We start from the raw sequence: 57,477 nt of genomic DNA, 5'->3' as shown, positions 1-57,477 counted from the left end.
GTTGCCAACCAAAATGACACTTGCCACAATGATGCTGACGGTCCCCCCGCTTCTGATCATTCTGGTCGGTCCATCGGCAAAAGGCATCATGGAGTTCGGAAAAGGCGGCGGGGTGGACTCGGGACTCTAATCCCTTCGTTAGGCCTGCTACAGGAGTCTTTATCAGGGTGTTTCGCAACTTTCCAATCTTGGCCACCGTGGTTCTTACCATGGTGGCTTCTTGCACTGACACCGGTCTGAACAACGGCCCTTTCCCTCCCGGAGTCGACCCAAAGGGCGAAGCCGCGGACGAGCTAACCGTCGGAAACAGGCTGATGGCCGCAGGGGAATATGAGCTGGCGCTCGAGTCCTTTACCCGCGCTGCTTTGGATGAGGGGATGACCCCTCAAATCCTGACTTCGCTTGGGACAGCGAATCTGGGCCTCAGGCGTCTGGGCCAGGCGGAAACGCTTTTACGTCGCGCCGTGGAAGACGAGCCTGACTGGCCTGTGGCGTGGAATAATCTGGGCGTGTTGCTGATGGAAACCGGTCAGTATCCCGAGGCGTCGCAGGTCTTTCAAAGGGCCTACGCCCTGGACAATGGCGAAAGTGACGCAATCCGTGACAATCTGCGGTTAGCACTCGCAAAAATGGAAAATCCTGTTAATAATACCCCTCAAGAACAAGAATATACGCTGGAACAGCGGGGCAACGGTGCGTTCGTGCTTCGCAAAACCCAGTAACAGAGGCGAGAGCAGTAAAAGGACGCAAAAAATGCGCCAACTATTCCTGATTCCGACAGCAGTGGCGTGTGGGCTGGTTCTTTCCGCCTGCGCAAAAGAAACCGAAGAAGAAAAAGTTGAACGCACTTTCCAGGAAGTGAACGTCATCGACGAAACCAACCTGAACGATGTGATGCTGAGCGCTGCCGACCCCAACGAGGCGGTCACCTATTTTCTTGGCGCTGCCAGTAAAAACCCGGACCGCATCGACCTTCAGCGTGGTTTGGCCATTTCGTTGACACGTGCCAAGCGCAACACCGAAGCGGCGGTCGCGTGGAAACGCGTTCTAGATATGAAGGGTGCGACCAACGCCGACAAAGTCGAATACGCAGATGCGTTGGTTCGCGGCGGCGAGTGGAAGCGCGCCAAGGCCGCTCTGGATGCGGTCCCCCCCACTTATGAGACGTTCCAGCGCTACCGACTGGAGGCACTAGTTGCGGACTCCAGCAAAGACTGGAAACGCGCCGATCACTTCTATGAAACGGCCGTCGGCCTGACAACGCGCCCGGCGGGCGTTATGAATAACTGGGGTTATTCAAAGCTGAGCCGCGGCCAGTATGCCGAAGCCGAGCGTCTGTTCACCGAAGCAATCCGCCAGGACAAGTCGCTGTTCACGGCCAAGAACAATCTGGTTCTGGCCCGCAGCGCGCAGGGCAACTATTCAATGCCTGTGGTTCCGATGTCGCAAGCCGAGCGCGCGCAGCTGTTGAACACGATGGGAATTTCGGCCGTAAAGCAGGGCGACCTGACAACTGCCAAAAACCTGTTCCGCGAAGCAATTGCAACTCATCCACAGCATTTTGACGAAGCTGTTCGCTCGCTCCGCGCGCTCGAGGAAGCATAAATCATGCAAATACCCGCAACGGCCGCGATGTGGTTTTTGCCGTTTGTTCTGCCGATCTGCTTTTACGTGATATTCACGGATATGCGGGAAATGCGGATCAAAAACCATGCGGTCAAGGCGCTGACCTTGGTATTTGTCATTGTTGGTTTGTTTGCACTTCCTCCGTGGTCAGGACCGTGGCTTGAGGGAGAGAGCGGTCCATTGTCCTTTTCGCTGCCCATCTATCTGTGGCAGTTATTCCATCTGGCTGTGGTTATGTTCTTTGCCATTCTTTTGACTGCTGCGGGAGCGATGGGAGCCGGTGACGCAAAGTTCTGTGCATCAGCTGCACCCTTTATCTGGCTGGGAGATCTGATGGTTCTGATGGCCATCGTTACGGCGTCAATCCTTGGCGCTGTGACCACCCATCGGCTGGTAAAATACAGCGCTTTGCGCCGTATCGCGCCGGATTGGAAAAGCTGGGACACGGGTAATCGCTTCCCAATGGGGTTCGTCCTGGCCGGAAGTTTATCCATCTATTTGATTTTAGGTATATTTTACGGCTCCTAAACCATCATCAGTACGCCTTGCCCGCGCCTTGGTCCTGCCACAAAGCTGCGCCAAATTTTTCGCAAGCGACCCCTGTTCGGGGCATTTGACGTGACAACCTGATAGACGAGCAACGCTCATGAACATGCAGACGACCTCCGTTGTAGCCCCCCCTGCCCCCAAGGGCTTGGGTGAAATGCGGCTTCCACTGGTGATGATGCGGGACATTCTTCTGAAAACAATCTTTCGCAAGAATGTGGATACTGTATCTGACATCGCCTCAGCCATTTGCTTGCCGGGCGCGGTTACCCAGGAACTGGTGGACATGGCGCGCGAACAGAAACTCCTGCAGGCGACGGGTACGCTGAATGCCAACAGCGGTAACGAGATGGGCTATCAACTCACCGACGCTGGTAAAGCGCGTGCCTTGGACGCGCTCAGCCAGTCCGAATATTTCGGCGCAATGCCGGTACCGCTGGATGTCTATCGCGAACAGGTCAAACGCCAGTCGATCCGCAATATTCAGGTCACCCGTGACCAGTTGACAGGTGCAATGGGGCATCTGGTTTTGCCCGACAGTCTGCTGGACCATCTGGGCCCCGCGGTCAGCGCGGGCCGTTCGATCCTGATGTATGGCCCTCCGGGCAACGGTAAGTCTTCGATTTCAAACGGTATTCGGGATGCCCTGGGAGACAACGTTTATGTCCCTCGCGCCATCGAATATGCCGGTCAGGTGATTACGGTCTACGATCCGATCGTTCACACCGCGATTGAGCAGGAAGCGGATGACCCTAACAGCATTCGCCGCCGCAAACGCTTTGACACGCGCTATGTACAATGTGAGCGCCCCACGGTGGTCACCGGTGGTGAACTGTCGCTCAGCATGCTGGATCTGGTCTACAACCCTACAGCGCGTACCTATCAGGCGCCACTACAGCTGAAATCCACCGGCGGCATCTTTATCGTGGACGACCTTGGTCGTCAGGCAGAACCGCCACAGGCACTGATCAACCGTTGGATTGTTCCGCTTGAGGAAAGCAAAGATATTCTTGGCCTGCAGTCGGGTGAAAAGTTTGAAGTTCCGTTCGATACGCTGGTTATCTTTTCGACCAACTTCCACCCGAATGAGATTTTCGACCAAGCGGCTCTGCGCCGGATCTTCTTCAAGATCAAGATCGATGGTCCGAATCAGGAGAACTTCCTGAAGATCTTTGCCATGGTTGCTCGTAAACGCGGCATGCCACTGGATGAGTCGGCGTTGGTTCATCTGCTCAAGGTCAAATACCCGACGATCAACAACATCTATGCGAATTATCAGCCGATCTTCTTGATCGATCAGATGATCTCGATCTGCGAGTTCGAGGGCATCCCCTATCAGATGAACCCGGACCTGATCGATCGCGCATGGGCCAACATGTTCGTCAAAGAAGAACATATCGTCCACTAGGAACACCTTCCCCCCTGCCATTCTGATCACGGGCGGGTAATCTGCAGTCATGACGCAGATTCCCGCCCGGATTGATAATTGGTTTGCCGCCAAAGGCTGGTCCGTACACCCCCATCAGCTAGACATGTTCGACCGGGCGCAAAATCCGGCAACGTTGCTGATCGCCCCTACTGGCGGGGGCAAAACCATGGCTGGGTTCCTCCCGTCACTGGCCGAACTAGCTGATGGCAGACACAACGGTTTGCACACGATCTATGTCTCTCCGTTAAAGGCGTTGGCCGCAGATATCCGGCGAAATCTGCGCGTGCCGGTAGAAGAGATTGGCTTACCTATTCGCATCGAGGATCGAACAGGCGACACCTCGGCCACCCAAAAGAAACGCCAGCGCGCCGACCCACCGCATATCCTGCTGACCACGCCCGAGAGTTTGGCTCTGCTGACCTCATACGAGGATGCGGCCCGTATGTTCAGCGGCGTTGAGAGGGTGATCGTGGATGAAATTCACGCTCTGGCCGAAAGCAAACGTGGTGATCAGCTGATGTTGGCGTTGGCTAGGTTACAATCACTTAACCCTGCGCTGCGACGCGTAGGACTGTCGGCAACAGTAGAGGATCCAGATGCAATCGCGCGCTTTCTGGCCCGCCATCCCGACCCTTGTGAAATTGTGCAAGCCGACCCCGGCCCGGACCCAGATATCTCAATGCTGGAAACCGAGGAGATGCCACCATGGTCAGGTGGTGGCGCTGCCTATTCGATCCCCGCAGTGTTGGACCAAATCAAGAAACACAAGACGACACTGATCTTTCACAACACCCGCGCACAGGCCGAAATTTTCTTTCACAATCTCTGGCTGGCCAACGACGACGCCCTGCCTATTGGCATCCATCACGGCAGTCTTGACCGGCAACAGCGCGAGCGTGTCGAAGCCGCTATGGTTCGCGGAGACCTGCGCGCCATCGTCTGTACCGGCAGCCTGGATCTGGGGATCGATTGGGGCGACGTGGATCTGGTGATCCAGATTGGAGCACCAAAGAATGTCAAACGGCTGGTTCAACGCATTGGACGTGCCAACCATCGTTATAATGCACCATCCAAAGCCTTGCTGGTCCCAGCCAACCGTTTCGAAGTGGTGGAATGTATCGCGGCGCTAGAGGCTGCAAAAGCGCATGAGCTGGATGGAGAACCGCGCGGCCGCGGCCCACGCGATGTCCTGTGCCAACACATCCTGATCGCTGCAGCCTCGGGGCCATTTGATGCGGATACTCTGTTTTCCGAGATGACGTCTGCGGGACCCTATGCGCAATTGGATCGCCCTCAGTTTGATGCCTGTCTCGATTTCTGTGCGACCGGCGGCTATGCGCTGCGTGCCTATGATCGCTGGCAGCGCCTACTAAAACGCCCGGATGGGCTGTGGCAGCTTCGCGACCCCAGAGCTGCGCAGCGTATCCGTATGAATTTGGGCACCATTCAGGACACTGACACGCTGAAAGTGCGCCTGAAAAGAAATCGCGGGGGTAAGCCACTGGGTGAAGTGGAAGAAGCCTTTGCCGCGTCTCTGACGCCCGGAGATACGTTTTTGATCGGGGGGCAGATCGTACGATACGAAGGGTTGCGCGAAATGACGGTCGAGGTCAGCCGCCGTGCTGAACGGAAACCCAAGATCGCCACCTTTTCCGGTACGAAGTTTGCCACGTCCACGCAATTGAGCGATCGCATCCTTCGTATGTTCGCACAGTCAGACTGGCCACAACTGCCGCCACATACAGCGCAATGGCTGTCCCTGCAGCGTGACCTCTCACAGCTACCGCAGCGTGACAGGCTGTTGATCGAGAGCTTTCCCAGCGACGGGCGAGAACATTTGTGTGTCTACGGTTTCGCCGGTCGCAATGCCCAGCAGACACTGGGGCTGCTGGTCACCAAACGGATGGAAGAAACAGGATTGGCCCCATTGGGCTTTGTGGCAACTGATTATGCCACTCTGATCTGGGGGCTGGATGCTGTGACCGACCCGCGCCCGCTGTTTCAGATTGATGCCTTGCGCGATGGTCTGGAGAACTGGCTCGCAGGAAATGCGGTGATGAAACGTACCTTTCGCGCCTCGGCCACGATTGCAGGTCTGATCGAGCGAAATACGGGTGGGCAACGCAAAAGCGGACGGCAGGCAACGTTTTCCTCAGACATCCTGTACGACACTTTGCTCAAATACGATCCGGATCACCTGCTGATGCAAATCACCCGTGAAGAGGCGATGCGCGGGCTAGTCGATTTCGGGCGGATTGAGGCCATGATCGAACGTATCGGTGATCGGATCGATCTGTTGCGCCTGGATCGAGTTTCACCGCTGGCCGCACCTCTGTTCCTTGAAGTCGGTAAAGTCCCTGTCAAAGGCGCCGCCGAGGAACGCCTATTGGCAGAAGAGAGCGCTCGTCTGTTGCAAACTGCAGGTTTGGCGGAAGTGTAACGCTGCCTCTTGCAAACACTGCTCAAACGGGCAAAGAACGGATCATGAACAGTCTAGAGTTTTCCTTTGCAGGTCAGCGCCTGCGCGCGCTGGGTTCAGGGGCTTTGTGGTGGCCGGAACAGGATTTGCTCTGTGTGTCAGACCTGCATCTTGGAAAATCCGAAAGGGTGGTCCGGCGCGGAGGCCCCGCCCTGCCCCCTTACGATAACCGCGAGACACTTGCGCGGCTGGCGACAGATCTTGAGTACACCGCAGCAGGAACAGTGATTTGTCTTGGCGACAGCTTTGACGATCTGGATGCGTCTCTTTCGCTGACTGATGACGAACGGCTACAGATTTCAACGCTTCAGGCTGGGCGTCTTTGGATATGGATCGAGGGCAACCATGATCCGGGACCAGTGGAGCTGGGTGGAACGCATCTGTCCGAATGGTCCTGCGATTCTCTGGTGTTCCGGCATATCACGCAGTCCCACGATCGCGGTGAGGTTTCCGGTCACTACCACCCTAAAGCGCGCATTCTTGTCAAAGGACGCTCGATCACGCGCCCTGCCTTCCTGCTGGACAGCGATCGCATGATCTTACCCGCCTATGGGACATATACAGGTGGGTTGCGCAGCTCTGAAAAGATTCTGAGCGAGATCATGGCACCCGACGCCAAAGCGATACTGACAGGACCGCAGCCTCTGATCGTGCCAATGCCAAGATGACGGCTCAGAGCAAACCATCCTCAACCAATTTCGGTTTGTATTTCCTGCTCACGGGGACCAGATCACCGTTCTGAAGTCGCAAGAAAATCTTCCCGTCCATCCGCTCGGTGCCGGTGATAGAAGCATCCGTCACCCAATGTGATCGATGCGTACAATGCCCCGGGACAGGCTCCATCTCATTGATGGCGTCAGTAAATCGAGACCTGATGGTGAATGTCCCATCCGAAGTCACAACATCCACATTGTGGTCACGCACGGTCAGCCGATAGATCTGGCCGGAAAATCCACTTGGCAAACGGTTCGTCAGACGCGGTTTGATCGATTCTTCCGGCTGAGATGTCGAATCGGCGACATCGCTACTGCTCACCAGGACCAGTCCAGCGCTAAACAATATCCCATAGGTACCGACCGACAACAGGTCCGGCGCATCCTGACCGCTAAGGGTATATAGCATCCAAGCAAGCAGCCAAAGCGACGGTGTGAAGAGCGCAAGGATCAGGATCGTGAAGGTCACGTTTGGCATGGATCGGCCCAACTGATCAAAGCGGCCATTTACCAGTGTTTTTGAGGTCCAAGTCGCTGCCACCGCCAGCATCATCACGCCGATCCAAAAAACGAGGCGTTGGGAAAATGGCAGGTCCATTTCGCGGAAGGGTGGAAAAGAGTAGGCAAGCAGAGGGATAAATACGAGACCGGCGATTACCCTCTGAGGGCTACACGCGGCAAGTATCTTGCGTAGCTTTGACGTCATACCAAACTAACAAGCGGTCTTCCGAAACCCAGCCCAGATGCCTCGGGCGACCTGCACTTATACTTCGTAACTGGCTGGAATAACGTGTTTATCACGATATGTCAGACATTCAAACCCGTTTATGGGATAAAGTCACATTCGTGATCAACCGCAATAAACTTGGATAATTCTGGTAACAATCAGCCAAATTTAAAGGGGAACCGGGCAGAATTACTCTGCCCGGCGAAATGTTTTAGGCAGTCAGGCCTTCGGGCTCTGGCAGGCTATTTGCACGGCAGCATGCGGTCAGAGTATTTGCCAGAAGGCAGGCAATGGTCATTGGGCCAACACCGCCGGGTACAGGTGTAATGGCGCCTGCACGCTCAGCCGCGCTGGCATAGTCCACATCACCGACCAGCTTGTTCTTACCATCACGCTCAATGCGATTGATGCCCACGTCGATGACAGTGGCGCCTTCTTTGATCCAGTCACCAGGCACCATTTCCGGGCGGCCAACTGCAGCGACGACAATGTCGGCACGGCGTACAACGTCCGGCAGGTCCTTGGTGCGCGAATGCGCGATGGTCACGGTGCAGCTGTCACCCAGCAGCAGTTGCGCCATCGGCTTGCCCACAATGTTCGAACGGCCGATCACGACTGCGTCCATGCCAGACAGCGAGCCGTGGTGGTCACGCAGCATCATCAGGCAGCCCAATGGGGTACAAGGTACCATCGACTTCTGCCCGGTGCCCAACAGACCAACGTTCGAGATGTGGAAGCCATCAACATCTTTGGAGGGGTCTATGGAGTTAATGACCAGATCTTCGTTCAGGTGCTTGGGCAGAGGCAACTGCACCAGAATGCCATGCACAGCCGGATCGTTGTTCAGCTTGTCGATCAGGGCCAGCAGATCCTCTTCGGATGTATCGACGTCCAGCTTGTGCTCGTACGAATTCATGCCGACTTCGACGGTCATCTTGCCCTTCGAGCGGACATAAACCTGGCTGGCCGGGTCTTCCCCCACCAGAACCACGGCGAGACCGGGGGTGATGCCATTTTCTTCTTTCAGCTTTGCGACCTGATCGGCCACCTGCGCGCGAACCTTGGCCGCAAAGGCCTTACCGTCGATAACCTGCGCTACCATCCTTTGATCCCTTCTTTCAAAAAACGGATCGGGCGCGGAAAGCGCCCGGTTCTTCAGTCGGGGCCGAGCACGCGTTCTTCGCGGGCAATCGACCAGTCAATCAGTATACGCCAGAGCTTTTCGGCAAGATCGGGGTCCATGCCCAACTCATCCGAGCTCTTGCGCACACGCTGCACCACTTCTTCGACACGATCCGGGATGCGGGCTGGCAGCCCCTCGCCGGGTTTCAGCTGAGACGCGCGGTCAATATAGCCTGCGCGCGTAACCAACAATTCGATCAATTGGCGGTCCAGCTTGTCGATCTGAGGCCGCAATTCCTGCATCGAGTGACAGTCTTGCGGTGGTATCAGAGTGGGCATTTTAATCTCCTGTGGCCCGGGGATATCCCCGGACCACGAGATGTCTTATTTGGGGGCTTAGAACAAGCCCTCGATCTCACCTGCGTCGTTAAGACAGATGGTTTCCGCAGCCGGCTTGCGAGGCAGACCAGGCATGGTCATGATCTCACCGCAGACGACTACGATGAAGCCGGCACCTGCGGACAGACGCACTTCGCGAACCGGAACCGAGTGGCCGGTCGGCGCGCCGCGCAGGGTCGGATCGGTCGAGAACGAGTACTGGGTTTTCGCCATGCAGACCGGGAGGTTGCCATAGCCAGCTTCTTCCCACTCACGCAGTTGGTTGCGGATCTTGTTGTCAGCCAACACCTCGTCGGCGCGGTAGATGCGCTTGGCGATGGTTTCGATTTTCTCGAACAGAGGCATGTCGTCCGGGTAGATCGGCGAGAAGTTCGCGCTGCCACCTTCGACGATTTCGACGACTTTCTCAGCCAGCGGTGCGGACCCTTCCGAGCCCAGCTCCCAGTGACGCGACAGAATTGCCTCAACGCCATGCTCACCGCAATAGTCGCTGACCGCCTGCACTTCGGCATCGGTGTCGGTGACAAAGTGGTTGATGGCGACAACAACTGGCACACCGAACGATTTCACGTTCTCGATGTGGCGGCCCAGGTTGGCGCAGCCATTAACAACCGCTTCCACGTTCTCCGCACCCAGATCGGCTTTGGCAACGCCACCGTTCATCTTCATCGCGCGCACGGTTGCAACCAGCACAACAGCAGACGGAGCGATGCCCGCCTTACGGCACTTGATGTTCATGAACTTCTCGGCACCCAGGTCAGCACCGAAACCGGCTTCGGTCACGACATAGTCAGCAACTTTCAGTGCGGTCTTGGTCGCGATGACCGAGTTACAGCCATGTGCGATGTTCGCGAACGGGCCGCCGTGGACGAATGCCGGGTTGTTTTCCAGCGTCTGCACCAGGTTCGGCTGCATCGCGTCCTTCAGCAGAACGGTCATCGCGCCTTCGGCCTTGATGTCCCGGCAGTAAACCGGTGTCTTATCGCGGCGGTAAGCAACGATGATGTCGCCCAAACGCTTTTCCAGGTCTTTCAGGTCGTTTGCCAGGCAAAGGATCGCCATGACTTCGGACGCCACAGTGATGTCAAAACCTGCCTCACGCGGGAAGCCGTTCGATACACCACCCAGAGAAGCTGTGATCTGACGTAGGGCGCGGTCGTTCATGTCGACCACACGACGCCATGCGACGCGGCGGGTGTCGATCTCGCACTCATTGCCCCAGTAGATGTGGTTGTCGATCATTGCCGACAGCAGCGAGTGAGCTGAGGTGATGGCGTGGAAGTCACCGGTGAAATGCAGGTTCATCTCTTCCATCGGAACAACCTGCGCGTAACCGCCACCTGCAGCGCCGCCCTTCATGCCGAAATTCGGACCCAGCGATGCTTCGCGGATACAGATCATCGCGTTTTTACCGATGCGGTTCAGGCCGTCACCCAGACCAACGGTGGTGGTGGTCTTACCTTCACCCGCCGGGGTCGGGTTGATCGCGGTCACGAGGATCAGCTTGCCGTCTTCGCGGTCCTGAACCGAGTTGATGAAGTCCTGGCTGACCTTCGCCTTGTCGTGGCCATAGGGCAGCAGGTCTGCAGAATCGATGCCGATTTTTGCGCCGATTTCCTGGATCGGCTTTTTGTTCGCCTCACGGGCGATTTCGATGTCGGATTTGTAGCTCATTGGGCAGGGTCCCTGATTGAATGCCGTGCGAAACCGACGCTGAACGTCGGCGCTGGACAACCCATACCGTTGTGTACAATTGCGATGGATAGAGATTCCGACATAATCATGCCGTGAAACGTCGTAGACGCCATTCAGCAGTTTCAAATCGGAAACGACGGCGCCTTATGGTGCCCAGCTACGCTGATCCGGCACAAACAGGGACAATGTATCACCAACCCGCAGATTTCCGGGACATTCAACCCATGCGGTGACGCCACGACGACCCTGTGCAGCAGGCTTGAACGCAGCGCCATGCCCCGGTGCTTCGTGTTCGATTTCACGGCCGGGTATAACGCAAGGGCGGTTTTCCATATCAATTGTGACGGTCAACCCGCCCGAGGCCTGCAGACGTGACGATGGAGGCACATAGGTAAAGTCAGGTATCCCTCTTACGACGATGCTCACACCCAGCAATGCTGGATCAAGCGTTTCAAGCCCCATGTCAGCTGCGATTGCATCCATTTCTTCCGCAGACAGAATCGATAATTGGCGCACATTGCGGATTTCGGTTCCCTGCGGGTAGAGGTTCCTTACCCGAACGCACGAGGCACGGTTGACCCCTTCGTGGCGCGCGCCCTGTTCTCCGGCAAATCCCAGCTGCAATTCTTCGACGGATCTGGCGCGAATGTTACTGCCCGATGGAACGTGACCAAGCCAGACGACTTCGCCTGAAAACTCCGTTTTTCGCAAAACCGGCATGCTGCTCCCTCGCTTTCTTTTTTGCTCAAGGTCGCACCCTAAACTCATCCATTGCAAATTGAAGGGCCAAACAAAAAAAGACCCGGGTCCAGGCCCGGGTCTTTTCGAATTATGTGGTTGGTTCAGGCTCCATCCCACCATCCGGCGGCGATTTCTTGGCCTTGGTTTTGGGAATCGCCGTGACACTTGGTGCGCTGCCCTCATCCGAGCTGTCGCTTTCATCATCGCCTTCGTTTGGCGAGTCACCGTTCATCACGCGCTTGATCTCATCACCGGTGAGAGTCTCATATTCCAAAAGGCCCTGAGCCAGACGTTCCCACTCTTCATTGTGGTCGGTCAGGATTTTGTGCGCTTGCTCATACCCTTGCTGGATCAGGCGTTTCACCTCTTCCTCGATCAGTTCTTTGGTATGTGCTGAGACCGAGAAACCAGCGGTGTTACCCGAATAGCCTTCATGGGCTTCGGCATAGTCGATGTTACCGACCTTGTCAGACATGCCCCAGCGCATCACCATGGCGCGCGCCAGTTGGCTGGCCTGCATAATGTCACCGGCCGGACCGTTCGACACGTGGTCTTCACCGTATTTGATCACCTCAGCCGCCTTGCCTGCCATGGTCATGGCCAGCTTCTGCTCGCACTCGTCACGGTGATAGTTCAACTGATCCATCTCAGGCAGGCTGACAACCATACCCAATGCACCGCCGCGCGGAATGATCGTCGCTTTGTAGACCGGATCACACAGCGGCAGAGTCATGCCAACAACGGCGTGGCCGGATTCGTGATAGGCTGTCTTTTCCTTCTGATCCTGCGTCAGCACCATCGAGCGGCGCTCGGCCCCCATCATCACCTTGTCTTTCGCGTTTTCGAAATCTTCCATGGTGACAAAGCGGCGTCCCACACGAGCGGCCATCAGCGCCGCCTCGTTCACGAGGTTGGCCAGATCGGCACCCGAGAAGCCCGGAGTACCGCGCGCGATGATGCGCAGGTCGACATCGGGGCCCAGAGGCGTCTTGCGCGCATGCACGCCCAGAATTTTCTCACGGCCTTTGATGTCGGGATTGCCAACGGTCACGTTGCGGTCAAAACGGCCCGGACGCAGCAGCGCGGGGTCCAGAACGTCTTTACGGTTGGTGGCCGCCAGAATGATCACGCCTTCGTTGGCCTCAAAACCGTCCATCTCGACCAGCAACTGGTTGAGGGTCTGTTCGCGTTCATCGTTCCCGCCGCCATAACCGGCACCACGATGGCGGCCAACGGCGTCGATCTCGTCGATGAAAACGATACAAGGCGCGTTCTTTTTGGCCTGTTCGAACATGTCGCGCACACGGGATGCACCTACACCAACGAACATTTCAACAAAGTCGGAACCCGAAATGGTGAAGAACGGTACACCAGCCTCACCCGCAATCGCGCGGGCCAAAAGCGTTTTACCGGTACCCGGAGGGCCAACCAGCAGCGCACCTTTGGGAATCTTGCCACCGAGGCGCGAGAATTTCTGCGGGTTGCGCAGGAATTCCACGATCTCTTCCAGCTCTTCCTTGGCTTCGTCGATGCCAGCAACGTCATCAAAGGTCACGCGGCCATGCTTTTCGGTCAGCATCTTGGCTTTGGACTTGCCAAAGCCCATCGCGCCGCCTTTGCCGCCGCCTTGCATCCGGTTCATGAAATAGACCCAGACGCCGATCAGCAGCAGGAAAGGCAACAGAGTGATCAGGAACGACTGGAAACCCGATTGCTGCTGTTTTTCAGCGCGTACGGGGATGTTCTTGTCGATCAGCAGCTTGGTCACTTCTGCATCCGTAGGTTTGATCGTGACATAGTTGCCGCCGGTATCAGTGGAGTAGCGAATTTGTTCACCGTCGAGTGTGACGTTCTTGACGTCACCGGCCTCGACCGAGCTGACAAACTCGGAATAAGTTTTTTCATTGCTCTGGAGCGTTCCACCCGGTCCACTGAACAGATTGAACAGTGCAAGGATCAGCAGGAACAGAACAACCCAGAAGGCGATGTTACGAGCGTTGCCCAAGGAAAATCTCCCAACAGATTTCGGCAGATGGGGATCTGCCGGGTTGCTCCTTAAAATAGAGATGATTGTGGCAGGTTCAATGCGATAAAAACGATGCGTAAAAGTCTGGCACATGCGGGGCCAGTTCTACGCTCCAGCCATTGGCATATCCGGCAAGCGGTGCAGACAGCAGTTCATCCCCTCGCCAAACCGCAGGTGAGGACAGAATCGCCGCTCGGGGGCGCCCCACCAAACGCCAGTCATCAAGGCGTGAGATTCCGCGCTCGCCAAGCGGGCGCACTAGCGTTTCAGCTGCGCTCGGCCCGTTGAGAACCCAGCGCCTATCCCACGGGGTTCCCGGATGCGCTGTCTGATCCTTCACCGCGTTTAGTTCCCTGCAAATCCAAGCATTATTGCCTTTGGGGATCACCAGGCACCCCCCGACAGACACTGTCTGCCTTGTCAAAAGCGTATCAACCACTTGATCAACCGCGCTCTGACGTGGGGGATATCCACCCTGTGTGATCCAACCGAAGGTTCCCACCAAGATCCTGCGCTGGATTTCTTGAGGCAGTGCTTCAAACCCATTCAAGTCGATACACACATCACCGGATTCAACCACGGCGATCTTGCGGGCGGATTCCTGCGCAAACAGCTCCAACGCATCACGCGCTTGTGCAAGGTTGCCAGCTACCCTGGACAAGGTTTCAGCAGTAATTCCGATGTTGCCAAGACCTGTCAGAGCCTCACGGGTCTTGATACGATCAAAGCGCGTGTCCCGATTCGAAGGGTCTTCGATCCATGTCACACCAGCTGCGTTCAGATAGCCGCGCAGCCGGGCGCGGGTGATCGAGAGCAGCGGACGCAGCAGGTCGATGCCGTCTTGTCGACGAACCGTGGCCATGGCCGACAAGCCCGTAACCCCGGCAGAACGCGCCAAACGCATCAGAACGGTTTCAGCCTGATCATCTGCTGTGTGGCCCAGTGCAATAGCTGCGATACCATGACTTTGCGCCCATTCGGCGAGCAATCTGTATCGAGCACGCCTGGCCTGATCCTGAAGGTTGCCGGAACCGTCCCAACCTTTCCATTTCAAAGTCTCGTGAGGCACGCCCAAATCTGCTGATCGCCTTGAAACAGCGACGGCCTCATCCGCAGCCTCGGCACGCAGACCGTGATCGACTGTTGCAGCACAAAGTTCGAAACCTTCCGTTCGGGCGATCCCAGCAAGCAGTTGCAACAGTGCGGTGGAATCACTCCCGCCGGAAACCGCCACACCGATGCGACGCGGCAGCGGGTCCGGCAGATGTCGCAGGATTTCGGCCCTCAGCGTGTCGGTGTCAGAGGTCAAGAACAGCCCAGCGACGCCATTTCCTGAGTGGCAGACGCAACCGATGGAGAAGCGGGGAAGCGCACACCGACCTCACCCAGCGTAATACAGGCTTGATCGGTTTGCCCCAGACGACCCAGCGCTGCGCCAAGCTCATAAAGCGCTTCGGGTGCGACAGGTCCTTCGGAATCCCCGGTAAAGCTTGCCAGAAACGCCTTGGCTGCTTCGCGTGTGTCACCCAGACCTTCCAGTGCCTGTCCTCGCTTCAGATTGGCCTGAGGTGCAAGCGGGCTGCCCGGATAGGATGTGTCGAACTGTGCAAACATATTGGCAGCAGTTTGGAAATCACCATCCGACAGTGCCTGAGAGGCGGTATCAAAGTCAGCCTGTTCACCAACCGCAAGCTCGGTCTGGCTAACCTCAGAAGTTTCGGATGCCGTTGGCGCAACAACAGTCGTAGTCTGTTCTTCACCACCCAATGTCGAAGTTTCACCCAAGGTGCTCAGATCGCCGCCTTCCAACTCGACCAAACGAAACTCCAGATCACCAATCCGGTTGGTTCCGTCGGTGACAACATTCTGAATACGTTGATTCAGTTGCTCAGTCTGCCGGGTCAGGCGCTGCAACTCGGCCTCAATGGCGTCAACCCGTTCCAGCACTGAACTGCCGGACAGGTTTGGGGCGGGAGAACCGGTCGTCGAAAACTCGCGCTTTAGGCGTTGAATTTCAACGTGCAGCACCGTCAGTTCCTGCCGGATGTCCGCTAAAGTTTGCTGGTCCTGCGCCTGCGCTACACCTGCGGCGGTTACCACCGCCGCCAGAACCCATCCTGCAAGTCTCATTATCTTACCCCAAGGTTGATCCGGTCAGCACCGTCACCGCACGACGGTTCTTGGAATAGCATTCCTCGGTGCTGCAAATTTCAATCGGACGCTCTTTGCCATAGCTGATTGTCTGAATGCGATTGCCCGCAACGCCACGCGAAATCAGGTACTCCCTTGCCGCATTCGCGCGGCGAGCGCCCAATGCAAGGTTGTACTCGCGGGTGCCCTGCTCGTCCGCATGGCCCTCGATCGTCGCGGTGTAATCGGTGTTGGCAAGCAGCCACTCGGCTTGACCCTGCAGAATTGTCTGCGCCTGAGGCGACAGTGTGGACTGATCGACCGCAAACAACACGCGATCACCGACAGTCTGCTGGAAATATGCAGGTGAACGCGGGTCACTTGGTGAACCCGGTTGGATTGCACCGCTGCCACCAGCACCACCGCCCAGAGCCGAAGGATCATTGTTGCTACAGGCGGCGATCAACATCAGCGCGCCCAACGCCGCGAATTTGCTCAATACGTTCATTACAATTGCCTCTTGTCCCGTTTGTTTATTGACGACTGTCTACCATAGCGCGGTTGCATTGTGAACTTTGCCTGTCTGCCGGTTCGATCAATTCTGCAATGGTCCCCATGCCGGATCGCTGCCCCCGTCGGGTGTGCGAACCGGGCGAAGATTTCGCCCCGAGATATCCACGGAATAAAGCGAAGACCGTCCGCTTGCCCCCTGCGTTTCCCGCGAGAACATGATGACCCGGCCATTGGGCGACCAGGTTGGGCCTTCGTCCAGGAATGAGGCGGTCAACAGGCGTTCCTCACTGCCATCTATGCGCATCACACCAATATGGAAACGACCCTTGTTCTGTTTGGTAAACGCAATCAGGTCACCGCGCGGAGACCAGACCGGCGTACCATAGCGCCCCTGACCAAAACTTATGCGTGTAGCCTCACCGCCATTGGCGGGCATGATGTAAAGTTGTGGGGTGCCGGACCGATCGCTTTCGAACACGATCTGAGTACCGTCCGGTGAATAGCTGGGTGCTGTCTCAATCGCAGGCGTGTTGGTCAGACGTACGCTCTGACCCGAAGCCAGATCCATCTTCCAGAGGTCGGTATTACCCCCTTGGATCAACGAATAGACGATCGATCTGCCATCAGGCGAGAAGCGCGGTGAAAAGCTCATTGTGCCGTCCTGCGTCTTCAATTCCTGCCGTTTCACACGGCCGACATCCAATACGTAGATACGCGGCCTGCCGCTTTCATAACTGGTGTAAAGCAGCCGATCACCCGTGGGTGAGAACCGTGGTGCAAGAACGATTGCGGCGCTGTCGGTCAGGTACTGAACGTTGGCGCCATCATAATCCATGATCGCCAACCGCTTGCGCCGCTGATCTTTGGGTCCGCTTTCCGAGACAAAGGCAACCCGGCTGTCGAAATATCCACCTTCACCCGTGATACGGCTATAAACCTGGTCAGCCACCTTATGTGCCATGCGACGCCAGCCATCAGTTGTGCCAGCGAACTGTAGGCCATTGCCCAGCTCTTGCCCCGAAAACACATCCCAAATCCGGAACCGCACCGTAAGACGTTTGCCCGAAACATTGACCGCACCAGTAACCAGCGCCTGCGCATTGATCGCTTTCCAATCCGCGAATTGAACAGGGGCTTCGAAACTGCTGACCCGACTGATGAAAGCATCGGATGAGATTTCACGGAACAACCCCGTGCCGGTCAGGTCGGCGGCAACGACGCGCGAGATATCGCTCGCATACTGCGCTGCTGCAGGACTGTCCGGCACGAAACTGGGCACTGCAAAGGGCATGGGTTCGATAATGCCCTCAGTGAGCTCAAGGCGTAGCGGTCCGCTTTGCGCATATACCGGTGCCGACAACAGGGTCAGACCGACAAAGAGGCTGGTCAGAAGTTTCATCATTTGATCCGCATCCTCTCGGGATTGAATGTAATCTCAATATCCTGCCAATGCTCGTATTTGTCAGCAGGCAGGTCATAACCTCTGGCACCACAGCGCAAGATCGCGCGGCGCGCCGCATCAAAGGCTTGTTTTTCCGCACCGGCAGAACCGCCGGAACTGTCCAGCAGGCGCAAACTACCGCCCACGACCGTTCCGTCACGGTTCAGGGAGAAGCCGACTACCACCACAGTACTCAATGCGTCGGTCGACAGCGATCCGACATTCCAGCATCGTGATACGGCCAGACGCATCGCGTCCTTTTCGCCGCTGGTCAACGGTGGACCTGAAGGTTCAGAATCGCGCAGAGCCTCGGAAAGCGCATCCTCAATCGCGTCCTGTTCACTGGACGACGTCGCCTCTGCCGGGGCGGCAGGCTCAGATGTTTCCGCAACTTCAGGCTCAACGGGCGGTGCAGGACGGTTGGGTCGAACGCGCGGTCGGGGAGAGGTTGTCGGCGCCGTCTCATCGGATTCCTCAGCCTCGGTCACGATCTGATCCGTGGCTTCCTCGGGTGCGGTCTGGTCCTGTTGTTCTTGCTGCGTCTCAGCGCCTTCGTCCAGAGAAACCGGTGGCGATTCCACGTCATCAATCTGGGCCTCGGGTGGCGGCGGGGCTATTGGTTCGGGTGCTACGCGATCAGCTGGCCTAGGCTGGGCCTCGGGTCCGGGAGGTGTGGGAAGGACTACCGCTTCTGGCTCTGGCTGTTCCAGAACCGGCGGCTCTTCAACCACTTCTGGCTCGGGTGGCACTTCGACTGTTTCCAGCACCGGTTCAGGTTCGGGTTCAGATGGCGTCACCGGCTCGGGGCGCGGTTGTTCTTCCTGCGTGGGCTCTGGCGCGTTCACCTCTTCAACGGGTTCAGGCGGCTGCTCCAGCGATTCAGGTGTCGAAGGAACCTCAGGCGCTTCGCGCTGCGCGGTCATTGCCGCGAATTGCTCAGCAGAGATCACGGATACATCCTGCACAGCCATAGGCAGCGGTTCCGACTGGAACGTACCGCCGAACAACGCCCATCCGATCAGACTCACATGGGCAATCGCTGAGATCTTGGTGCCGGTTTCCACCCCGCGGCCTCACTCTCCACCTTCGTCCAGCGTTGGCCCGCCCGTATCGGTAACAAGGCCCACATTCGAAAATCCGCCCGCATTCAGGGCGCCCATGATCTGCATCACCTGCGCATAGGGAATAGCGCCGTCCGCCCGCAGGAATACACGGTCACTGCTGCGCTCAGCAGCGATGGCGCGCAGCTTGCCAATCAGTTCTTCGCGCAGAACATCTGTCGTCTGGATCTGAACCCGACCATCCGCAGTGAGGGTTACAGTCAAGGGTTCTTCATTGTCCCCGGGCAATGCGCTGGCGGCGGTTTTGGGCAGGTCAACCGGAACACCCACGGTCAGCAAGGGGGCTGCCACCATGAAAATGATCAGCAACACCAACATGACATCAACAAATGGCGTAACGTTGATTTCCGCCATCGGCTGTGCGCGACCGCGACGACGACCGCGTCTACGCCCGTTTCCGTTTGACGATTGCTGAACCGCAGCGCCCATGTCAGCTGTCCAACTGACGAGAAAGGATGGTGGCGAACTCGTCGGCAAAAGCTTCATAGCCACCGACGATCCGGTCACTGTCGGCGCTCAGCTTGTTGTAGAAGATCACGGCCGGGATCGCGGCCAACAGGCCGAGGCCGGTTGCCAGCAACGCCTCGGCGATGCCAGGTGCTACAACTGCAAGGTTCGTGTTCTGCTGCTCGGCAATCTCGATGAAAGCATTCATGATGCCCCAGACAGTACCAAACAGACCGATAAACGGCGCGGTCGAGCCGACGGTCGCCAGAATGGGCAGACCTTTTTGCAGGGTTTCAGCCTCTTTCGCGATGGCCACATCCATTGATCTGTCGATCCGGGCGGTTGCACCTGCGATCAGCCCACCGTCAGTTCGATGGGACCTTCGCCACTCGATCATTCCGGCCGCAAATATCTTTTCCGAACTTCCGTCCGGGCGTGAACCAATCTCTTCGAACAGCTCATCCAGAGGATTGCCCGACCAGAAAGATTCATCAAAAACCTGCGCCTCACGGCGTGCAGCGCGATAGTTGATGAGTTTCTGTATAATGATCGCCCAGGACCAGAAGGATGCGATCACGAGGATCAGCATGACCACCTTGACGATGAATGTCGCGCGGGCGAACAGCCCCCACATGGAGAAATCGATCTCCTGCGCCAGCACCAGCGTTTCAGCTTCCATGAACCTGCTCTTTGTTTTGCCTGACGGCCGTTCGTTTGGCCTTGTTTTGCCAGACGCTAACGCAGATCGGTATGAAATGCCAACATAACCACCCCTGGGCTACGTTTTGTTACATCAATGCGCGAATCTCTGCCGGAAGGCGGATTGGCTTGCCATCGCTGTTGATGCAGACAGCCGTGACTGTGGCGCGGAATATTTCCGTTTCACCCCGCAAAACCAACTGTGCCATCGTCAGCCGAACACCCGAGATTGCGACCACTTCGGTCTCAACGGTCAATTCGTCATCAAATTTGGCAGAGGCAAGATAGTCTGCGTCCAGCTTGCGCACGACCCAGACGACACCGTCATCCCGCATCGCGTTCTGATCATTCCCCAGCTTACGAACCCAGTCAGATCGGGCGCGTTCGATGTAGCGCAAGTAATTTGCGTGATAAACGACACCACCCATGTCGGTGTCTTCGTAATAGACCCGGATCGGAAAGATATGTTTCTGTTTCTCTAGTGACTTATCTTGCGACATCGCAAATCCGACTATCCAGTTTCATCAATCTGTCCTGTGGGGCCTAAGCCCCACCCCCACAGACATGCCCGCGCAGTGGCAATCCCGCAATCCCTGATTGATCAGAAAATTCACTGAGGCCGTACTCAGTATCGAAATCTGCGCATTTGCATTCTAGTGTTCCAAGTTATGCAGAGGCATTGAACAGGGAACCTAATGACTAAAGCGACAAGAAATGGGGTCACATTTCCGCTTCCTGTTCTGCAGGGCATCTTACCTTTCGATCGATCTAAGCTGCCAACCGAGATCCTCGCTGGCCTCACCTTCGCCTGCCTCGCGATCCCCGAAGTCATGGGTTACACGAAAATTGCCGGAACCCCGGTAATTACCGGCCTCTACACAATCCTCATACCGATGGCATTGTTCGCCATCTTTGGATCTTCCCGTCATCTGGTTGTCGGAGCGGATTCCGCGACTGCGGCCATAACAGCCTCAGCCTTGGCGGGCATGGCGGTGTCGGGTTCATCCGAATATCTCGCGCTGGCTTCGCTTCTGGCACTGATGGCTGCGATACTCCTGATCGCCGCTCGGATCATTGGTCTTGGGTTTTTAGCTGATTTTCTGTCCAGAACTGTCCTAGTCGGCTTTTTGACAGGCGTTGGCATTCAGGTCGCCAGTGGAGAGGTTCCCGGAATGCTGGGCATTGAAGTCTCAGCGCACGGAACCATAGCCAAGCTGCAGGGTGTCGCCGAACATTTCGAACAATTCAGTTGGCCAACATTGGCTGTCGCAGTGGCCGTGCTGACCGTGGTGACCGGCTGCAGACGCTTGTCCCGCAAATTTCCCGGCCCACTGATCGCAATACTGGGCGTGATCCTGTGCAGCTGGGCCTTTCAATTCAGCGGAGCAGGTATAGCAGTTCTGGGGGCGGTTCCCAGCGGCCTGCCCTCGCTTTCTATCCCAGCTGTGGACTGGAGTTGGTCTCTGTTCAAACAACTGCTGCCCACCGCGTTGTCAATCTTTGTGGTGATCCTTGCACAAAGCGCCGCGACATCCCGCGCCTATGCGGCACGCTACGAAGAGAAATTTGATGAGAACTCGGACCTCGTCGGGCTTGGTCTTGCAAACCTTGGCGCTGCATTTACCGGAACCTTCGTCGTCAATGGCAGCCCTACCAAAACCGAAATGGTGGCAAGCGCAGGTGGGCGTAGCCAGATCGCTCAACTTACCACAGTCGCGATCGTTCTGGTCGTGATCCTGTTTCTGACCGGTCCGCTTGCTTATCTGCCAAACGCAGCACTGTCTGCCATCGTGTTTTTGATAGGCGTGAAGCTGATCGATGTACGGGGGCTGGCCAATATTTACACGCAGGCCCGACCCGAATTCTGGATCGCCATCGCAACTGCTGCCGTTGTCGTCTTCGTTGGCGTTGAACAGGGTATCATTTTTGCGATGGTGCTATCGCTCATTGATCACACGCGCCGGGGGTATCACCCCAAGAACTCTGTCATCGTGGAAAACAAAGTCACTGGTTGGCACTCAAAGTCGATTGACCACCCCAACCAGTTTGAACCGGGTCTGGTCATCTATCGTTTTTCCCACAGTCTATACTACGCAAATACTCAGCGCCTGTCTGACGAAGTTGCCACTATTACCCAAGGTGCTGACCACAAGCTGTCTTGGTTTTGCATCGAAGCTTCGGCAATTGATGATGTAGATTTCACGGCAGGCTACACCTTGCGCAACGCTCACCAATACCTGCAGTCAAAGGGCATCAAACTGGTCTTTTTACTTGTCGAATCCGATGTCCGAGCGGAACTGGACAGATATGGCGTTACCGACCTTGTTGGAAAAGATGCCTATTTTGAATCCGGTAGCGAATTGCTTGCGGCCTTTCACCATCGCATAGGCCGCGAACACGGCACCCAAAGTGCGTCGGGTAAACCATAACGAGACTGTCACTTACTGAGGTTGCTGCAAGCGTGCGAACAACCGCAGCGCATGGGATGCATCATGTGCCACACCGGGCAGAACCGGATCATAGGCCGCACGGATCAATGCAGCGATGTCCGGGCGCAGTATGGTCGCGTCTCCTGCCATCGCCAGTGGTGATTGCGTTCTGAATGCCGTGTCCGACCACAGCAAAACGGTCTGAACCACCTGACTTAGCGCCAGTGTCTCTGCCGGGACCTTGGACAGTTCCTTGTCCATCCTCAGAAAGACAAAAGCTGCGCGGATGGCACCGTCTTCTTCGAACCGGAATATGCGATATTGATTGGCGCCTGCAGCTTCAAGGCGGTCAACCAATGGCGCCAGATCCGGGATCAGGCGATCAAGGTCGGGAACCTCAAGCAACTCCTGCCAGTCCCGAAAAAAGAATACCATACAGTTGGCGCCCAGCTCAGGGTCCGTTTCGGCCATTTTGTGATCGGCCAAGGTGACAACTGCTTCAAAGGCCCCTTTGACGGTTGCCAGAGTCTCATCCTCGACACCAAAAACGATTGGCACGATTGGCCGACCCCAACGCGCGAACAGGAACTCTCCGTTTTCGCGGGTGAACAGCGCTTCGATCTCTTCTGGTGTCACGCCCAAACCTTCATCTGCATTAGATCACTATTGCTGAACGCATAGTTTCTCTGGCTGTGGTCTTCAACCAAACAGATCGCTTTGCCGCTTGGGCGCGGTCATGCCCAAATGCGTCCAGGCCTTCTGTGCCAGCATCCGTCCGCGCGGAGTTCGTTGTATGAGGCCTTGTTGCAGCAAATAGGGTTCGATGACTTCTTCCAGCGAGTCTCGGCTTTCCGACAACGCAGCCGAAAGAGTTTCAATCCCAACAGGGCCGCCCGAGTAGTTTTCAGCAATCAGCGTCAGGTAACGGCGGTCCGCGCCATCCAACCCAAGATTATCCACACCCAACCGCGTCAAAGCACCATCTGCCAGTTCACGCGCAATCCGCCCATCACCTTCGACGATAGCGAAATCCACGACACGTCGCAGCAGCCGTCCGGCAATTCGGGGCGTGCCACGAGACCGGCGGGCGATTTCACGCGCCCCGTCGTTGTCCGCAGGCGCGCCCAACTTACGTGCATTGCGCGTGACGATCTCGTGCAGCTCATCGACCGTGTAGAACTGAAGCCGGGTTGGAATACCAAATCGGTCACGCAAGGGTGTGGTCAGCAAGCCCATTCGCGTCGTTGCCCCGACAAGCGTGAAGGGTTGCAACTCGATCCGTACAGTCCGCGCGGCAGGTCCCTCACCAATCACCAGATCGAGCTCGAAATCTTCCATCGCGGGATAAAGCACCTCTTCCACTGCCGGGTTCAGACGGTGGATTTCGTCGATAAACAGGACATCACGTGCTTCGAGATTGGTCAGGATCGCAGCCAGATCACCCGCTTTCGCCAGAACCGGCCCGGAGGTCATGCGAAAATTCACCCCCAGCTCGCGCGCCATGATCTGCGCCAATGTGGTTTTACCCAATCCAGGCGGGCCATGAAACAACGTGTGATCCATTGCTTCGCCCCGTTGGCGTGCGGATTGGATAAAGATGCGCAGATTGGCGCGGGCTTCGGCCTGACCGATAAATTCATCCAACCCCTGAGGGCGCAATGCGCGATCGTTGTCCTCCGGCAGCGGCTCGGGGCGCAGGGCGGGATCAGCGTCTACCATTTATTCACCCTTTCGGAGCCAGCAGTTGCAGGGCGGCACGGATCAAACCTGCTTCGTCTGCATCCGGGTTGTTGGCGGCAGCCTCGGCAACCGCAGCTGCTGCGTCCGACGGACCATAACCGAGATTGGACAGGGCAGACAGCGCACCCGCTGATGCGGCAGCAGCCCCGGAGGCTGGTTTGGGCGTTCGTTTCGGTACGGGCGCTGCCTCGACAGGCTCTACAACTTCGATCGCGGGGCCATCCATCGCATCCGTCACGGTGCCACCCATCGCCATTACGCCTGGCGCTTTGTCTTTGAGATCAAGCACGATCCGCTGCGCAGTTTTAGGTCCGACACCTTTCGCCGCCTTCACTGAGCCCCAGTCGCCCAGTGCAATGGCGCGACTGACACCATCCGGACCCAAAGCGCTCAGGATCGCCAGAGAGACCTTGGCTCCGACGCCCTGCACGGAGCACAGCAACCGATGCCATTCCTTTTCGACCAGCGACAGAAATCCGTAGAGCTGCATCAGATCTTCGCGCACGACCATATCTGTGTAGAGCGAAATGCCTTCCCCCGCACCCGGCAGTGCCGCCATTGTCCGGTCAGAGCAATAGACGATGTATCCCACACCCCGGACATCAATCAGCACGTGATCTGCTGCGCGATAGTCCAGCTTTCCGGTGAGTTTTCCGATCATGCCCGTACCTCTTTCAAACGCGTCTGTTGCGTCTTTCCGTAATAGGCGTGACAGATCGCAATCGCCAGAGCGTCTGCGGCATCCGCCCCTTTGGGCTGACATCCTGGCAATTGCAGTTTGACCATGTGCAGAACCTGCTCCTTTTCCGCGTGCCCGACACCCACGACCGTTTTCTTGACCCGGTTCGGAGCATATTCCCCCACCGGCAATCCGGCCTGCGCCAACGTCAGCAACGCCACGCCACGCGCCTGACCCAGTTTGAGCGTTCCCGCCCCATCCTTGTTCACGAAAGTCTGTTCGATGGCTGCCTGATCGGGTGAATGTTCGGCAATAACCTCGACGATCTGATTGTGCAGCGACAGTAACCTCTCGCCCAAATCATCCCCGTCCGATTTGCACAAACCATTTGAGACATGGCTCAGACGGCTGCCATTCGATTCGATGACGCCCCATCCCAGGGTTCTCAACCCCGGATCAATGCCCAGAATCCGCATGTTTTGCCTCGGCCTGCTCGGGTTTTCTTGATCTTTTTCACCGATTAGCACGAAACATGAACATTTTCCAAGCGAATTGACCTCACGCCAAAAAACGACACAACTATCCCAAGCGCGACAGAGTGGCCTGTTTTCGACCTCGAATAGTCAGGAATCGACCTGTTTCATGAAGGCATTTTCACCAATTATTTAAGGGGATTACAGGCCCATAGAGCATTGCAGAAACTGCATAGGACACATGCAAAAACTGCTCTTGTGCGGGAAATCCGACATCACTAGATGCCCGGCAGATCACAAGATCAGAAGTTAACACAAACCAGAAGGAAACAGGATATGGCTGCACTGGACACCACCCGCACCACCACTGGCTCATTCGGCCTCGTTGGCCGTATCGGCGCAACGTTCGCATCGGTAGTAAACGCCGCAGTTGAATGGAATGACGCTCGCGTAACTCGCAACGCGCTGAACGGTCTGACCGACCGCGAGCTGGAAGATATCGGCCTGAGCCGCGGCGACATTGAGATCGTTGCTGAGGGTCGTCGCTAAGACTACCACTCACTCGCCCCGTTCTCCCTCGGGGGCAAATAAGAACACCGCGCGCCATGGGCCGCGGTGTTTTTTGTTTAACTGCTGTGATGACAATGCGGTTAGAAGCCCCTGATCGCATGCCCCTTGGATAACAGAGGCGTCAGGGTTTTCAGGTCGCTTTAGTACATAACCTTACTCAACTGAGCTGAAACAGCTTCGGTCACCGGATCGATTTGCATGATCCAGGCCCCGGCCTGTTCAACCGACGTTCCCTCGTTCAGGCTGTTCACCCGAAACTGATAGGCAGATGGCCCCAAGCTTGATAGGAGAAATGCCTTGAAAGCGAAAAACCCAACCAGGCACAGCAAAAGAACCTTTGCCGGAACCGCGGATCTTACGCGTTGTGGCTTCATCACGACCAAGCCGTCTTTGCGCATCGACGCACGATACCCACGGCTCATCTTTTGATGCTTCTTGCTCAGGCGATGAACGCGCTGATCAAATTCCAGTTGTTTACCCGTCATGGCAGCCTCCGAAAACCGCCCCCCTCGACTTCATCAGGTGACGGTAGATAGAGAATGCGTCAAAAGAGTGGCAAAAATCCACAAAACTCCTGCAAATGGTCTAAGTAACGCCCTGTTTCGTTAAGATTAGCGTCGTCCACTCACCAATCTCACTCCTATCAGTAAGATTGAACCCATTTTGAGAATAAACAGACGCGACTTCGTCAGCCTGCTCGTTAAGGATTCCCGACAGGATCGCATGCCCACCATCCCTCAGATTCTCTGCTATTTCGGGCGACAGAGCCACCAAGGGCCCCTTCAGGATATTAGCAAAAATCAGGTCGTACGGCGCTGATGACTGCAACTCCGAGTGATCAAACCCTGCTGCTTCGACACACCGAACTGCGCCAGACATTCCGTTGGCCTTCAGGTTTGCCTCAGCCACATCAACGGCAACTTCGTCAATATCGCTGGCCAGTATCTCGCCATCCCAAACCCGTGCAGCCGCCATGGCCAGCACAGCAGTCCCGCAACCGATGTCCGCGACTTTGTCCGCGCTGAACCCGTCCTCGATCAACCGATCCAATGCCTTGAGGCAGCCAAGCGTCGTGCCGTGATGCCCCGTGCCAAAGGCCATCGCTGCCTCGATGAGCAATGGAATGCGATCTTCGGGGATCTTGTCGGCGTCATGGCTGCCATACACAAAAAAACGGCCTGCTTCGACCGGAGCCAACTCTCGACGCACATGCGCGACCCAGTCGGTCTCGGGCAGCTCGGAAACCACAAATGGTTTGGCCTCAAAGGCCACAGCCAAGACAGCCAGCGCAGTCTCATCAGGCGCCTCGGTGAAATAGCCGCCGACTTCCCAGAGGCCGGATCCGTCCTCGACCTCGAACACACCTACACCGGTTGGTTCCGGCTCCAGACGCTCCATCGCTTCGCCCAGGCCTTCGGCTGCGGCTTTCCCGTTCAGAGTGGTAAGCGCTGTGAATGTCGGCATGGATGCCTCCTGTTTAAGTTGTCACAGCGCCTATGGCGACAGGCGGCCAAGGTCAAGCACTGGCGCCTATTCTGCAGGCGCGGGCGCATATTTCGACAGGATTGTTTCGTTGCCGGGTTCAGGGTGGCGTGGGATCAGCAGAGACAACGCCAGAGACACCAGAGCCATTGCAGCAGCCAATGCGAACACCGCACCGGGTGATACGACCCACAGCAACCCCAAAAGCGCAGGCAGGAATACCGCCGCGATGTGATTGATGGTGAAGGCCACAGCTGCCGTCGGCGCGATATCCGCCGGATCAGCGATCTTTTGGAAGTAGGTTTTCAGCGCCAGCGCCAGCGCAAACAGAACATGGTCAATCACATAGAGGATAGCCGCCAGCAGCACGCCCCAGCCAAACCAGTAGATACCGCCATAGGCTGCGAACACGATAGCCAGACCGGTATATTCGAAGATTAGTGTCCGGCGTTCGCCAAAGACGGAAACTGCCTTACCCAGCATCGGCGCTGCCGCCATGTTGATCACCAGATTGATCAGGTAGAGGCTGGTCAGTTCATGGACTTCGAAACCAAACTTCTCGACCATCATGAAACCTGCAAAGACAACAAAGATCTGTCGCCGTGCTCCGGCCATGAATTGCAGTGCATAATACAACCAGTAACGTTTACGCAGGACCAGTTTCTTGGTCTGCGGTGTCGGTGAATCGAATTGCGGATAAGCGAGCAGACAGAACAGCGCCAACAAGGCTGTTACTCCGCCCGCAGCCATGAAGACCGTATTGTAGGACAGATCAAACCGGTCCCAGGTCAGTACGATCAGACCGTAGACCACTGCTGTCGCTGCCGATCCCATGGCGACCAGCCAGCCCAGCACCTGGGGCGCGCGGTCCTTGGGCAACCACTGCAACTGAAGCGACTGGTTCACCGTCTCATAATAGTGAAAACCGATCGAGCTGAAGAGGGTCACAAACAACAGGCCACCAAGGCTTGGGAACCATGCCGTTACTGCTGTGGCCACACCGAGCATCATCAGCGAGATCATCGCCAGCACCTGCTCGCGCACGAATATGATGACTGCGATCACACCAACAGCCAGAAAACCGGGGATTTCCCGCACTGTGTGCAGCAGGCCGATATCCGCGCCATCGAAGTTTGCCACTTCGATTACGAAGTTGTTCAGCAACGCACTCCATCCGTTGAATGCAATCGGCATAGTCAGCGCCATCATGAACAGGAGCGTGACGGGTCGGCGCCAGAACGGAAGGCTCTGCGCCTCGGATAGGGGCATTGGTTTCAGCATGAGAGTCCTCTACGCCCATTTCTGTAATTTGGCGAGAGGAAAGCAGTCGCCGCACATTGCCTCTGCACTGGTGCAGAAGTCAGTAGAAACTTTGTGGATCGATATCGACAGTCAGACGAATATCGCCCGTCAGCCGCAAAGGCGCGATCCAGCGCGCGATTGCATCCTGAATGGGCGCGCTTTTCGGGGCCTTGACCAGCAACCGCACCCTGTGCCGCCCGCGAATTCGGGCAATCGGTGCGGGCGCCGGGCCAAAGACCTGTGCGCCGATTTCGCGCAACGGGCCATCATTGCGCGCCATGGCGTTTCCGATGTCGAACACAGGACCAACTTCTGGTCCCGAGAGCACTATCCCGGCCATACGACCATAAGGGGGAACGCCAGCTGCCTGCCGCCCGGCAGCTTCTGCCTTCCAGAACCCTTCTTCGTCCCCCGACAAGATCGCCCGGATCACGGGATGTTCCGGCTGGAATGTCTGTAGCAGCGCCTGACCCGGTTTATCCGCCCGCCCAGCGCGACCAGCAACCTGGCGCATCAGTTGGAATGTCCTCTCGGCCGCGCGCAAATCGGCGCCATGCAGGCTGAGATCGGCATCGATCACGCCAACCAGTGTCAGTTTCGGAAAGTTATGCCCCTTGGCCACCAGCTGCGTACCGATGATGATATCTGCCTCACCTTCGGCGATCTCTTCGATCTTGGCTTTCAGGGCCCGGGCAGATCCAAACAGATCAGAGCTGAGCATCGCAATATTGGCTTCAGGAAAGGTCGCTTCAGCCTCTTCGGCCAAACGTTCAATCCCCGGCCCGACCGGAGCCAGCTTGCCCTCGACCCCGCAGGATGGGCACACCTCGGGCATCGGCTTCGTCTCACCGCATTGGTGGCACATCAAGCGTTTCAAAAACCGGTGTTCGACCATCCGCGCATCACAGTGATCACAGGCAATCTGCTCACCACAAGCCCGACATAAGGTAACGGGCGCATAGCCACGGCGATTGATAAACAGCAGCGACTGCTCGCCTTTCTCAATCCGCTGTCGCACTGCCTGACGCAGAGATGGGGAAATCCAAGTTCCCGGCTGCATCTGTTCCGCCCGCATGTCGATTGGCCTCATCTCGGGCAGAACGGCAGCCCCAAACCGCGACGTTAGATCGATCCGATCATACTTTCCCGCCTCGGCATTGGCCCAGCTTTCCAGCGAAGGCGTGGCACTGGCCAGTACCACCCGACCCCCGCAGATGGCCGATCGCAGCACGGCCATATCGCGCGCGCTGTATTGGACACCATCCTCTTGCTTGTAAGAAGTGTCGTGCTCCTCATCGACCACGACCAAGCCCAGATTGCGAAACGGAAGGAACAGGGCCGATCGCGCTCCGACGACCAGTTGCGCATCCCCCTGCCCGACCATTCGCCAGACCCGGCGGCGTTCAGTCATCGTCGCGCCCGAGTGCCATTCAGCCGGGCGCGCGCCAAACCGCGCCTCGACGCGGGTGAGGAATTCCGCGGTCAGCGCGATCTCAGGCAACAGAACCAGCGCCTGTCGCCCCATGCGCAGCGCCTCGGCCACGGCCTCCAGATATACTTCGGTCTTACCTGAGCCTGTCACGCCCTTGAGGAGCGTGGTTCCGTAACTCCCTGACTGCTGACCTTCCTGCAGCTTCGCAACTGCGGCCGCCTGATCTTCGGTCAGCTCTTTTCCTGGCAGATCCGGATCCAGATGCGGATAAGGCAGATCACGGGGACTGTCTTCCTCCCGCACTGCACCCAGCTTGACCAGCCCTTTGACGACAGATGAGGTCACGCCGGCCTGCTCGGCCAGTTCTTTCAGCGTAAAGGCAAGACCGCCATAATCGCGCAGAACCTCAAGCACGCGGGTGCGCGCGTCGGTCATCCGGTCTGGTTCAGTATTGCCTAGGCGATAGATCTTTCGCATCGACGGTGGATCACCCAATCCGGGTGCGCGTGTTGCCAGCCGCAGCATCGCGGGCATCGGCGTCAGCGTGTAATCCGCCACTTTACCCAGAAACACGCGCATCTCCTCGCGCATCGGTGCAACTTCCAACACCCGGATCACTGAACGCGCCTTGTTAAGATCAAACCCCCCTTGCCCTGGTCCCCAGACAACACCCAGAACCTTACGCGGCCCCAACGGGACCTCAACGAATGCACCCAGAAAACACCCACCCTCGGGCGCTTTGTAGTCCAGCGTCCGGTCCAGAGGCTGTGTGGTCAGAACCGCCACCAGTTCGCCTTCGTCAAAATACTCCTGAGTGCTCAACGCATATCCTCGGGCCGGGGGGTTTCAGCATGTCTCTCTTTGGGGTAAAGCCATCCGCGACCAAGGCCAACCCATCAAAGGACTGCCCTCATGAAATTCTTCGTAGACACAGCCGAGATCGATGCCATCGCCGAACTGAACGATTTGGGCATGGTAGACGGTGTGACCACCAACCCTTCGCTGATCCTGAAATCGGGTCGCGACATTCTGGAAGTGACCAAAGAGATCTGTGATCTGGTCGACGGCCCCGTATCCGCCGAAGTTGTCGCCACCGAAGCCGACGACATGATCGCCGAAGGCCGCAAGCTGGCCAAGATCGCTCCGAACATCGCCGTGAAGGTACCGCTGACCTGGGCCGGCCTGAAAACCTGCAAGACGCTTTCGGACGAAGGTCAGATGGTCAACGTAACTCTGTGCTTTTCGACCAATCAGGCCATTTTGGCGGCAAAGGCAGGCGCGACTTTCATCTCACCCTTCATCGGACGTCTCGACGACATCAACCTCGATGGCATGGACCTGATCGCCGATATCCGTCAGGTCTATGACAATTACGGGTTTGAAACCGAAATCCTGGCGGCCTCGATCCGCACCGTGAACCACGTGACCGACAGCGCCCGTATCGGCGCCGACGTGATCACCGCACCGCCCGCCGTCATCAAGAAGCTGGCCGATCACCCCTTGACTGACAAGGGTCTGGAAACCTTCCTGGCCGACTGGGCCAAGACCGGTCAGAAAATTCTCTGATCCCGACAGTTTCTGCGAACCCGCGCGGCGCCCTCGGCGCCGCGCTAGGCCCAACTGCAAAATCTGATCTCTGATCAGAGAGTTGCAGGCGGGAGCACCTTACCACCACATTGCTGCACTAATTCGAGCTTCAGGTGCATTTTTTCCAAGTCAAATCCGGTGTCCCATGCTATAAACCGCGCAACAAAAAAAGACCGGACAGGAAATGAGCAGCAACCCGAAACTCGAGGATAATCTCCGCGCCGCGATTCTGGCTGAGCCTGACGCAGTGCTGGATGACAAGGACCTGATGCAGGCGCTTGTAACTGCGAATGAGCGCGCACGTGGTGACAACATCATCGATCTGCGCGGGATCGCCATGCAGCGGCTCGAAGCCCGGCTGGATCGGCTGGAGGATACCCATCGTTCGGTGATCGCAGCTGCCTACGAAAATCTGGCAGGCACCAATCAGGTTCATCGCGCCATTCTTCGTCTGCTTGAACCCGTCGAGTTCGAAGATTTCCTTCGCACGCTGGGTAATGACGTCGCCGAAATACTGCGCGTCGATAAAGTCACTCTGGTTCTGGAAACCACACTTATTCAGGACGACCCCGCAGTCGACAAACTGGGCGGTGTTCTTACAGTCGCAGAGCCCGGCTTCATCGACAGCTATCTGACCTATGATCGCAGCGGGCAACCCCGGGATGTCACCTTGCGCGAAATACACCACTCCAATCGCAGAATCTATGGCGACAAGGCCGACCAGCTGCGCTCCGAGGCGTGCCTGAAGCTTGATCTTGGCGAAGGTCGCCTGCCCGGCATGATCGTCATGGGCGCCAAGGATCCCAGACATTTCTCACCCCAGCTGGGAACCGATCTTCTGGCCTTTTTTGCTGGCGTGTTCGAACGCTCGATGCGCCACTGGCTGACGTGAGCCTGATCTCTCCGGCGTGCCGCGATGCACTCCAGCACTGGCTAGATAGTCTGGGGGCGCTTTCGGGGCGATCGGAAAACACGTTGACGGCCTATCGTGGTGATGTCAGCGAATTCCTGTCGTTCATGACACTCCATAATAGTGCGCGGCAGGGGCTGGCTGCGCTGGAGCAGATCACAGTCTCAGACATGCGGGCCTGGATGGCGCAACAGCGCGAAACAGGTGTAGGCGCGCGTTCGCTGGCACGCAAACTCTCCGCTGTCAAAACATTCTACCGCTGGCTGGCAGAGCGTGAGGGTTTTGAACCAACAGCCGTTCTGTCAACGCGCGCACCGAAATACACCAAGAAACTCCCGCGCCCGCTGGCTGAAGATGCCGCCCGCGCGATGATCGAAACTGTCGAATTGCAATCGACTTCTGACTGGGTCGCTGCACGTGACGTCGCCGTTGTGACATTGCTGTACGGGTGTGGCCTTCGCATTTCCGAAGCCCTATCCCTAAAGGGAGCAGACGCACCACTGCCATCCACCTTGCGTATTCTTGGAAAAGGCGGAAAGGAACGGATTGTTCCGGTAATCCAAGCCGCGAAAGACAGTGTCGAGCATTACCTGCAACTGTGCCCTCATTCACAATCACCCAATGCGCCTTTGTTTAGGGGCGTGCGCGGTGGACAGTTAAACCCCCGAGCCATTCAGGGCGTCATGGCCAAGGCACGTATGCAACTGGGTCTGCCGTCAACGGCAACGCCACATGCAATGCGCCACAGCTTTGCCACGCATCTCCTGTCGGCTGGTGGGGATCTACGGGCGATACAGGAGCTGCTGGGCCACGCATCCCTGTCAACTACGCAAACCTATACAGCAGTTGATACGGCGCGGCTGATGGAAGTTTACAACCGCGCGCATCCGAAGGCATAAGACCCACACTACCTAAACAATTTTTGAGCGCATCGGCAGCCACTGGCTTTTTGCTTTGCATCTCCGGCTTGCATCGTTCATGACACCTGCATGACACTCAGATTTAAAGCTCTTTCCGTTCATCTGTTCACCGCAACCGGCGCTGTTTTTGCAATGTTGGCCATGCTGGCTGCCGTCGAAGAAAAATGGAGCCTGATGTATCTCTGGCTCGTAGTATCTTTCATCGTAGACGGGATCGATGGCCCCCTGGCCCGGCATTATGACGTCAAGAAGAACGCGCCTGAATTTGACGGGGTGCTCATGGATCTGATCATCGACTATCTGACCTATGTGTTCATCCCGGCCTATGCATTGTTCAAATCCGGGTTGATGGACGGCTGGACTGGCTGGTTCGCAATCATAGTCATCACTTTTGCAAGCGCGATGTATTTTGCCGACACACGGATGAAGACCAAGGATAACTCTTTCTCAGGCTTCCCCGGATGCTGGAACATGTTTGTCGTTGTGATCTTTGCACTCGAGCCAAACTTCGGGTTCATCCTCATTCTGGTCACATTACTGGCAATCGCTATGTTCCTGCCGCTCAAGTTCATTCATCCGGTGCGCACCGAGCGTTGGCGCACCCTGTCACTGCCAATGGCACTGGCATGGACATTCTTTGCGGGTTGGGCGGCCTGGGTCGATTTCCATCCGGAAAGCTGGGCACATTGGGGTCTGGTAATCACTAGCTTGTATCTGGTGTCTGCGGGTATTGCTCAGCAACTGATCCCGCAGCGAAACGGGTGACAAATCTCAATGGGCGCTGGACCATGACAGCGACCGAGAGCCTTTCTACAGGACTTCTTCGACTTCGAATTCAGTCCCGTTATGCGTAAAGTAGTCACCTTCTTTCAAACCAACCATCGCCAGATAAATCGGGCTTTGTGTTGAAATTCCCATGTAGGTTTTGCCGTCCACCTCAAACCGGGTGGTCGATACGCATACCACAAAACGCCGGTTGTTGAATTTGATCACCGCGCCGGGCTGCACCGTATCGGTCACGCTGAAATCCGTGTTTTCAATCACGTCGATCTTGGCGTGATGGGCATGAACCGGCGCATCAAAGGCTGCGGCCAGATCCGCATTCTCGCGTGACGCAGCTATGTCGTCCTTGTCATGCCCTTCCCGGTCATCAAGCTGCGCATCTTTCAGGAATGCATCATAATGCGCCTGAGCAGTTGCCAGTTCTTGCTCTTCAAGCGACATAAGCCGGTCAATGATCGCCTTTTTCCGGGCGGCACGGTCTGTCTGGGCAGTCATACAATGCGGTCCTTTAAATTCAGCATCTGATATAAGTTGGGCCGCAAACAAGTGGATTGCAACAGGATTCAACCGATCAGATCAGCAGGCCCGCCGCGCGTTCGTGCCGTAAAAGAGCTACTTTGGTCTCAATACCGCCCTGCCCTGAAAACCCGCCAAGACTGTTCGCAGCCAGAATCCGATGGCACGGAATGATGACCGGGATCGGGTTGGCACCACACGCCTGCCCCACAGGCTGGGCAGGCTGGCCCAGCTCTTTCGCAATATCGCCATAGGTTCGGGTCTCTCCGAACGGGATGGCGAACATAAGATCGCAAACCTGGCGCTGAAATTCGGAGCCATCGACGTGATACGGCAGATCGAACTGCTCCAGCCGGCCTTCGTCATATGCCGTCAGCTGCGCAGCAGCCTCTTTCAACAACGGGGTGTTTGGTTCTTTGTTCGTACCGTTCCAAACCAAACGCGTGATTGCGCCGTCTGTTTCTTCGACCCCAAGACATCCGAACTGTGTTTCAACCGCGATCATTGGCATAAGCGCAGGCTCGCAGATTGACAGAGTTGACGCAACCAAGGAAAAGCCCCGCCCTTTGGTAAAAGAGCGGGGCTTGTTTGCTTTAGCTCAGCGCTTCGTCACAGCGGCCACAGACGCCTTCGTGCGAATGTCGTCCGACATCGGGCAGGATCTTCCAGCACCGCTGGCATTTCGCACCTTCGGCCTTTTCGAACACGACGCCGACGCCTTCGATTTCTGGCGCACGGAAAGCCTCAGCCGGGGCAGGATCGCCTGTAACGGTTAGTCCCGAAGTGATGCACATGTCATCCACATCGAATGTTGCCAGCAAGTCGCGGGTTTCAGCGTCTTCGATATGCACAATCGGTGCCGCCTCGAGGCTGGAGCCGATAACCTTGTCCTGACGCTGCACTTCGAGCGCAGCAGTCACAGCACGACGGACACGGCGTACCTTGGCCATGTTGGCTTCCAGTTCAGCGTCGCGCCAATCGGTGGGCGTATCGGGGAAGTCGACCAGATGGACCGAGCTGTCATCGCCCGGGAACCGCTCTAGCCAGACCTCTTCCATGGTGAAGACCAGAACCGGCGCCAGCCAAGTGGTCAGGCGATGGAACAGGATGTCCAACACGGTGCGCGCCGAGCGACGACGCAGGTTGTCGCCGTCGCAGTACAGCGCATCCTTACGGACGTCGAAGTAGAAGGACGACAGATCGACCGTGGCAAAGTTGAACACGGCGCTGAACACGCCCTGGAAATCGAACGCGGCATAGCCCTTGCGGACTTGGCTATCCAGATCGGCCAAACGGCTCAGCACCCAGCGTTCCAGACGCGGCATATCTTGCGGATCAACCCGGTCAGCCTCGGTGAAGTCGGCCAGCGAGCCCAGCATGAACCGCATGGTGTTGCGCAGACGGCGATAGCTGTCGGCGGTGCCCTTCAGGATTTCCGGCCCGATCCGCTGGTCGGCGGTATAGTCGGTCTGGGCCACCCACAGACGCAGGATATCCGCGCCGTATTGTTTGACGACCTCTTCCGGCACGATGGTGTTGCCCAGCGACTTGGACATCTTGTTGCCCTTTGCGTCCAGCGTAAAGCCGTGGGTCACAACGTTCCGGTAAGGCGCGCGGCCCTTGGTGCCGCAAGCCTGCAGCATCGAGGAATGGAACCACCCGCGGTGCTGGTCGGTGCCTTCCATGTAGACGTCGGCGATACCATCTTCGGTCCCGTCTTCGCGATCACGCAGAACGAACGCATGGGTGGACCCTGAGTCAAACCACACGTCCAGCACGTCGAAGACCTGATCGTAATCGTCGGGGTTGGCGATACCGTCGAGGACCTTCTCTTTGAAGCCATCGGTATACCAGACATCCGCGCCGTCTTTCTCGAACGCCGTCTTGATGCGGGCGTTGAGGTCTTCGTTGCGCAGCAGGTAATCCGCATCAGTTGGCAGAGCACCCTTTTTGGTAAAGCAGGTCAGCGGCACGCCCCAGGCGCGCTGGCGGGACAGAACCCAGTCCGGGCGCGCTTCGATCATCGAATACAGGCGATTACGGCCCGTCTGTGGGGTCCATTTCACCAGCTCGTCGATCGAGCGCAGGGCGCGTTCGCGGATGGTATCCCCCATCTCGCCCATGCCGTCATCCAGCTTGCGATCAACGGACGCAAACCATTGCGGCGTGTTGCGATAGATGATCGGAGCCTTGGAACGCCACGAATGCGGATAGCTGTGCTTGATCTTGCCACGCGCCAACAGCCCGCCGACCTCGACCAGTTTGTCGATGACGGCTTTGTTCGCGTCACCCTCGCCACCTTTGCGGGACAGGATGTATTTGCCACCAAAGAACGGCAGATCCGCACGGAATGAGCCGTCGTCCATCACGTTATAGGTGATGACCTGTTCCAGCATCCCTAGATCACGATAGAGTTCGAATTCCTCCATACCGTGGGACGGCGCGCAGTGGACGAAACCGGTACCTTCGGTATCGGTCACGAAGTCAGCAGCGCGGAAGTCGCGTTCGACATCCCAATATCCGTTTGAACCTTCAACATATGCGAGAGGGTGGCGGATTTTCAAAGTGGCGAGTTCCTCTGCAGGAACCGCACGTACTCTATGCCACTGATCATCGTTCAGGCGGGCGCGACCCAATACATCAGCGGCCAGATTGTCGGCCAGCAAAAATTTGTCGCCCACATTCGCCCAACACTCGTCCGGTGTACCGGTAACTTCGTACAGGCCGTAGGAGATGTCCTGTCCGAATACGACCGCTTTGTTCGACGGCATGGTCCAAGGCGTTGTGGTCCAGATAACGACGTTGGCATCCTGCAAATCAACATTGAATTGATTGCCGGCTTTTGCCGCCTCTTGCGTCTGCCCAACGACCTTGAACTTCACCCAGATGGTGAAGCTTTCCTTGTCGTGATACTCGACCTCAGCCTCGGCCAGAGCGGTTTTCTCGATGGGCGACCACATCACGGGTTTGGAGCCCTGATAGAGCGTGCCGTTCATCAGGAACTTCATGAACTCGTCGGCGATCACGGCCTCGGCGTGATAGTCCATGGTGATGTAGGGATCGGGCCAGTTGCCGGTGATGCCCAGACGCTTGAACTCTTCGCGCTGGATGTCGATCCAGCCTTCGGCGAATTTGCGGCATTCCTGACGGAAGTCGACGATGTTCACCTCGTCTTTGTTCTTGCCCTTCTTTCGGTACTGTTCCTCGATCTTCCATTCGATCGGCAGACCGTGGCAGTCCCAACCCGGCACGTAACGCGCGTCATGGCCCATCATCTGATGAGACCGCACGATCATGTCCTTGATGGTTTTGTTCAGCGCGTGGCCGATATGCAGGTGGCCGTTCGCATAGGGGGGGCCATCGTGCAGGGTAAAGGGCGTGCGGCCCTCTTTCTCACGCAGGCGGTCATAGACGCCGATCTTTTCCCAGCGTTCCAGCCAAGCAGGCTCGCGCTTGGGCAGGCCAGCGCGCATGGGAAAGTCAGTTTTGGGCAGGTTCAGCGTGTCTTTGTAATCAGGTGTCTGGATCGTGTCGGCGCACATTGGGGGCGTCCTTTGGATGATCTGGTCGTACTAGGATCGAAGCGGTCGGTGCGAAGTCTCAAACACCTTTGCCCGGCGTCTCAGGTGGTCAGAGCGCCGGGGATATAATTCGAATAATGATGGCCGTCCGGTCATACATGGCCGCGCTTATAGGCTGCCCGCGCCTAATGGTCCAGAGGTTCTGCCTGCTGCGGCGAATGGCGCAGCTTGGCCCAGCGGTTCAGCCAGGCCAGACCAGCCAGCGCAAGGCCAAGTGCAAGCAGCGAGAACACCCGGATCAGACCGCCAAGACCCGCGATATCTATCAGGAACACCTTGGCAACGGCGAGGCCGATCACCACCAATCCTGCCTTGCGCATCAGATCGGACTGACGGGCGAGCGACTGGTAGAACAAGATTGCGCCAATTACCAACAGCGTCAGAGTGTAGGTGTACAACTCGGGCTGCGTGACACCATTGCCCTCGTACATACCCTCGGCCCCTTGCCAAAAGTGGCGGATCGCAAGCCCCAGCCAAAATGCTGCAAGCGCGCCTGCAGCAACGTAGCTGATCTGTTTCAGCCTCAAGGGCATCGACGGAATCCGCCACGCTGAAAGCCCGATGACCAGCGCGGGTAACAGATAGGCCACCGCAAGCGTGTTCAGGATCGGGGGGCCAAGCACCGGATCGACGTAGAGATGGAGCAGCGGGTTTTGTTCGATCAGCGCCTCTGCCAGACGCACCACACCATGTGCCGCGAAAAAGCCCGCAAGCAAATAGCGTGCGTAGTTCAGCTTGCCACCCAGCTCGAACCTCTGAACCTGAGCATAGGCCAGCAACAGCCAGATCACGGCAAGCAACCCAAGTCCCCACGGGCTGCTCTGAGCCCCGCCTTCGCCGAACCCCTCGAGCCAGCGCATCAGCAGCAGAGACAGCAATATGCCACCGGTCGCCCATGCGGCGCTTTCCAGCAACAGCACAGCCACCGGCCGCGTGAGTGGCCTCAGCAGCCACCATGCGATCAGGAAGCCAATAACTGCCGCGCCATAGACAAGTGTCATTTCGAGCAACGGTGCTGTATCCGCCCACTCAAGACCTGGATTGAGGACCAGCCTTACCGTGATTGAAAACACTCCGGCCCAAATAAACCAACTCATCGGCGGCAGTGTGAATTTTCGGTCCAAAGCAGCGGCAATCACCACCGTTACGACAAGCGCAACTGTCAGCGCGGCCGAACTCAGGACAATCACACAGGCGAAGGTCAGACAGGACAGGGCTGAAAGAGTGACCAAGGCTGTGCGCATGCGGTATTCACCGTCAATTCGCGCAAACCGCTCGGCCAGAACCACCATCACTGCGCCCAGTGCAATGGCATGCAGAGCCCATGGGTAGGCCCCGATCACCTGCGCAGGGTTCCAGCCGATTTCCAGCGCGATTGCCATCACTGGCGCGAACACTGCAGCGCCCCCTGCCCAGACAACAGCAAAACGCCCGCCCATGAAGGAACGCCATGCGGCAAGCAATGTGATCACTGCACCCAACGCGACCAAGATAGTGACGACCATCGGATAGTCGGCCTCGGCGGTTTCCGCATAGGTCGCCGCAAACGCCCGTTCAACAGAACCTCCGTCCATCCCGTGTGAAAAAACCGACCACACAAGACCCGCAGCAGGGAACACAACGAGGTCCTGCAGGGCGCGTGCATCCTTTGCCCAGATGAACAGCGCAAACAGCAATGCAACGAACAAGACTATGCCAAGCCAGAACTCCGACGACGAGTCTGCCCAGTGAAGCGAGAGGATCACGGAACTGGCAACCACTGCCCCAAAAGCCAGCCGGGTTGGGAATTCAGGCCAAGCCCCCCCTTTCTTGCGTCGGATGGTCTCCAAAACCATCAGTCCCGAGTGATCGGGGATCAACCGCCTGACCGGAATTGCGATCGTAATCAGCGCAAGAACTGTGGCAAATGTCAGATATGCTGGTTCAGTTGATGGCGACGACAAGACCAGCAGCAAGGCCGTTGCGTAAGACCCAACCAGCGTAAGCACCGAAATCCAGGCCCATCGCCGGACGGTATCGATGCCCAGCCCCAGCACGGCGATCACGAAAAAATATCCGTAAAGCCATGAAGGATCATTCGATGAGCCACCAACCATGAAAGGTGCTGCGAAAGCTCCGATCAGACCAACAGCGGCCAATAGCGGGCCATGAAACCAACCCAGCACCAGCCCCGTCAGTGCAATCACGACCATTCCAAACAATGCGGTTTCGGGGCCGATCAGATCATACAGCTGTCGCGCGGACAGCACGCCCCCAAACAGCGTCACAAGCCCTGCGCCCGAGAATACCGACGGCAAATAGGCGGTGGCCGAGTCCTCATCGTCGCCGAACCGGCGGCGCACCACTTCGCCCGCTACGATTAGAGCTGCACCAAAGGCCAGCGCGGCCAACACCCGGGCAGTGGGTGGCAGCAGGCCATTTTCGACGCCATATTGGACGAGGAATATACCTGCGAGAGCTAGTGAAAGAGCAGAGACCGCATAAAACCAATTCTCGCGCAGCCAAGCGCCCAGCGCCGCAATACGATCCCCGCGAAAGACAATCGCTCCACTGTCTTCTTCTTCGGCTTCAACGACGCTCGTGTCGGTTTGTTCACTCTCAACCGCCGCAGGCATCCCCTCCGCTGTTGGCGCAGACCATGGCGCAGGTTTCGACTGTTCTTTTTCCTCCTCGGAAAGTTCCTGCTCAGCAGCTGACATGGGTGATGTAGTAGGCGCTCGCTCAATCGCGCCCATCGACATCTCCGTGAGCTGATGTTCGAGTTGTTCGACCCGTTTACGCAAACGGGACTGACCGACCAACAACACAATGATCGAAATGGGTATGGCCAGAACAATCAGGCCAATGAGGACGAGTAGGGACTCCAAAAAAATACCTCCGGAGATAATCGGCCTGAACCTACATTGAACGGGCACCGGGTAATAGTCTGGAAATCCAGTTAGATTTGTTTTGTTGTAGGCTAGCCGGTATCAGAACAAGGCTAAGTCGGGACGCTCCAGCATCAGCCAGATAATCGCCAACACTGCAACAAACGCGGGAAATCCGCAGGCAAACCAGATGCGGAACAATTGATGATAGGCATCTGGCAGTTCCTCGCCATTTCCCGCTGCACGCCGGGCATAGTCACGTAAACGCAGCTGTATCCAGACCACTGGAAGCCAGAACAAACCTGTAAAAACATAAAGCAGCAGCGACAAAGCGATCCATCCCTCGGACAATGACCATCCCAGCCTCCACGCCAGCAGAAATCCGGTAATCGGCTGCAGAATGACGGCTGACGTCGTGAACAACAGATCAGCCAAAACCACGATACTGGCTGTATGCGCAATGATACGCGGATCCCGGCTGCGATGCGCCATCAGCATAAAGAACGCTATGCCCGCACCCGTTCCCAGCAAGACACAGGCACCAATGACATGCAGCCAGCGCAGGATCAGATCGGGGTCCATTACCTGCTCTCCAACATTGGCCACGCAATCAAAGACAGCATCATCGCTGGCAGGATCTTGACCAGAGGTCCAAGAGGGTCACCCCAAAGCGCCGGGGCGGCAACGGTCGCGGCCAACAGATAGAACAATGCAACAGCGCATTGCAAAAGGCATACCCGACCGGCCCATGGACGCCACAACAAAGCCAGACCCAGAGCGATGTCGACAAGCGACCAGAACACGACGCTGACCGCTGCGGACGGGGCAGACCAACCTGCATCAAGAAGCACCGATTTGGCCTGCGATAATCCGGTCAGCCCAAGGACACCGGACAACACCCAGAACAGGCTCAGCACCGCTATTGCCAGAGGCATCAACAGGGTCATACGCGCCGTCAAGCGATGTTCACGCGCACAGGTCAGGCGGCTATAGACCTCATCCATTGAGGCCAGCGATGCACCCGCAGCCTTACGATATGGTTCCGGATCGCCCGTGACCCCATCCGCCATGACCGTCATGGCGGTACTGCGCAAGGGCGAACGCCATCCCAGTTTTCCCAGAAAATCCGCCAAGGCTGCGACCAAGCGGGTCGTCCACACCGGCACCCCAACCGTCAGCTGAGCCGCCGAGAAACCCAGCCACCGACGCGTCGCTGCGAGCACGTCAGACAGCGGATGTTCAGCATCTTCGACGAGATCATAGGCTCCCTGAGGCAATTCACCTGCAATAGTCGCGGTGATAGCACCGCACAGATCATCCATGCCAACACACTGAACCGGCGTTGCCGGGTAAGCGATCGGCTGCACCAGCGGGATTGCCGCCAGCATCCTTAACAATGCAGTCCCGCCATAGTCGCTCTGCCCGATTACCAAACCCGGTTTGAGTATCCATGCAGGAGCTCCACAGATACGGAGCGCTGCATCGCCTGCGGCCTTGGTTCGCATGAAATCAGTCGTTGCATCAGGCTCGGCCCCGATGGCTGAAATCTGGACAATTGAAATGCCCAACTCGGCACAAGCCTGTCCCAAAGCAGCGATGGCTTTGTGATGCACATTCTCAAGATCATCGGCCCCGCCGTCTTGCAGCGCACCTGCGCAATTCACCACCGCGTCAACGTTGTTCAGACGGGATCGCCAATCCTCAGGATCCAGAAAATCCCTCAGATCACCCTCTACAAGCGTGACGCTCGGCAAGACCTTTGTCCCTGTTCGCGCATCGCGCACCATGCCGGTTACGCTTGCGCCTTCAGACTGAAGCGCCCTTGTGACTGCAGCTCCGATAAACCCGTAAGCCCCCAAAACCAGAACGCGTTTTCCGTGTAATCTCTTTTGCGGCATGACCACTCAAATCCGTTTTCACGACAGTATCTGATTGATCCGCGCGCACCAGCACCACCGGGCAAACTGCGACATCAACTGCCCTCATGGATGGAACAGCGATCCAACCAAGTAGGCGATCGAAGCTGCCGCACCGCCAATCAAAAAAGTTTCCAGCCCTGAGCGCCACCAAGGCGACAGCGACCACCGGCTTTTCAAAGCCCCGATTGCAAAGAAAACACCCATCGTCAGCCAAGCCGAGATAACAAAGGCACCATCCAGAGAAAGCAGGAATGGCAGGAGCGGGATCATGCCTGCCGCGAGAAAGGCAAAAAATGTCGCCGTCGCCGCTTTGATTGGATGGGGATCAACGCTACCCAATCCGTATTCGCCCTCAAGCATCAGACTGATCCAATTTTCCCGGCTGGCAGTGATTGCCTCGGTCGCTTCATTGAGCACCTCGCCAGAAAGCCCTTTTTGCGCGAGTATTTCCTTCACTTCTGCCCGCTCGCCTTCGGGATAAAGCTCGATATGCCTTTCCTCAATGGCGCGGATGCGTCGGATGTTGTCCAGTTCAGCCTTGGTGCCTGAGTAATTGCCTGCAGCCATCGAAAACCCGTCCGCCAGCACATTGGCCAGACCAAGAGCAACGATTACGAATGGCGACAACCCTGCCCCGGCAACACCCGCGACGATCGCAAAGGTGGTTACAGACCCATCGATCCCGCCATACACAACATCGCGCAACACACCCCGCCCGGGCGGTGCATTTATCCGCGCCGTGATTTCCTGCTGGCTGTGTCCGTGATCGGTCATGGCTGGCTCCTTCCCCATATTGCGGGGTTTGGCAGGCCAGGACCTTGCGACAGATCAACCCTTTGAAAACAACCCGCTCAAGGCACGTTTAACCATACCACGGGTCGATGGTTTGTGCCGTTCGGAAAATGGTAAAGGGCGACAAACCTCCATCGCGGCAACTCCGACACGGGCAGACAGGGCGCCGTTTACAAGGCCCTCGCCAAAACGCCGGGACAGTTTGCTAAGGACTGAACCACCAAGAACCGGCTCGAGCAGATCATCACCAACGGCCACAGCCCCGGTCGCAACGAGGTGAACAAACACTGCCCGAGTCAAACGCCAGCTACCCAGAAAACCGGCGCGACCGCCATAGATTTCCGCAATCCGGCGGATCATACGCAGCGAAGATGCCAGGGCCGTCACGACATCTGCCAACGCAAGGGGCACCAGCGCAGTAACCGTGGCCACCTGCCGTGCTGCCGCCTCAACCTCTCGGCTGGCTGCAGCGTCCAATGGTGCCAGCAGCTCATCTTCGGCCAATACCAGCAGCCCGGAGGCATCGAACTGCTCCTCCATCCGCTCAGACAGGCGCTCCCGCCCCCAGCGGGTTTCCTCACGCCCCTTGTAGAACGAGATCAGGCGGTTCGTGACCGCGCGCGCTTGCCCCAGATCGGCATCTGCCAGCGCAGTATCAGCGGCGCGGCGCATTCCATCCACACGGGACAGGCGGCCAATTGCAGCCAACTCGCGCAAAGCAATGATCAGCCCTACAAGCACTAGGGCGCCGATTAATGCTGTAACGATCCATCCCAATACTGGCGCACGCGCAACCAGAGACGTGGCGAAATCCCATGCCGCCACCGAAATCGCCGCTCCGACCACAGCAAGTGCCAGCCCCCAGAACCACCGCGACAAGACCGAAGGCTTACGAGCTGCCAAACGCGCTGCAGCCTGCATAGCCTGCCCTTGCGGCTGCGCTATGTCAGGGACCGGAGGCGCATCAGATACATCCGTTGCTGGCCCGGCATCATCTTCGAGATCAATCAGAACCGGACCTTTAGCCATCGTTCAAACCCTCTTTTCGCCAGGCAAATTTGATGTCGGGCAGGTTTTCATCATTGTCTGCTCCATCGCTGCGCGCAATTTCAACAAAACCATTCTGTCTGTAAAACCGAAGGGCTGGTTCATTTGCCTGAAAAGCGAACAATGACAATTCAGAATGCTGAGACTTTGCAAGATTCAGCAGTTGTCGCCCTATCCCCTTTCGACGCGCGGAGGATGTCAGGTACAACGAGTGGATTTCCGAACCCTTTAGCGCCAGAAACCCTACGACATCGCCATCATCATCAGCGACAGTTACCCAGCCCTGATCGATCATGTAGCCACAAAACGCTATCGTTTCGGCACAGGTATGGAGATTTGGCATCCAATCGTTTTCCTGCGCAAACCCATGCAGGATCGTGCCTGTCGTACCTGCATCCGTGCTGCGCGCGGGTCTTAGGGTAACGGTCACAGGCGATCTCCGATCAGAAACTGCGTAGCGCGGTCCAGACGAATATGTGGCGGGCCATCCCCAGGTCGAAGGGTCAGCTTTGCCGGAGCGAAGGCCATAAACCCATAGTCCTCCCCCAGCCAGCCTTCGGCACCGTTGCGCGCTGGCGTCAGCAGATGGGCGGGATCTTCCGGTAAATCCCCCGGGTAAAAAGCTGCCTTCTTTCCGCTTTCCAACAAAGTGCCACGAACGCAGGGCAATTCCACCCCATCGTGACTGCGCATTTCTTCCGTGGTCGCGCGGAGAGCTGCCAACGACAGCGCTGCAGTTTCGGCCCCGGCAAACTTGGCGCGATCACGGGCCTCTCGCGTCAACGCCTCCATAATCGCGGTCAGACGTGGGTGCTGAAGATGATGAAGATGATCCGCTTTGGTGGCCGCAAAAAGGATGCGTTCAACCCGCTTGCCAAGCAGCATTTGGCTCAGCCAGGCATTCCGCCCCGGTCGGAAGGCAGACAGAATATCAGCCATAGCGCGACGCATGTCTTCTACGGCCTGTGGTCCCTTGTGGATCGCGCCCAGCGCATCAACCAGAACAACCTGCCGATCGATCCGGGCAAAGTGATCGCGAAAAAACGGTTTGACCACCTGCGATTTGTAGGCCTCGTAGCGCCGTTCCATCTCGCGCTGCAGCGTTCGCCGACGCGACGGTCCAGAAACAGGCAGAGGTGCAAATGTCAAAACCGGGGATCCGGCCAAATCGCCCGGCAAGATGAACCGCCCTGGCGTGCAATCATAGAACCCGGCTTCTCGGGCTGCGTTCAGATAGGTGGTGAACAAACCAGCCAACGCCTGAGCTGCGGGCTCTTCATGAGGAGCTGCAAGGTCAACTGCCTTTGCCTGCGCCAGAAATTCAGCAGCCTGAGGGCGTTTCTCAATCCTTGCAAGCGTCTCGTGCGACCACTCTTCGTAAGATTTCTCGAGCAATGCCAGATCAAGCAACCACTCGCCGGGATAATCAACGATATCCAGATGGATCTTCCGCGGCCCCTGCAGACCTGACAGCAAACCAGCAGGGCGCGCCTTGAAAGACAAACGCAGCTCTGACACAGCGCGCGTACTGTCCGGCCAGTGCGGCTCCGGTCCGGTCAGGTCTGAGAGATGGGATTCGAAATCGAACCGGGGAACTGTATCGTCTGGCTGTGGCTGCAGGTAGGCAGCGTTAATCCGCCCCTCCTGCTGCGCGACCAGCCCGGTCATACGTCCGCGGTCCAGCAGGTTGGCGACCAATGATGTGATGAAAACCGTCTTTCCCGATCGCGCCAATCCGGTGACGCCCAGACGGATAACAGGCTCGAACAGCGTCTCAGATACCCGGTCGCCCACGGTTTCGACGCCGCGCACAAGACTGTCTGCCAGTGATGAGATGACCAATCTGTCGCCCCGCAATTATCGTTTTTTCCAAGATAGGTAGAGGTCGCAGGACTTGCCAGAGCTTTTGTCCATCCAGCCCTTGCCCGAACCCGCGTGTCGCGATACCAGCGCCTCATGCCCAGATACGCGTTGAAAGTCGAATACCAAGGGGAACCGTTTGCCGGATGGCAACGGCAAAAAGAGCTGCCATCCGTGCAGGGCGCTATCGAACAGGCCCTGTCACGCCTTCAACCCGGCGAGCATACCATCGCGGCTGCCGGTCGTACCGATGCGGGCGTTCATGCGTTGGGACAAGTGGCTCATTGCGATCTTGAAAAAGAGTGGGATCCGTTCCGCCTGTCTGAGGCGCTGAACTATCACCTCAAGCCGCAGCCTGTCGCCATCGTTAAGGCAGCGCGCGTGGATGACGACTGGCATGCCCGCTTTTCTGCGCTCGAGCGGCAATACCTGTTCCGCATCCTGATGCGTCGCGCACCTGCAACCCATGACAAGGGTCAGGTCTGGCAGATCAATCATCGGCTGGATGTGGATGCGATGCAGGCCGGGGCGGACATGCTGATAGGACGGCATGATTTCACAACTTTCCGCTCCTCCATCTGCCAGGCTGCGAGCCCGGTCAAAACACTGGATGAATTGCGTGTCGGGCAGGTTCAGGGCTTTTCCGGTCCCGAAGTACATTTTCACGTCCGCGCACGGTCATTCCTGCACAATCAGGTGCGTAGCTTTGTCGGCACGCTGGAGCGGGTCGGTGCAGGTGCATGGAGCCCGGAAGATGTACGCCATGCGCTGGAAGCAACTGATCGAGCAGCTTGTGGCCCGGTCTGCCCTCCGCAAGGCCTCTACCTCGCGCGGGTTGGGTATCCTGAGGCTGTTTTTGACTGAATCAAATCGCGCGCAGCAAAAGGCCACCCGCGATCACTGCAATGATCAGTCCGGCGACCAATTCGATGGTTGGCGCCAGCACGGATGCGAAACGGGTCGCCGAAGCTGATGCCAACAGCCCTCCGCGCAATCCAAATGACGTCCACCCCACCAAAGTTGTGACCAATGCTGTGCCCAGCGCCATAGAAAAGGCACCTGCAATTCCTACCATCGCGATACCCATTTGCCATGTCAGGATGAGGACAAACAAAGCTCCGGTACAAGGACGGGCGGCAATACCTGCGATCAGGACCACTGCCTCGCGCAGGCTCCCGACCTGAGCCACTTCTTCGGCGGTTGGACCATGGCGATGACCGCAATCTGAACAGACCTCATGTTCGTGGTGTTGGTCGTGGTGGTGATGATCGTGGTGATCATGTTCATGATGGTGATGATGGTTGTGTGAGTTCTCATTGCGCTGCCGTCTTGCAAAGCTGCGCAACGCGCGAAAGACCAGCCACAGACCAATAGCTGCGATTGCGCCGTAGCTGATTGGTGCCATCACCTGTTCCGTCGTTCCGACAAGGCTTTCCCGGGACATCTGGAAAACCAACACCCCGGCATAGACCAAAACGATGGCCGTCACCGCCTGCCCCAAACTGGACAATACGCTGATGGCAGACAGACGCCAGAACGCGACCCGGCGACCCAAACCATAGCCGCCGATCAACACCTTACCGTGGCCCGGTCCTATTGCGTGGAAAAACCCGTAGGCAAAGCAGACCGTCAATAAGGTTGCAACAGCTTCGGGCTGTTCTGCCCGCGCAGCACGCAGGGATCGTGCGATCTGGTTCTGGAATTCACGCTGTTCGCCCGCCGCCCATGCGGCAAGGTGATCAAACCCGCCACTGCCCCAGAACCACAGCAGCAATCCACACGCCAGGGCAACCGGTACAATCAGGTATTTGGACATGAAACACGAATCTCGGTCGCAAAGTTCTCGCCGACAAGCGGGATGTCATTTTCTTCGAGGTCGTAGTCGGCATCCAACGTCAACAAAAAGGCCTGCATCTGGGCGAGTTGCCCGTCGATATCCGGATCAAAGCGTTCGACCTTACAGGTGTCAGGTCCTGAAACCGTGACAGGGCGCGTGACCTCGTAAGCAGTGTAATACGTCTCGTCGAAAGGTTTGGCTGACAATGCGGTGGCCGGGACAAACCCATCTTCGACCGCGCGCAGATGTGTGGTTACAATCCGACCATCTTCGGTGGTTGCACGAGGCTCCATCGGGCCAGAAAGCGGCACATTGGTTCCATCTGCCTGAACAACCAGATCGCCGTTATATCCTTCGACCCATTGCGCATCAAAACCGGCCAGTACCTGTTCCTCGGCATCAGTCAGGACACCATCGGCATCCTGATCCAGTTTCATATCTTCCAGAACCAGCAACGAGTAGAATTCGTCATATACCCAAGTTACGCGCACATGGGTCAACTGACCAGCGTCGTCAACAATGAACTCAAGCCCGGTGTCGATAAAGACGTGCGGGTGTGCGGTTGCCGAAATCGGCAGACAGCAGGTCAGGAATGTGGTCAGCCAACGCATGACGGGAAGATAGGGTGCACAGGGGATGGCGGCAACGTGTTTCACTGCAATGGCGCAAAAACCAGCCAACGGCCTACCCCGGCGGGAACAGAACCAGAGTTTGCAGCGCCGTCCCAACCGGCCCTTCGGTGTCATAGAGCACTGATTGTGACATCCCGATCCCCGACGAATGCCAGTGGGATACTGAGTCAGAGGCCAACCATTCCGAGACGGGCTCTCGGTGAATATGTACCGTCAGATCGGTGTTCATGAACCCCATCTCAGTCGGCGGTGCATTCCATGAGATACCATTGCCGCAATCCGCCAGGGGGCACAGTGCTTGAATCGGGGATGGCGTCTCTCCTTCAAGCAAGGCAGGTGTGCGCATCCAGATCGCCTTGGGGCCCGGCCCCTGATTGCCGCCCGCGGGGTATGCAACTTCGGTGAAATGCGCAAAGCCGGGCAGATCATGGCGCATCTGACGAATTGGGAAAGGCCCATCAACGACATTGTTAAGGTCCAGCGAATTGATGCTAGCGTTTGGAACTTTACCCAGTTCCTTGCGAACCAGATGCATGGTTGTCGCCGTCGCACATAACGTGTCATCCAGATCATGCACCGTCACCCGTGTCGTGGCGAGCGTCCGGGTGTGCCGCGTGGTTTCAGCCGCAACCCTCAATCCGGCCAGCGGCAAGGGGCGTAGCAAATCCACTGTCAGCCGGGTCAGCATCTTCTCAGGGCCGACTTCGGTTTCGGCTGCACGCGCAATCAGACCCGTCACCGGCCCGGCATGACAATGATCTGCCGACCATGGGCCACGCACCGGATCGTTGCCGACAAAGGCACCGTCAGTGCTGGTGTGAAAATAGGCCTGCTCTTTCAGGTCAGGTTGCATCATTTGCCTCTAAACCTCAGATCTTTTCCTGAGTGTATTTCTTCAGTTCTGCCCGTGCCACCTGACGACGGTGAACAGCATCCGGCCCGTCGGCCAACCGCAATGTCCGGACGTGAGTCCATGCCGACGCGAGCGGCGTATCCTGACTGATACCCTGAGCTCCGAACATCTGAACGGATTCGTCGATAACCTTGAGTGCAACGCGCGGGGCAACAACTTTGATCTGGCTGATCCACGGCGCTGCCGCTCGCGCATCTCCCTGATCCATGTACCAAGCGGCCTTGAGGCACAAAAGCCTGGCCATCTCAATCTCCATCCGGCACTCAGCGATGATGTCGAAATTAGCGCCCAGTTGAGCAAGTTTCTTTCCGAAAGCCTCTCTCTGCAGTGAGCGTTTGCACATCTGCTCCAGCGCGATTTCGGACTGACCGATTGCGCGCATGCAGTGATGAATCCGGCCCGGCCCCAAACGACCCTGCGCAATCTCGAAACCTCGGCCTTCACCCAGCAGGATATTCTCGGCCGGAACCCGAACGTTGGTAAATCGAATATGCATGTGCCCGTGCGGCGCATCGTCGTGGCCGTAGACCTCCATAGGCCGCAGAATCTCGATCCCCGGGGTATCTGCGGGCACAACAATCATTGATTGCCGTTTGTGTACCGGCAGATCGTCTCCACCAGTTTTGACCATCACGATGTAAACTTTGCATCGTGGATCACCCGCACCGGATGACCACCATTTCTCACCGTTCAGAACATACTCATCGCCATCCCGCACGCAGGACATTGAGATATTGGTCGCGTCAGATGAAGCAACATCCGGCTCTGTCATCAGATAGGCCGATCGGATCTGGCCATCGAGCAGTGGCTTGAGCCATTGCTCTTTCATCTTCTCGGTACCGTAGCGTTCGAACACTTCCATGTTGCCGGTGTCCGGAGCCGAACAGTTGAACACTTCGGCCCCAAGTGGCGTTTTACCCATTTCCTCGGCAAAATAGGCGTATTCCACCGTTGTCAGGCCAAAACCTTTGTCACTGTCGGTTAGCCAGAAGTTCCACAAACCCGCCGCCTTGGCCATGGCTTTCAGCCCTTCGAGAATTTCGGCCTGCCGTTCCGTGTACTGCCAGCGATCACCTTTGTTGATTTCCGCGTGGTATTCTTCCTCAAGCGGCATGATCTCATCGCGGATCATCTCAGTCACGCGTTGCAACAGCGCGCGATTTTCCTCACGCAGTCCAAATGACATCATTCCCAAATTCCTCCCTGCCCCCACGAACCGAGGCTAACGTTTAACAAGAGGATGCCTTAGCTGCACTGATCCTGTCTAGCTGGGTGACGGGACGTCACTAAGATCAATTTTGAATGAAAGACGCGCAAGTGCCCGTGCAGGCTTTTGGCATCTCGGTATTTCAAGGGGCAGCAAGAGTATTTTCTGATCAGCATGGTGTGAGTTTAGCTTAACGATTGCAGGTCACGACACGTATGCTTCCAGGCCGACCATGTTCCATTCACAAATCGCGTATCCAGAACTGTAGAGGTTTAAGCGTTTCGTCCTTGTCACCCAGATCTTTCCACGAGAACTGGGCCACCGCACCCGCCAGCTTTTCATATCCCCGTGCGCGCCAGAATTCATCCAGCGGGCGATAGCTCGCGGGGCGCATCGGGTGATCTTGCGGCCTCTGTACAGCACAGAAGGCGCATTTCCCGAACCCCAAGCTCTGCGCATGCGCTTCTCTCAGATCAAAGAACCTGTGGCCGACACCCTGCCCCCGATACTCGGGCAACAGCACGGATTCAGCACAATAGAATATCTCGGCCAGATCCAGCCCCGAGCCTTCGAAAGCAGCGGCGAAATCGTCGGCGTGGTCTGTCAGGGGGGCGCCTGTCGACGCACCGATCAGACGATCGCCATCAAAGGCGCCAACCACGATAGCTTTGTCGCTGTCACGATAGGATTGCAGGTACTTACGTTCGTATTCCAGATCACCATCATAGAGATAGGGCCATGCGCGGAACACCGCGATCCGCAGACGTGCCACGTCGTCCAGTGCCCCCGCCAGCGTGGAACCGGTCAGGGCGTGGACGTCGGTGACCTCAGCCATTGGAGACCTGCTTTACCCAATCCGCCAGATTGTAGAAGGTCGTCACCCGCGTGATCTTGCTGTCCTTCAGGTTAAAGAACGATCCTGCTGGCAGTCGGTAGGTTTGCCCATGCGCCTCAGGCAATCCTGCATCCGTTTCCAGATAGGTGCCGTTCACAATAAACTCTGCCGCCGCGCGGGTGCCGTTTTCAGCCTCGAACACCACAATATCCGTAAGGTTTTCTTTGTAGCACCGGTTCATGTGGGCACAGAATTCCGCGAATTTGTCCTTACCGGTCCGAATTTGGCCCTCGTTCACGTGATGGGCTACGTCATCAGACAAGCATTTCAGCATGCCTTCAACATCACCGGCATTGAAGGCATCGAAATAGGTTTTTACAGTCTGGTTCATGCGATCTCCGTAGGTTCACCCCAGCGATCCTTAAGATGTTTGATGATCTGATCGCGGGTCTGACGGTAGTGGTGTAGCTTCTGATCCCGTGTCTCGCCCAGTCCGGTAGGGTCCATTATTGGCCAATAATCGACATCCAGATGAAAAAACCGGGTCAGTTCCAGCGCTTTTCTCTGGCTCGCCGGCGAAAGCGCGACGATCAGATCAAAGGAACTCAGATCGTCGCCCCATTCCTCCATCTCATCGAACGAGCGCGAGCGGTGACGGGACAACTCGACATCAATTTCCTGACAGGCAGCGATACTAAAGCCATCTATTTCGAGATCATTGTGCACACCGGCAGATTGAACATAGGTGCCCGTGCCATAGAATTTCTTCATGATCCCTTCGGCCATAGGTGACCGAACCGCGTTATGGTCACAACAAAACAGGACCGATTGCGGCAAAGGCTTCACGCGTCACCCTCCAAAGTGCAAAACGCAGATCAGGGTGAAAAGGCGACGCGCAGTATCAGTGTCGATTTCGGCCTTGCCGTCCAGACGCTCCTGCAACACACGACTGCCTTCGTTGTGGATCCCCCGGCGCGCCATATCGATGGTTTCGATCTGGCTGGGCGGCAAAGTTTTCACCGCGTTGAAATAGCTTTCGCAGATCTGGAAATAGTCTTTGACCACCTGCCGGAACGGCCCAAGCGACAAGTGAAACTCGGCCGCCTTTTCGCTTTCTTCAGTCGCGATATCAAATACCAATCGCTTGTCGCGGATCGACAGCTGTACGTGATAGGGACCCTCAGGCACAACGCGATCATCCCGTTTCGGCAACGCGAACGAGTTCTCTTCGAGGAGATCATAGATCGCAACCTTGCGCTCCTGCTCGATCTCCGGTGTCGGAGGTGGCAGATTTCGGTCGTCCAGTTCGATGTGCGAAATTCGGGTCATGTTTCCAAGGGTCCGATCAGGTCATGACAGACCTATATCAACGTTTTCAGATGGGCAACGCGCAGATGCACCTGCGCGCCTCACTGTTGCGTTGGGTCAACCGTTCAGGCGTTTCAACCGTGCTGTCACAGACAGTCCGTGTGCCTCAAGGCTCTCGGATTGCGCAAGCTTTTCGGCCGCAGGACCAATGGCGCGCAGGGCTTCGGGTGTCATGTGGCTGAGCGTGGTGCGCTTCAGGAAATCCATCACGCTGAGGCCGGATGAGAACCGGGCCGAACGCGCGGTGGGCAGCACATGGTTGGGGCCGCCGACATAGTCACCGATAGCTTCGGGTGTGTATTGGCCCAGGAAAATCGCGCCAGCATGCACGGTCTTTTTGCTCAGCGCGACAGGGTCTGCAACGCAAAGTTCGAGATGTTCGGGTGCAATTCTATTGGATAGTGCTGCCGCTTCATCTAGGTCGCGCACAGTGATGACCGCTCCGAAATCACGCCAGCTGGCCCCAGCTATATCCCGGCGCTGCAGCGTTTCCAGTCGCTTCTCGACCGCTTCGCTGACGGCCAGACCAAAAGCGGCGTGATCCGTGACCAGTATGGATTGCGCGCTTTCGTCGTGCTCGGCCTGGCTCATAAGATCCAGTGCAATCCAGTCCGGGTCATTGTCCTTGTCAGCGATTACCAGAATTTCCGAAGGCCCCGCGATCATATCGATGCCGACCTTGCCGAAAACCCGACGCTTGGCCGCAGCAACGAAAGCGTTGCCCGGTCCGGTGATTTTGTCGACCGGAGCGATGGTTTCAGTGCCATACGCCAAAGCTGCAATCGCTTGCGCACCGCCAATGCGATAGATTTCATCCACACCAGAAAGCTGAGCCGCCAACAGGACCAACGGATTGGTCTGACCATCCGGTGTAGGAACCGCTATCGCCAGACGCTCGACACCCGCAACCTTGGCCGGGATTGCGTTCATCAATACGGATGAGGGGTAGGACGCCAGCCCCCCCGGCACATAAAGGCCTGCTGCAGAAACTGCCGACCAACGCCAGCCCAACGTCGCACCAGTTGCATCCGTCCATTCGTGATCCAAAGGCAGTTGCTTTTCGTGGTAAGCGCGGATGCGTTCCGCCGCCAGTTCCAGCGCGGCGCGATCTTCATCCGAAACCTGCCTGACCGCATCAGAGATTTCTTCTGCGCTGAAGGCCATCGTTGCCGGGGTCAGTTCAAGCCGGTCAAATTTCGCCGTTAATTCTATGACCGCAGCGTCACCCCGGCTGCGCACATCATCAATGATCCCGGCGACCACTGCATCGACATCGGGACTGTCTTCGCGCTTAGCAGACAAAAGCGTCTGAAAGGCGGTTTCGAAATCAGAGGAGGTCGTGTCGAGGAAAACGGGCATGATTTGCAACTCCGGGCGTTTGAACGGGTCATATCGCCGGGACGCTGGCGCCTCAACCCTCAGTCCGTCAGGTGCAGCGATTTGCGCATTGGGAACTGTGGAATACCGTTCCAGTCTTGGCTCTGGCCAGAGTCCTGCCAGCCTCGGGTCAGATAAAACTCTCTCGCCGTACGCGTGGCCTCCAACTGTGCTTCTTTGCAACCACCAGATGCCAGTTCGTGCTCGAGCCGGTTCAGCAAAGCAGAACCGATGCCCTGCCCCGTATGTGCAGGATCAACGTACAGCAAAGAAATCCTGCCTGTTTCGAATAATCCACCAACGGCGGCGACACCTCCGCCGTTTTCTGCCAGCCATATCTGCGAGCCTGCCTCTATCCACCCGCGGATCGTGGCAGGATCTTTATTGGCTGTCCAAAGGGAGATTTTCTCCGGATCGCCCTGATGGTCGACCGTACAAAGTTGCGTAATCGAACGGATCAGGACCCGGCTCAGATCGAATACATCAAAAACGGATGCACGACGCAGCACCAAAACCTTGGGCACTTCAGAAAATGCCTGCGATATGCCACGTTTGTTTTGCATTTACTCCGGGTGGTGCGGAGCCTGCCCGGACGGAGCCTGATACGGGCGCGTGACGTCCTTGAGCGTGACTTCAATGGCTTCTACCGACAAACGGATCGCTCCGTCACCGGCCAATGTCAGCAGAACCTCTCCAGCGCCATCTTCTCCGGCCTCGAAGTCAACTGACATCAACGACAGTATGGTGTCCTTGTCGCCGCGATCGATACCCTGACTCGCAACAGACAACACAGAATCAAACACCAGCAACGACTGCACGCGTTCAAAGGCCCGACCGCGACGCGCGGCGGCATCTTTGTCTTCCCAGCGGAAGCGGTTCAGCAACAGCCCGAATCGACGTTCTGAGGCACGCCATGTCATCTCGGTGACCGGGAACACGGCATCCTGCGTCAGGGTCGAGATAACCTCAAGGTCATCAGCATCCTCGGCTCCAAGGTTCAGGGGGGCTTCGCGCCCTTCTTCAAAGGTTGCGTCTGTCATCAGCCCTTTATCCGTTCAATTTTTGCGCCCACGCCTTCCAGCTTGCGCACCACATGTTCATATCCGCGGTCCAGATGATAGACCCGGCTGATTGTTGTCTCGCCTTCCGCCGCCAATCCGGCCAGGATCAGCGAGACCGAAGCACGCAGGTCCGTTGCCATAACGGGCGCGCCCTTCAGGTTCTCAACACCGGTCACAGTCGCGGTCCCTCCGTGCACTTCGATATTCGCACCCATGCGCACCAATTCGGGGGCGTGCATGAAGCGGTTTTCAAAGATGCGCTCCTCCAGAACCGAGGTACCCTCAGCCGTGCACATCAGTGCCATCATTTGCGCCTGCAGATCTGTCGGGAATCCGGGGAACGGTTCGGTGACAACATCGACCGAGTTCACACGACCGTTCTTACGGGACACTTTCAGGCCCTTTTCAGTCTCTACAACACTCACACCAGCAGCATCCAGTTTGGCCGCAAAGGATTCAATGAGCCCCAATCGACCGCCCAGCAACTCAACCTCACCACCGCAGATCGCGGGGGCCAGCATATAGGTGCCCAACTCAATCCGATCGGTCACAACCTGATGCGTCGCCCCATGCAGACGGTCCACACCCTGAATTTCGATAGTCGGAGTTCCCTCGCCCGAAATCTGCGCACCCATCTTGCGAAGACACTCCACCAGATCGACGATCTCGGGCTCGCGCGCTGCGTTCTTCAGAACCGTAGTTCCCTTTGCCAAAGTTGCGGCCATAACGATGTTCTCGGTCGCACCAACAGAGGCAAAACGCATCTCATGCACTGCACCTTTAAGCCCACCCGGCGCCTTGGCGTGCAGATAACCATCCTTTAGCTCGATCTCTGCCCCCAAAGCCTCGAGCCCTTCGACGTGTAGGTCCATCGGCCGCGCGCCAATGGCACATCCGCCCGGCAGCGAAACCACGGCCTGTCCCAGCCGCGCCAGCATCGGGCCCAGCACAAGATTGGACGCCCGCATCTTCCGCACAATTTCGTAGTCTGCCGTGTGGCTCGTCAGGTCATGACTGGACATGGCCAACACCTGCCCGTCCTGCAGCGCAGAAACCTCGGCCCCCAGCGATTGCAGCAACAGCGACATGGTCTTGATGTCACTCAGCCGCGGCGCATTGGTCAGCGTCAGCGGTTCTTCGCTCAACAAAGTTGCCGGCATCAGCGTCAGGCAGGCGTTTTTGGCGCCTGCAATCGGAATCTGGCCATTAAGCGGGCCGTTGCCCGTAACTAGAATCGAATCCATCTGCTCTTATCCCTCGTCCTGATCCGGCTTGGTATCAGAAGTCGCGCGCGCCTTCGCCTGCGCCTTACGCCGTGCAAGGTTAGCCTTCAATGCGGCCTTTAGCCGATCTTCGCGTGCGTCCCCGGATTTGCCGTGTTTTTTAGGTGAATTTTTATCTGCCATGATCTTTCTCTACAGGAGGCGAAAAAAACCGTCCAGACACCCTTGCACCCTGTTTCGTTTGAGTCTAATCACCCGCCACAGCGCTGCTGTAGCTCAGA

At 57.1% G+C, this 57,477-nt stretch carries 59 protein-coding genes (1 of these 59 only partly in view); 14 read left to right on the top strand and 45 right to left on the bottom strand.

Translation table 11 applies throughout. The features are described 5' to 3' along the window. The 7 genes from E1297_RS25630 to pdeM form a co-directional block, all read left to right on the top strand. Window positions 1-130, top strand: the 3' portion of a protein-coding gene (locus tag E1297_RS25630; protein WP_155143335.1) for a type II secretion system F family protein. Its footprint begins 872 nt before the window's first position; only the last 130 of its 1,002 coding nucleotides appear in the window; the start codon falls outside the window, past its left edge; it ends in the stop codon at window positions 128-130. Between the two features lie 184 nt (window positions 131-314). After that, window positions 315-722, top strand: a complete 408-nt coding sequence (locus E1297_RS25625) for a tetratricopeptide repeat protein (RefSeq protein WP_209015997.1) — start codon at window positions 315-317, stop codon at window positions 720-722. A 31-nt stretch (window positions 723-753) separates the two neighbouring features. Next, window positions 754-1,605 carry a lipopolysaccharide assembly protein LapB gene (locus E1297_RS25620; protein ID WP_155143334.1) on the top strand — a complete coding sequence of 284 codons (852 nt, stop codon included), beginning with the start codon at window positions 754-756 and terminating at the stop codon, window positions 1,603-1,605. Between the two features lie 3 nt (window positions 1,606-1,608). Continuing rightward, window positions 1,609-2,154, top strand: a complete 546-nt coding sequence (locus tag E1297_RS25615; protein ID WP_155143333.1) for a prepilin peptidase — start codon at window positions 1,609-1,611, stop codon at window positions 2,152-2,154. 118 nt (window positions 2,155-2,272) lie between these two features. Continuing rightward, complete coding sequence (locus E1297_RS25610) at window positions 2,273-3,580, top strand: ATPase (RefSeq protein ID WP_155143332.1); 1,308 nt, start codon at window positions 2,273-2,275, stop codon at window positions 3,578-3,580. Window positions 3,581-3,629: 49 nt separating this feature from the next. Continuing rightward, entirely contained in the window at window positions 3,630-6,041 is a 2,412-nt protein-coding gene (locus E1297_RS25605; protein WP_155143331.1) for a ligase-associated DNA damage response DEXH box helicase, read from the top strand. A gap of 44 nt (window positions 6,042-6,085) precedes the next feature. After that, the gene (gene pdeM / locus E1297_RS25600) at window positions 6,086-6,748 is read left to right on the top strand and encodes a ligase-associated DNA damage response endonuclease PdeM (protein WP_155143330.1); all 663 of its coding nucleotides are present in this window, start codon (window positions 6,086-6,088) and stop codon (window positions 6,746-6,748) included. A gap of 4 nt (window positions 6,749-6,752) precedes the next feature. Here the strand turns inward: pdeM and E1297_RS25595 are convergent, their stop codons facing one another. The 14 genes from E1297_RS25595 to ybgC all read right to left on the bottom strand — a co-directional run bounded on the left by E1297_RS25595 (window position 6,753) and on the right by ybgC (window position 20,354). After that, window positions 6,753-7,346, bottom strand: coding sequence for a LytTR family DNA-binding domain-containing protein (locus E1297_RS25595; RefSeq protein ID WP_209015995.1), 594 nt, complete (start codon window positions 7,344-7,346; stop codon window positions 6,753-6,755). Window positions 7,347-7,731: 385 nt separating this feature from the next. Continuing rightward, entirely contained in the window at window positions 7,732-8,622 is an 891-nt protein-coding gene (gene folD / locus E1297_RS25590; RefSeq protein WP_155143328.1) for a bifunctional methylenetetrahydrofolate dehydrogenase/methenyltetrahydrofolate cyclohydrolase FolD, read from the bottom strand. A 53-nt stretch (window positions 8,623-8,675) separates the two neighbouring features. Then, complete coding sequence (locus E1297_RS25585) at window positions 8,676-8,981, bottom strand: chorismate mutase (RefSeq protein WP_155143327.1); 306 nt, start codon at window positions 8,979-8,981, stop codon at window positions 8,676-8,678. A gap of 57 nt (window positions 8,982-9,038) precedes the next feature. After that, window positions 9,039-10,715, bottom strand: coding sequence for a formate--tetrahydrofolate ligase (locus E1297_RS25580; protein ID WP_155143326.1), 1,677 nt, complete (start codon window positions 10,713-10,715; stop codon window positions 9,039-9,041). A gap of 165 nt (window positions 10,716-10,880) precedes the next feature. Continuing rightward, entirely contained in the window at window positions 10,881-11,456 is a 576-nt protein-coding gene (locus E1297_RS25575) for a sulfurase (RefSeq protein ID WP_155143325.1), read from the bottom strand. A 109-nt stretch (window positions 11,457-11,565) separates the two neighbouring features. Beyond that, window positions 11,566-13,482, bottom strand: coding sequence for an ATP-dependent zinc metalloprotease FtsH (gene ftsH, locus E1297_RS25570; RefSeq protein WP_155143324.1), 1,917 nt, complete (start codon window positions 13,480-13,482; stop codon window positions 11,566-11,568). Window positions 13,483-13,558: 76 nt separating this feature from the next. Further along, on the bottom strand, window positions 13,559-14,812 hold the full coding sequence (gene tilS / locus E1297_RS25565) for a tRNA lysidine(34) synthetase TilS (RefSeq protein ID WP_155143323.1): 1,254 nt from the start codon (window positions 14,810-14,812) through the stop codon (window positions 13,559-13,561). Next, entirely contained in the window at window positions 14,809-15,633 is an 825-nt protein-coding gene (ybgF, locus tag E1297_RS25560) for a tol-pal system protein YbgF (RefSeq protein WP_155143322.1), read from the bottom strand. Before ybgF ends, tilS begins: the two co-directional genes overlap by 4 nt. A 4-nt stretch (window positions 15,634-15,637) precedes the next feature. Next, complete coding sequence (pal, locus tag E1297_RS25555; RefSeq protein ID WP_155143321.1) at window positions 15,638-16,141, bottom strand: peptidoglycan-associated lipoprotein Pal; 504 nt, start codon at window positions 16,139-16,141, stop codon at window positions 15,638-15,640. A gap of 87 nt (window positions 16,142-16,228) precedes the next feature. Next, entirely contained in the window at window positions 16,229-17,548 is a 1,320-nt protein-coding gene (tolB, locus tag E1297_RS25550; RefSeq protein WP_155143320.1) for a Tol-Pal system beta propeller repeat protein TolB, read from the bottom strand. After that, entirely contained in the window at window positions 17,545-18,651 is a 1,107-nt protein-coding gene (locus E1297_RS25545; RefSeq protein WP_209015993.1) for a hypothetical protein, read from the bottom strand. Before E1297_RS25545 ends, tolB begins: the two co-directional genes overlap by 4 nt. A gap of 9 nt (window positions 18,652-18,660) precedes the next feature. Then, window positions 18,661-19,137: a protein TolR gene (gene tolR / locus E1297_RS25540; RefSeq protein WP_155143319.1), complete on the bottom strand. Its 477-nt coding sequence runs from the start codon at window positions 19,135-19,137 to the stop codon at window positions 18,661-18,663. 1 nt (window position 19,138) lies between these two features. Then, window positions 19,139-19,834, bottom strand: a complete 696-nt coding sequence (tolQ, locus tag E1297_RS25535) for a protein TolQ (protein ID WP_155143318.1) — start codon at window positions 19,832-19,834, stop codon at window positions 19,139-19,141. A gap of 109 nt (window positions 19,835-19,943) precedes the next feature. Beyond that, window positions 19,944-20,354 (bottom strand): tol-pal system-associated acyl-CoA thioesterase, encoded by a 411-nt coding sequence (gene ybgC / locus E1297_RS25530; protein ID WP_155143317.1) that lies wholly within the window; start codon window positions 20,352-20,354, stop codon window positions 19,944-19,946. Window positions 20,355-20,549: 195 nt separating this feature from the next. Here ybgC and E1297_RS25525 point away from each other — a divergent pair, with 195 nt between their 5' ends. Continuing rightward, window positions 20,550-22,283 carry a SulP family inorganic anion transporter gene (locus tag E1297_RS25525; RefSeq protein ID WP_155143316.1) on the top strand — a complete coding sequence of 578 codons (1,734 nt, stop codon included), beginning with the start codon at window positions 20,550-20,552 and terminating at the stop codon, window positions 22,281-22,283. Window positions 22,284-22,295: 12 nt separating this feature from the next. Here E1297_RS25525 and E1297_RS25520 read toward each other — a convergent pair whose 3' ends face one another. The 4 genes from E1297_RS25520 to ruvC form a co-directional block, all read right to left on the bottom strand. Then, the gene (locus E1297_RS25520; RefSeq protein WP_209015992.1) at window positions 22,296-22,919 is read right to left on the bottom strand and encodes a hypothetical protein; all 624 of its coding nucleotides are present in this window, start codon (window positions 22,917-22,919) and stop codon (window positions 22,296-22,298) included. A 63-nt stretch (window positions 22,920-22,982) separates the two neighbouring features. Next, window positions 22,983-24,002 carry a Holliday junction branch migration DNA helicase RuvB gene (gene ruvB / locus E1297_RS25515; protein WP_155143314.1) on the bottom strand — a complete coding sequence of 340 codons (1,020 nt, stop codon included), beginning with the start codon at window positions 24,000-24,002 and terminating at the stop codon, window positions 22,983-22,985. Between the two features lie 4 nt (window positions 24,003-24,006). Further along, entirely contained in the window at window positions 24,007-24,684 is a 678-nt protein-coding gene (ruvA, locus tag E1297_RS25510; RefSeq protein WP_155143313.1) for a Holliday junction branch migration protein RuvA, read from the bottom strand. Then, window positions 24,681-25,178 (bottom strand): crossover junction endodeoxyribonuclease RuvC, encoded by a 498-nt coding sequence (ruvC, locus tag E1297_RS25505; RefSeq protein ID WP_155143312.1) that lies wholly within the window; start codon window positions 25,176-25,178, stop codon window positions 24,681-24,683. The genes ruvA and ruvC overlap by 4 nt, the downstream gene beginning before the upstream one ends. Window positions 25,179-25,511: 333 nt before the next feature. Between ruvC and E1297_RS25500 the strand changes: the two genes are divergently transcribed. After that, entirely contained in the window at window positions 25,512-25,724 is a 213-nt protein-coding gene (locus tag E1297_RS25500; protein WP_155143311.1) for a DUF1127 domain-containing protein, read from the top strand. Window positions 25,725-25,885: 161 nt separating this feature from the next. Here E1297_RS25500 and E1297_RS25495 read toward each other — a convergent pair whose 3' ends face one another. From E1297_RS25495 to E1297_RS25480, 4 genes are all read right to left on the bottom strand, one after another. After that, window positions 25,886-26,230 carry a hypothetical protein gene (locus E1297_RS25495; RefSeq protein WP_155143310.1) on the bottom strand — a complete coding sequence of 115 codons (345 nt, stop codon included), beginning with the start codon at window positions 26,228-26,230 and terminating at the stop codon, window positions 25,886-25,888. 100 nt (window positions 26,231-26,330) lie between these two features. Continuing rightward, a complete protein-coding gene (locus tag E1297_RS25490) occupies window positions 26,331-27,209 on the bottom strand; it encodes a 50S ribosomal protein L11 methyltransferase (protein ID WP_155143309.1) in 879 nt (292 codons plus the stop codon). Between the two features lie 66 nt (window positions 27,210-27,275). Next, the gene (locus E1297_RS25485) at window positions 27,276-28,508 is read right to left on the bottom strand and encodes an MFS transporter (RefSeq protein ID WP_155143308.1); all 1,233 of its coding nucleotides are present in this window, start codon (window positions 28,506-28,508) and stop codon (window positions 27,276-27,278) included. Window positions 28,509-28,587: 79 nt separating this feature from the next. Continuing rightward, on the bottom strand, window positions 28,588-30,783 hold the full coding sequence (locus E1297_RS25480; protein WP_155143307.1) for a primosomal protein N': 2,196 nt from the start codon (window positions 30,781-30,783) through the stop codon (window positions 28,588-28,590). 90 nt (window positions 30,784-30,873) lie between these two features. Here E1297_RS25480 and fsa point away from each other — a divergent pair, with 90 nt between their 5' ends. The 4 genes from fsa (at window position 30,874) to E1297_RS25460 (ending at window position 34,143) form a co-directional block, all read left to right on the top strand. Continuing rightward, window positions 30,874-31,527 carry a fructose-6-phosphate aldolase gene (gene fsa, locus E1297_RS25475; RefSeq protein ID WP_152457215.1) on the top strand — a complete coding sequence of 218 codons (654 nt, stop codon included), beginning with the start codon at window positions 30,874-30,876 and terminating at the stop codon, window positions 31,525-31,527. A gap of 205 nt (window positions 31,528-31,732) precedes the next feature. After that, a complete protein-coding gene (locus tag E1297_RS25470; protein ID WP_155143306.1) occupies window positions 31,733-32,440 on the top strand; it encodes a DUF484 family protein in 708 nt (235 codons plus the stop codon). Then, window positions 32,437-33,357, top strand: coding sequence for a tyrosine recombinase XerC (locus E1297_RS25465; RefSeq protein WP_368669676.1), 921 nt, complete (start codon window positions 32,437-32,439; stop codon window positions 33,355-33,357). Before E1297_RS25470 ends, E1297_RS25465 begins: the two co-directional genes overlap by 4 nt. A 90-nt stretch (window positions 33,358-33,447) precedes the next feature. Then, on the top strand, window positions 33,448-34,143 hold the full coding sequence (locus E1297_RS25460; protein WP_155143304.1) for a phosphatidylcholine/phosphatidylserine synthase: 696 nt from the start codon (window positions 33,448-33,450) through the stop codon (window positions 34,141-34,143). A gap of 45 nt (window positions 34,144-34,188) precedes the next feature. Here the strand turns inward: E1297_RS25460 and E1297_RS25455 are convergent, their stop codons facing one another. The 10 genes from E1297_RS25455 to E1297_RS25410 form a co-directional block, all read right to left on the bottom strand. Further along, window positions 34,189-34,656 (bottom strand): hypothetical protein, encoded by a 468-nt coding sequence (locus E1297_RS25455; RefSeq protein WP_155143303.1) that lies wholly within the window; start codon window positions 34,654-34,656, stop codon window positions 34,189-34,191. 76 nt (window positions 34,657-34,732) lie between these two features. Further along, window positions 34,733-35,188 (bottom strand): methylated-DNA--[protein]-cysteine S-methyltransferase, encoded by a 456-nt coding sequence (locus E1297_RS25450; RefSeq protein ID WP_155143302.1) that lies wholly within the window; start codon window positions 35,186-35,188, stop codon window positions 34,733-34,735. Between the two features lie 82 nt (window positions 35,189-35,270). After that, window positions 35,271-38,219: an isoleucine--tRNA ligase gene (gene ileS, locus E1297_RS25445; RefSeq protein WP_155143301.1), complete on the bottom strand. Its 2,949-nt coding sequence runs from the start codon at window positions 38,217-38,219 to the stop codon at window positions 35,271-35,273. A 164-nt stretch (window positions 38,220-38,383) separates the two neighbouring features. Beyond that, a complete protein-coding gene (locus E1297_RS25440) occupies window positions 38,384-41,125 on the bottom strand; it encodes a DUF2339 domain-containing protein (protein WP_155143300.1) in 2,742 nt (913 codons plus the stop codon). A gap of 102 nt (window positions 41,126-41,227) precedes the next feature. Continuing rightward, window positions 41,228-41,707 (bottom strand): DUF2269 domain-containing protein, encoded by a 480-nt coding sequence (locus E1297_RS25435; protein WP_155143299.1) that lies wholly within the window; start codon window positions 41,705-41,707, stop codon window positions 41,228-41,230. Further along, window positions 41,707-43,023 carry an SDR family oxidoreductase gene (locus E1297_RS25430; protein WP_155143298.1) on the bottom strand — a complete coding sequence of 439 codons (1,317 nt, stop codon included), beginning with the start codon at window positions 43,021-43,023 and terminating at the stop codon, window positions 41,707-41,709. The genes E1297_RS25435 and E1297_RS25430 overlap by 1 nt, the downstream gene beginning before the upstream one ends. A gap of 84 nt (window positions 43,024-43,107) precedes the next feature. Beyond that, window positions 43,108-43,818: a VIT1/CCC1 transporter family protein gene (locus E1297_RS25425; protein ID WP_155143297.1), complete on the bottom strand. Its 711-nt coding sequence runs from the start codon at window positions 43,816-43,818 to the stop codon at window positions 43,108-43,110. A 54-nt stretch (window positions 43,819-43,872) separates the two neighbouring features. Continuing rightward, window positions 43,873-44,865: a YcjF family protein gene (locus E1297_RS25420; RefSeq protein ID WP_155143296.1), complete on the bottom strand. Its 993-nt coding sequence runs from the start codon at window positions 44,863-44,865 to the stop codon at window positions 43,873-43,875. Next, on the bottom strand, window positions 44,858-45,313 hold the full coding sequence (locus E1297_RS25415) for a GNAT family N-acetyltransferase (protein WP_209015991.1): 456 nt from the start codon (window positions 45,311-45,313) through the stop codon (window positions 44,858-44,860). Before E1297_RS25415 ends, E1297_RS25420 begins: the two co-directional genes overlap by 8 nt. Next, window positions 45,310-46,725, bottom strand: coding sequence for a YcjX family protein (locus tag E1297_RS25410; protein ID WP_155143295.1), 1,416 nt, complete (start codon window positions 46,723-46,725; stop codon window positions 45,310-45,312). Before E1297_RS25410 ends, E1297_RS25415 begins: the two co-directional genes overlap by 4 nt. Before the next feature lie 114 nt (window positions 46,726-46,839). Between E1297_RS25410 and truA the strand changes: the two genes are divergently transcribed. Beyond that, on the top strand, window positions 46,840-47,607 hold the full coding sequence (gene truA, locus E1297_RS25405; protein ID WP_155143294.1) for a tRNA pseudouridine(38-40) synthase TruA: 768 nt from the start codon (window positions 46,840-46,842) through the stop codon (window positions 47,605-47,607). A gap of 1 nt (window position 47,608) precedes the next feature. On the opposite strand, the gene E1297_RS25400 is transcribed toward truA, so the two are convergent. The 13 genes from E1297_RS25400 to E1297_RS49235 all read right to left on the bottom strand — a co-directional run bounded on the left by E1297_RS25400 (window position 47,609) and on the right by E1297_RS49235 (window position 57,379). Further along, window positions 47,609-48,559, bottom strand: coding sequence for a nickel/cobalt transporter (locus tag E1297_RS25400; protein WP_155143293.1), 951 nt, complete (start codon window positions 48,557-48,559; stop codon window positions 47,609-47,611). Continuing rightward, window positions 48,544-49,260, bottom strand: a complete 717-nt coding sequence (locus tag E1297_RS25395; RefSeq protein ID WP_209015990.1) for a DUF1007 family protein — start codon at window positions 49,258-49,260, stop codon at window positions 48,544-48,546. Before E1297_RS25395 ends, E1297_RS25400 begins: the two co-directional genes overlap by 16 nt. A 4-nt stretch (window positions 49,261-49,264) precedes the next feature. Further along, complete coding sequence (locus E1297_RS25390) at window positions 49,265-50,068, bottom strand: thioesterase family protein (protein ID WP_209015989.1); 804 nt, start codon at window positions 50,066-50,068, stop codon at window positions 49,265-49,267. 13 nt (window positions 50,069-50,081) lie between these two features. Then, window positions 50,082-51,311 (bottom strand): acyl-CoA dehydrogenase family protein, encoded by a 1,230-nt coding sequence (locus tag E1297_RS25385; protein WP_244327885.1) that lies wholly within the window; start codon window positions 51,309-51,311, stop codon window positions 50,082-50,084. A 262-nt stretch (window positions 51,312-51,573) separates the two neighbouring features. Then, window positions 51,574-52,167 carry a GNAT family N-acetyltransferase gene (locus tag E1297_RS25380; RefSeq protein ID WP_155143291.1) on the bottom strand — a complete coding sequence of 198 codons (594 nt, stop codon included), beginning with the start codon at window positions 52,165-52,167 and terminating at the stop codon, window positions 51,574-51,576. Then, window positions 52,160-52,558 (bottom strand): ketosteroid isomerase-related protein, encoded by a 399-nt coding sequence (locus tag E1297_RS25375; protein WP_155143290.1) that lies wholly within the window; start codon window positions 52,556-52,558, stop codon window positions 52,160-52,162. The genes E1297_RS25380 and E1297_RS25375 overlap by 8 nt, the downstream gene beginning before the upstream one ends. Next, entirely contained in the window at window positions 52,555-53,013 is a 459-nt protein-coding gene (locus E1297_RS25370) for a low molecular weight phosphatase family protein (protein WP_170331139.1), read from the bottom strand. Before E1297_RS25370 ends, E1297_RS25375 begins: the two co-directional genes overlap by 4 nt. A 3-nt stretch (window positions 53,014-53,016) precedes the next feature. Continuing rightward, complete coding sequence (locus E1297_RS25365; protein ID WP_155143289.1) at window positions 53,017-53,496, bottom strand: UPF0262 family protein; 480 nt, start codon at window positions 53,494-53,496, stop codon at window positions 53,017-53,019. 96 nt (window positions 53,497-53,592) lie between these two features. Further along, a complete protein-coding gene (gene hisD, locus E1297_RS25360; protein ID WP_155143288.1) occupies window positions 53,593-54,894 on the bottom strand; it encodes a histidinol dehydrogenase in 1,302 nt (433 codons plus the stop codon). Between the two features lie 59 nt (window positions 54,895-54,953). Further along, on the bottom strand, window positions 54,954-55,475 hold the full coding sequence (locus tag E1297_RS25355) for a GNAT family N-acetyltransferase (protein WP_155143287.1): 522 nt from the start codon (window positions 55,473-55,475) through the stop codon (window positions 54,954-54,956). Further along, on the bottom strand, window positions 55,476-55,952 hold the full coding sequence (locus E1297_RS25350; RefSeq protein WP_155143286.1) for a DUF2948 family protein: 477 nt from the start codon (window positions 55,950-55,952) through the stop codon (window positions 55,476-55,478). It abuts the gene before it with no gap. Continuing rightward, window positions 55,952-57,217 (bottom strand): UDP-N-acetylglucosamine 1-carboxyvinyltransferase, encoded by a 1,266-nt coding sequence (gene murA, locus E1297_RS25345; protein WP_155143285.1) that lies wholly within the window; start codon window positions 57,215-57,217, stop codon window positions 55,952-55,954. Before murA ends, E1297_RS25350 begins: the two co-directional genes overlap by 1 nt. Before the next feature lie 6 nt (window positions 57,218-57,223). Next, window positions 57,224-57,379 carry a hypothetical protein gene (locus E1297_RS49235; RefSeq protein WP_170331131.1) on the bottom strand — a complete coding sequence of 52 codons (156 nt, stop codon included), beginning with the start codon at window positions 57,377-57,379 and terminating at the stop codon, window positions 57,224-57,226. Window positions 57,380-57,477: the final 98 nt, after the last annotated feature.

The sequence above is a fragment of the Roseibium sp. RKSG952 genome (assembly GCF_009711355.1).
This window is presented reverse-complemented; position numbering and strand designations above follow the sequence as displayed.

Excerpts from the sequence above, each read along its gene's own strand:
- E1297_RS49235 (WP_170331131.1), bottom strand. The coding sequence starts at position 57,379 with ATGGCAGATAAAAATTCACCTAAAAAACACGGCAAATCCGGGGACGCA.
- E1297_RS25380 (WP_155143291.1), bottom strand. The coding sequence starts at position 52,167 with ATGGCTGAGGTCACCGACGTCCACGCCCTGACCGGTTCCACGCTGGCG.
- E1297_RS25365 (WP_155143289.1), bottom strand. The coding sequence starts at position 53,496 with ATGACCCGAATTTCGCACATCGAACTGGACGACCGAAATCTGCCACCT.
- E1297_RS25575 (WP_155143325.1), bottom strand. The coding sequence starts at position 11,456 with ATGCCGGTTTTGCGAAAAACGGAGTTTTCAGGCGAAGTCGTCTGGCTT.
- E1297_RS25580 (WP_155143326.1), bottom strand. The coding sequence starts at position 10,715 with ATGAGCTACAAATCCGACATCGAAATCGCCCGTGAGGCGAACAAAAAG.
- E1297_RS25420 (WP_155143296.1), bottom strand. The coding sequence starts at position 44,865 with ATGGCTAAAGGTCCGGTTCTGATTGATCTCGAAGATGATGCCGGGCCA.
- ileS (WP_155143301.1), bottom strand. The coding sequence starts at position 38,219 with ATGTGCGCCGACACGATCCAGACACCTGATTACAAAGACACGCTGAAC.
- E1297_RS25525 (WP_155143316.1), top strand. The coding sequence starts at position 20,550 with ATGACTAAAGCGACAAGAAATGGGGTCACATTTCCGCTTCCTGTTCTG.
- E1297_RS25455 (WP_155143303.1), bottom strand. The coding sequence starts at position 34,656 with ATGACTGCCCAGACAGACCGTGCCGCCCGGAAAAAGGCGATCATTGAC.
- E1297_RS25460 (WP_155143304.1), top strand. The coding sequence starts at position 33,448 with ATGACACTCAGATTTAAAGCTCTTTCCGTTCATCTGTTCACCGCAACC.
- E1297_RS25595 (WP_209015995.1), bottom strand. The coding sequence starts at position 7,346 with ATGATGCTGGCGGTGGCAGCGACTTGGACCTCAAAAACACTGGTAAAT.
- E1297_RS25400 (WP_155143293.1), bottom strand. The coding sequence starts at position 48,559 with ATGTCCAAATACCTGATTGTACCGGTTGCCCTGGCGTGTGGATTGCTG.
- tolB (WP_155143320.1), bottom strand. The coding sequence starts at position 17,548 with ATGATGAAACTTCTGACCAGCCTCTTTGTCGGTCTGACCCTGTTGTCG.
- tolR (WP_155143319.1), bottom strand. The coding sequence starts at position 19,137 with ATGGGCGCTGCGGTTCAGCAATCGTCAAACGGAAACGGGCGTAGACGC.
- E1297_RS25470 (WP_155143306.1), top strand. The coding sequence starts at position 31,733 with ATGAGCAGCAACCCGAAACTCGAGGATAATCTCCGCGCCGCGATTCTG.
- ruvB (WP_155143314.1), bottom strand. The coding sequence starts at position 24,002 with ATGGTAGACGCTGATCCCGCCCTGCGCCCCGAGCCGCTGCCGGAGGAC.
- E1297_RS25375 (WP_155143290.1), bottom strand. The coding sequence starts at position 52,558 with ATGAACCAGACTGTAAAAACCTATTTCGATGCCTTCAATGCCGGTGAT.
- E1297_RS25350 (WP_155143286.1), bottom strand. The coding sequence starts at position 55,952 with ATGACAGACGCAACCTTTGAAGAAGGGCGCGAAGCCCCCCTGAACCTT.
- E1297_RS25430 (WP_155143298.1), bottom strand. The coding sequence starts at position 43,023 with ATGCCGCAAAAGAGATTACACGGAAAACGCGTTCTGGTTTTGGGGGCT.
- folD (WP_155143328.1), bottom strand. The coding sequence starts at position 8,622 with ATGGTAGCGCAGGTTATCGACGGTAAGGCCTTTGCGGCCAAGGTTCGC.
- E1297_RS25425 (WP_155143297.1), bottom strand. The coding sequence starts at position 43,818 with ATGACCGATCACGGACACAGCCAGCAGGAAATCACGGCGCGGATAAAT.
- E1297_RS25585 (WP_155143327.1), bottom strand. The coding sequence starts at position 8,981 with ATGCCCACTCTGATACCACCGCAAGACTGTCACTCGATGCAGGAATTG.
- E1297_RS25435 (WP_155143299.1), bottom strand. The coding sequence starts at position 41,707 with ATGGACCCCGATCTGATCCTGCGCTGGCTGCATGTCATTGGTGCCTGT.
- E1297_RS25620 (WP_155143334.1), top strand. The coding sequence starts at position 754 with ATGCGCCAACTATTCCTGATTCCGACAGCAGTGGCGTGTGGGCTGGTT.
- E1297_RS25495 (WP_155143310.1), bottom strand. The coding sequence starts at position 26,230 with ATGACGGGTAAACAACTGGAATTTGATCAGCGCGTTCATCGCCTGAGC.
- E1297_RS25615 (WP_155143333.1), top strand. The coding sequence starts at position 1,609 with ATGCAAATACCCGCAACGGCCGCGATGTGGTTTTTGCCGTTTGTTCTG.
- ybgC (WP_155143317.1), bottom strand. The coding sequence starts at position 20,354 with ATGTCGCAAGATAAGTCACTAGAGAAACAGAAACATATCTTTCCGATC.
- hisD (WP_155143288.1), bottom strand. The coding sequence starts at position 54,894 with ATGCCCGTTTTCCTCGACACGACCTCCTCTGATTTCGAAACCGCCTTT.
- ruvC (WP_155143312.1), bottom strand. The coding sequence starts at position 25,178 with ATGCGGATTCTGGGCATTGATCCGGGGTTGAGAACCCTGGGATGGGGC.
- E1297_RS25450 (WP_155143302.1), bottom strand. The coding sequence starts at position 35,188 with ATGCCAATGATCGCGGTTGAAACACAGTTCGGATGTCTTGGGGTCGAA.
- fsa (WP_152457215.1), top strand. The coding sequence starts at position 30,874 with ATGAAATTCTTCGTAGACACAGCCGAGATCGATGCCATCGCCGAACTG.
- ruvA (WP_155143313.1), bottom strand. The coding sequence starts at position 24,684 with ATGATCGGAAAACTCACCGGAAAGCTGGACTATCGCGCAGCAGATCAC.
- truA (WP_155143294.1), top strand. The coding sequence starts at position 46,840 with ATGCCCAGATACGCGTTGAAAGTCGAATACCAAGGGGAACCGTTTGCC.
- E1297_RS25490 (WP_155143309.1), bottom strand. The coding sequence starts at position 27,209 with ATGCCGACATTCACAGCGCTTACCACTCTGAACGGGAAAGCCGCAGCC.
- E1297_RS25605 (WP_155143331.1), top strand. The coding sequence starts at position 3,630 with ATGACGCAGATTCCCGCCCGGATTGATAATTGGTTTGCCGCCAAAGGC.
- E1297_RS25390 (WP_209015989.1), bottom strand. The coding sequence starts at position 50,068 with ATGATGCAACCTGACCTGAAAGAGCAGGCCTATTTTCACACCAGCACT.
- E1297_RS25610 (WP_155143332.1), top strand. The coding sequence starts at position 2,273 with ATGAACATGCAGACGACCTCCGTTGTAGCCCCCCCTGCCCCCAAGGGC.
- E1297_RS25625 (WP_209015997.1), top strand. The coding sequence starts at position 315 with ATGGCCGCAGGGGAATATGAGCTGGCGCTCGAGTCCTTTACCCGCGCT.
- E1297_RS25385 (WP_244327885.1), bottom strand. The coding sequence starts at position 51,311 with ATGTCATTTGGACTGCGTGAGGAAAATCGCGCGCTGTTGCAACGCGTG.
- murA (WP_155143285.1), bottom strand. The coding sequence starts at position 57,217 with ATGGATTCGATTCTAGTTACGGGCAACGGCCCGCTTAATGGCCAGATT.
- tolQ (WP_155143318.1), bottom strand. The coding sequence starts at position 19,834 with ATGGAAGCTGAAACGCTGGTGCTGGCGCAGGAGATCGATTTCTCCATG.
- E1297_RS25500 (WP_155143311.1), top strand. The coding sequence starts at position 25,512 with ATGGCTGCACTGGACACCACCCGCACCACCACTGGCTCATTCGGCCTC.
- ybgF (WP_155143322.1), bottom strand. The coding sequence starts at position 15,633 with ATGAGACTTGCAGGATGGGTTCTGGCGGCGGTGGTAACCGCCGCAGGT.
- E1297_RS25355 (WP_155143287.1), bottom strand. The coding sequence starts at position 55,475 with ATGCAAAACAAACGTGGCATATCGCAGGCATTTTCTGAAGTGCCCAAG.
- pal (WP_155143321.1), bottom strand. The coding sequence starts at position 16,141 with ATGAACGTATTGAGCAAATTCGCGGCGTTGGGCGCGCTGATGTTGATC.
- pdeM (WP_155143330.1), top strand. The coding sequence starts at position 6,086 with ATGAACAGTCTAGAGTTTTCCTTTGCAGGTCAGCGCCTGCGCGCGCTG.
- E1297_RS25485 (WP_155143308.1), bottom strand. The coding sequence starts at position 28,508 with ATGCTGAAACCAATGCCCCTATCCGAGGCGCAGAGCCTTCCGTTCTGG.